This is a genomic window from Streptomyces jumonjinensis (assembly GCF_009600885.1).
GTDB classification, from domain to species: Bacteria; Actinomycetota; Actinomycetes; order Streptomycetales; family Streptomycetaceae; genus Streptomyces; species Streptomyces jumonjinensis.
On sequence record NZ_VCLA01000201.1, the window covers coordinates 100,062 to 155,496 of the forward strand.

A 55,435-nucleotide genomic window follows, 5' to 3' on the forward strand; every position below is an offset into this window, starting at 1 on the left:
CCCGGCCCTGTTCACCCCCAGCCTGTCCCGGATCATTCAACGCATCGACTCGCTACCGCTCGCCGAGCAGCAAGGGATCGCCCAGCGTGCCGCCGACCGCTACGTCCGCGCCCCCGTCCGGCTCCTGCCCCGCAGCACGGCGGCGCGGGCCGTCTCCCCGGCCCGGGACGCGTCACCGCCCCGTCAGAACGGCGGGCCCGATGCCGTCCCGGACTGGTCCAACGTTCTCCCGTTCACGCCCCGCACCACGAACCCGCCTCGCCCGTCCGGCCGCTGACCGGGGTACTCCCGTCACTCGGAAGCTGCGGACCGGGGCCCGTCGGACTCGCCCCCGGGGCTTACGAGGGCGGTCAGTTCGTCCACGGTGAGTTCGATCCGGCGGCCGTCCGCCATCCGGGCCCGTGCCTGCGATGCCGCCTGGGCGTCATCGGACAGCTCCTCGTACTCCCGGGCCTCGTCTCTGTTCACGGACTCCCCCTCTCCTTGTTCCGTTCGTGGTATGGCCAGAACAGCTCTGCTGGCGGGCGATTCATTCCGCCCGCCAGCCTTCCCGGCGGGATTCGCCCACGGCAGACACCCACCGGCCGCAACGGACTGGAACACGGTTCCGGACCCATGTTCAAGTACGGGTGTCGGGAAAAACCGCAGGTCAACGAAGGGATACCCGTACCCGTGACGCACTCCGCCCTCGCTCTTCCCCGCCCCGCGCAGCTCAGCCCCCTCCTCCCCTCCGCCGTCCGGGAATGGCCGCTGGGCTGCGGCTGCGCGGGCCCCGTCCTCGCCCTGCTGGACGCCCAGGGATGGACTCTGATCACCGACCCGGACGCCAACGTCCACGCCACCTGCCCGGACGGCGGGATGTACGTCGGGTTCCTCCCCGAGGCCCCGCCGCCCGCCACGGCGATCTCTGGCACATCCGCGCCCTCGACGTGAACGGCGACCCGGTCTGGCAGCAGACCTTCCCCACCGGCATCCCCCCGCAGGCCATCGCCGGATTCCTCGCCGGACTCATCACCACTCCCACCTCCCTCTGCACCCACTGCGCATGAACCCAGCCCGTCCGACCGGAGGACTGCACGTGCATCACAAGGTCACCGTGACCGCCTACCACCCCGACAGCACCGTCTGCCCGCCCGACCACACGTACACGACCAGCAACAGACCCCTCACCGAAGGCTGCGCCGGCCGTGAACGGTTCATCGCCTCCTGCCGCTGCGGCACCTGGACCGGGACGCCCTCGGCGACCAAGGGCTACGCGGCCGAGATGGGCCGCCGCCACCGTGCCCGGTACGTGCAGCCCCGTACCGCCGTCCGCCGCACCCCGAACTGAACTGTCGTCCCGCCGTCCGAGCCCGGAGGTATTGCCCTGTCCCAGCTGACCGTCGCCCAGCTCGTCCACCAGCTCCAGACCCTCGACCCCGCGCTGCCCGTCTTCCTCGCCGTCAACCCCGACTGGCCCTTCGCCCACACCATCGGCCGGGTGGTCGAGGGCACCGGACTGGACGGCCCGGCCGTCTACCTCGCCGAGGATGGCCAGGACCACTACCTCCCGCCCGCCGTCGCCGCCGAACTGGACTGGGCCGACGACTCATGACCCCGCCCACCGCCCTCTTCCCGCTGCGCAAGGCCACCCTGCGCCCCATGCCGGACGGCGTACGGGGAGCCCTCGTCCGCGAGGTATCTCCCGTCCCGGGCGACATCCTCCGCACTACCTGGCACTCCGCCACCACCTCCCGCCAGGACCGCATTGGCACCGGCGTACTCCTCCTCAACTGGACCCCGGCATCCTCCGGCGGCATGGACGTCACCGCCCTCTTCGGCCTCCACACGATGGAGGTCACCCTCGCCACCTGGCCAAACCTCCACGGTGACTGGAGCACCACCGTCCACCCCACCATCTACGAAACCCTGGGGCTGTACGCCGCACTCCGCGTCGCCACCGACGCGCTGAACCTGGCCAATGAGCACGCCACCGTCTGACCCGCCGCCCCACGATGAGGCCGTCCGGATCTTCCGGACGGCCTCTTGCCGTCGTGGCACCCTGCCCTATGGGGCATCTCCGCTGTGTGGGGTGATGCGCCCGCGCATGCTGTCTCCGTACTCGCTCAAGTGCCGCAGCCCGTCAGCGTTGATGAGCGTGATGTCGTGCTTGCTGGCGAACACCCGTGCCTGTTTGGTGTAGCGGGCGTTCGTCACCATCAGCGCCACCGTGGCCCGGTGCTCCGGGGCGGGCCGTTCCGTTGAACTTCTGGACATCGCCTGTCCCAGAGGATCCCGTTGATCACCTGGCTGTGGTCCCGCCACCGGCCGCACCGATTGTTGGTCGCTGGCAGCAGTGGTTCCAGCACGGCCCACTCAACGTCGGTCACGTCACCCCTGCTGATCGGGAGTATCACGAAAGCGGTGTTCACCACTTGGTTGGAGTAGGAGTTTCTTGTTGATCTGGTTGGCCTGTACCCGTCCGGCCGAGAGGCGGCCGTCGAAGGCGATGTCGAACGCGTTCATCGCCTCCATCCAGCGGCTGGTCCACCGTTTGCGTCCGCGGCCGGTGGGGTCGAGGGCGAGCGTGGTCAGGTAGAGCCGCTTGAGGGCCGCGGTCTCGTTGGGGAAATGCCCGCAGGCGTTGACCGAGCGCCGGTAGCGGGCGTTCAGGGACTCGATCGCGTTCGTCGTCGAGACGATCTTCCGGATCGGTGGCGGGAACCCGAGGAAGGGCACCACCTCGCTCCACGACCGTTCCCAGGCCCGGACCGCGGCCGGATATCTGGCTTCCCATTTCTCACCGAACTCAGCGAGCCGGGCAAGGGCTTCGTCCTCGTTCGCGGCGGTGCAGACGGGCTTGAGGTCGCGGGCCGCGGCGTCCCGGTCCTGGCGCGAGATGTATCTCAGGGTGGTGCGGACGAGGTGAACGATGCAGAGCTGGACCACCGTCTGCGGGAACACCGTGTTCACCGCCTCGGGCAGGCCCTTGAGGCCGTCGCAGACGAGCATCAGCACATCCCGCACGCCCCGGTTCTGCAGCTCGGCGAGGACGTTCTGCCAGTACTTCGCGCCCTCGCCGCCGTCGCCGGCCCACAGTCCGAGGATCTCCCGGTGACCGTCGCAGGTCACCGCGAGCACGACGTAGACCGGACGGTTCGCCACCGCACCATCGCGGATCTCGACGTTCACGCAGTCCACGAACAGGACCGGGTAGACGGGATCGAGCGGACGCGTGCGCCAGTCCGCCATCGAGTCCAGCGCCTTGTCCGTGATCGTGGAGACGGTCTCCTTGCTCGTCTCCATGCCGTACGTCTCGGCGAGATGCGCGACGATCTCCCCGGACGTCAGTCCCTTCGCGGTCAGGGACAGGACCGTCTCGTCCAGGCCGCCGGTCCGCCGCGCGTACTTCGGCAACAGGCTGGAGGTGAAAGTGCCCAGCCGGTCACGGGGGACCTGCACCGTCACGGTGCCGACCTCCGTCATCACCTTCCTCGGGCGGTAGCCGTTGCGGGCGTTGCCCCCGGACCGGGAGCCCCGGCCACCCGTGCGGCCGGCCTCCTCGGCCAAGTGCCGGTCCATCTCCGCCTCGACGGCGGCCTGCATGAGGTGCCGGGCCAGCTCGACCAGCAGGCCGCCCTCGCCCATCAGCTTCAGTCCACCGTCGTGGACCTTGACCTCGGCGAGTTCGGCCAGCTCGTCCAGCAGGCGCGGGCTCAGTCCGTGCGCGGCTGCCGCCTCGCGGCTCAGAATCGTTGCCTTCGATGCCACATCAGCACCGTCAACGCCGCTGCCCGGCATCGCAACCGACACGCCGCCGGCTTCCTCGATCAGGTGACCGTTCTCCGTGACCATCAGGGGTCCCTTCTGAGCGGGTGCCCACCTGATTCATGACACTCCCGACTACAGTGAAATCGCACTGGCGTTTGCTTGTTCTTCGTGAGGCGGGGAAGAGGGCGGTGAGTGGTGGCCGAGGGCACTGTGGAGCCCTGGGAGCGGCAGGGCGGGGAGTCGGTCCCGGCGTTCGAGGCGTTCGCCATGTATCGCGATCTTGGTCCGGCCCGGAGTGTCACGAAGGTGGCACGGGAGTTGCACAAATCCCGGACGCTGGTGGGCCGGTGGTCGCGGTCGTTCGCGTGGGTGACGAGGACGGCGGCGTACGACCGTGAGCAGGATCGTGTGTTCCTGGCGGAGCAGGCGCAGGCACGGCGGGATGTGGCCCGTCGGCACGCGAAGCTCGCGCAGGCCGTTCAGGGCAAGGCGGTCGCGCGGCTTCAGATGCTGGACCCGCGGGAGCTGTCGCCGTCGGAGCTGCTGCGGTACATCCAGGTCGCGTCGGAGATCGAGCGCCGGGCGGTGGGCGAGGGGCCGGTGTCCGGTGCGGTTGAGGACCAGGATCAGGGTGCGGATGTGGCGGCGCTGTCGGATGAGGAGCGCCGGGCCCGGATGGAGCAGCTGCGGCGGGAGCTGGAGCGTCGGCTGTTGGAAGGCTCGCAGTGAGCCGGGGGCGGGCGAAGCGTCGGCTGGCCGAGGACTTCGCTGATCCCTCGGTGATGGGCTTGGAGCAGATCCGGGCGGAGATCGCGGAGCTGGTGCGGGCCGATGAGCTGTCGGCTCGGCGGTGGGCCTGTGAGGTGCCGGATTGCGACGGGCTGCCCCATGCGGGGTGGCTGCATCGTCATGCCCGTGCGGCGCAGCGGCGGCCTGGGTGGCTGTGGACGGTGTGGATGATGCTTACTGGCCGCGGTTGGGGGAAGACGCGGACGGCGGCGGAGGCGGTACGGGAGTGGGCGCAGACTCCGGGGTTGCAGATCGTGGTGGTGGCGAAGAACGCGACGCTGGTGCGGGACATCTGCTTCGAGTCGCCGAAGTCGGGGCTGCTCGCGGTGATCCCGCCCGATCAAGTGGCGAAGTACAACTCCTCACTGGGGGACACGGTGCTCAAGTTGAAGAACGGCACGGTGATCCGGGGGTTCGGGGCGGAGACGCCCGACAACTTGAGAGGTTGGGCGTTCGACAAAGCGTGGATGGACGAGTACGCGGCCTGGTCGAGGCATACCGCCCAGGAGGTCTACGACATGGTGTGGTTCTGCCTCCGGGAGGCGGAGATGCCGCAGGTCGTGATCTCTACGACGCCGAAGCCGCTGCCCCATGTGAAGAAGCTGTACGAGCGCGGCCGGGCGCAGGAGCAGCGGGCGCGGGAGGGCGGTGATCCTCCGCGGGTGGTGCTCACGCGTGGGCATATGCGGGAGAACGACGCCAACCTGTCGCCGGCGGCGCGAGCGGAGCTGGAGGAGGACTACGCAGGCACGCGGCTGGGTCGGCAGGAGCTGTCGGGCGAGTTGCTGGAGGACGTGGAGGGCGCGCTGTGGAAGGGCTGGATGCTGGAGGTCGAGGGCTTCCGGCCCCGGCGTGAGCATCTGCCCGACATGCAGCGCGTGGTCATCGGGGTCGACCCGGCGACCAAGTCCCACGAGGACGCGGACATGACCGCGTTCACCGTGGCGGGCCGGGCCTTTCCGATCGAGACGCTGTACGGGGACGACCGGCCCCGCGGGTATCTGCTGCACGCCGAGCAGGACCGGTACACGCCGACCGGGGCGATGCGGCGGGCTGCGCAGCTCTATCACGAGCACCAGGCGGACTGTGTGGTCATCGAGGCGAACAACGGTGGCGAGTACCTGCCCGCGCTGTTGGAGCAGGTGGACCCGACGGTGAACTGGCGAATCGTTCATGCGACGCGGGGGAAGCGGGCGCGGGCCGCGCCTGCGGCCCAGTTGTACGAGCAGGCGCGGGTGTCGCACGTCGGCCCCGCGCGGGTGTTCGCGGAGCTGGAGGGGCAGATGACGACGTTCGTCGGCCAGGGGGAGACCGAGGACTCGCCGGACCTGCTGGACTCGGCGGTGTGGGCGCTGTGGGACCTGTTCCTTGATCCGGCGATGCCGCCGCCGCGCGGTGGTGATGATCAGCGGTTGAGTGGGCGGCGGTGAGTGGAGGCCGCCTCCTTGCTGCCTCTCGCAGTCGCGGGGAGTCGTATCGTGTCGGTATGAGCACACTCGGGGGAGCAGGGGCGGACGTCCAGCGTGCCGACGGCGCACGGGTGGTGCGCAATGTGATGGAGGGGGCCACGATTCACGGTCCCGTGGTTCAGGCGGGTCACATTGAGAATCTGAATATCGTTGCAACTGATGCTTTGAGCGGGAAGCGACAGGATGCGTACGAGGCATTTGCTTCGGGATGGGCTGTGCTTGAGCAGGGGGTGAGGAAGTGCGCCGTGGCCCTGTGGACCGTGGTTGATCCGTATGAGTTCGCGCAGCTGTGGATCTCAGCGCATGAGGCGTGGTGCGACCTGCGTGATGCCGAGACCCGCATCGCGCTCTTCGATGGCGACGAGACGCCAGCCGCTCGGGTCGTTGCATCTGCTCAGCGTGCACTCATGCACCTGGATCCGATCGTCTACTTGGACCTCTTCGAAGGCGTAGAAGAGGCGGTGCTTCCGTGCCTCCGAGAAGAGAACCAGCTTTGTCAAGGGCGACAGGCAGTGGACGAAGGGCACAAGGAGTTCCGTGCGTTCCTCCGCCACGCCGCCCAGATGACCGGTGAGCGTCGTCCTGAGGAGGAAGGCCGGTAGAAGCTGGCAGGGCGGGAGCGGGGGAACTTGCGGAAGGTGATCAGCTGGTCTGCCGCAGTCGTACGAGGTACCGCTTCCGGCCGTGCGCCTCGGGCTCGTCGCAGGTGTGTCCGTTCTCGATATGGTGATCGTCGGCGCGGGGCCGACCTTCCGGGAGTGGATGTGGGCCTGCGCGAGTTCGTGATCGACGCGTGGTCGTGGCTGAACTACAAGCCTGTGGTGGCCGCCGCAGGGCGTCCGGGGAACCGGTCGTTCCCCGAGCTGGCTGCGACGTGGCTGCCTCCACAGGAGATCCGTCGGCTGGCCGCGTACAAGGTGCTGGCGTCGTACGACAACAACCAGGCGGGGCAGCTGGCGGCGGCGTCCGGTGATGCCGGCGCGCTGGAGCGTCGGGAGCTGGGGGACGCGGCGAACCTGGTGGACACCGCGCTCGGTTACCTGCTGGGGCCGGAGCAGAAGGTCGCGGTGGCGGGTGCGGAGCACGCCGACGAGGAGCCGCCCGCACCGGGTTCGTCGGAGGCGGCGGCTGTGCAGGAGCGGTTGCGCGCGTGGGCGGAGAAGGAGCTGCTCGCGCTGCGGGTCCAGCAGGCGGAACGAACGGCGGTCCTGCTCGGCGACGGTGTGTACGCGCTGGCGTGGAGTCCGGAGAAGCAGCGGCCGACGCTGCGGGTGTACGACCCGGGCTTCTACTTCCCCCAGTGGGACGAGGAGGAGGACGAGGACTTCCCGCGTCGGGTCCACCTGGCGTGGGAGCTGCCGGAGGACGAGGACGCGGGTCTGAAGGCCAGGCTTCGGCGGGTGACGTACGAGCTGGGGCCGATCGGTGAGGACGGTGACGGTGCGGTGCGGCACTATCCGTGGTCTCCGGGTCAGCCGTCGCGCACGACGTGCTACCTCACGGACGCGGAGTGGGCGCTGGATGACCTGAAGCGCGGGGAGACCGTGGACCGGCTCCCGATGCACAAGGCCGTCTTCCGGGTGCGATCGGACGGTACCGAGCTGTACCGGCTGGACTTGATGATCGATTTCGTTCCGGTGGTGCACGTCACCAACACGATCCCGGCTGGGGGTGAGCACTGGGGCCGCCCGGTGCTCGCCCGGGTTCTCCAGGGGCTGGACGAGCTGGCGGCCACCGACTCGGACAGCTCGGCGGCGAGCGCGACGACGGGGACGCCGATTATCGGTCTCGCGGGCGCCCGGCTCCCGGTGGACCGGGCGACGGGGAAGCCGGAGCGGCTGCGGGTGGAGGCCGGCGCGGTCTGGGAGCTCGGGGAGACGGGGCGGATGGATGTGCTGGACACGTCGGCACAGCTCGCGGAGCTGCGGTCGCGGGTGGACCATCTGCTGGACCGGATCGCGTCGAACTCGCGGATCACCGCTGCCGGGCTGGGGACATTGGCGGCCTCGGAGGTGCCATCGGGGTACGCGCTGCGGCTGGCGCTGGTGCCGCTAGACGGGCTGGTCGCGTCGATGCGGCTGGCGAGGGAGCACAAGTACCGGTTGCTGCTCAAGTTCGTGCAGCGCCTGTTCCAGGCGGGACGGGCCGAGGGGTGGACGGCGGCCGGGGAGTCGTTCCCGGCGCGGCTGGCGTGGGCGCCGCATACGCCGACGGACCGGGCGGCCATGCTGGACGAGGTGGTGACGGCGTACGGGGCGGGTGTGCTGTCGCTGGAGACCGCGGTGGCGATGCTGGTGGACGCGGGCTATCCGATTGATGACGCGTCACAAGAAGTGGCGCGTATCCGGGCAAAGATGATGGAGGAGGCGTGACGTGCTGCGGAGGCGGCGCGGGCCGAGGAACCGGACGTGGGGTGACGTGAACCGTGACGAGGGTCTGGAGTCAGAGACTGTTACACGCGGTGAAGGTTGATCTGACAGGATGGTGGAGCCGCAGCGGGTCAAGGGACAGTAAAGACCTTATGTAGCCGCAGGTGAGAAAGAGTGTTCCCCGCGCGGCGGGGGTGGACCGCTCGCGTCTCTCCTGCCGATCATGGTGGAAGAGTGTTCCCCGCGCGGCGGGGGTGGACCGGTGCCGTCTCGTACCGTCCCGTCCGCCGGATCGTGTTCCCCGCGCGGCGGGGGTGGACCGATCGACAGCCACGATCTGGGCGAGAAGCTGGGGTGTTCCCCGCGCGGCGGGGGTGGACCGGTGCTGTTCGCGATCGTGGTCACCGCGGTGATGTGTTCCCCGCGCGGCGGGGGTGGACCGATTCGGCGGTCCGACGCTGCCACCAGGGGAGTGTGTTCCCCGCGCGGCGGGGGTGGACCGGATGCCCGGTCCGTGACGCCTGCATGGAGTGGGTGTTCCCCGCGCGGCGGGGGTGGACCGTGTCGAGATTCAGAACGGACGGAGCCCCAGTAGTGTCCCCCGCGCGGCGGGGGTGGACCGGCGAGCCTTCACACATCGGGCATGACGGCGTCGTGTTCCCCGCGCGGCGGGGGTGGACCGGGAGACGACGGCTCCGACCCCGGGGAAGCAGCGTGTTCCCCGCGCGGCGAGGGTGGGCCAGTTCCACCCCCGCCGCACGGTGCCCCGGAGGCGGTCACCGCCAGATGCCTCGGCGGCGCATCAGCTCAATCTGGGGGAGCGTGACCTTCTCCAGGTAGGGGCCGTGGCGGTACGGCGGCCGTTCGGCGTAAAGGTTCTTGGGGTAGATGGGCTTGTCGTAGACGATGCGGTACAGCTCCGTGCGCAGGTCCTTGGCGTTGTTCGTCCAGGCGGCTGTGGTGCGTCGGCGGCGGAGGGCGGCGATGTCGATGGTCGCGGTGACGAAGGTGGCGACGCCTCCGTGGTCGACGCGGCCGGCCGTCTGGCCGAAGGGGTCGGTGATGGTGGACTGGCCGCCGAAGAAGTCGACGCGGTGTCCGTCGCGTCCGGTGTACGCGGCCGGGTTGGGGGCGAGGACGTACATGCCGTTGTCGAGGGCGCGGGCCCGGTTCTGGATCTCGAAGGCCCCAGAGGCGACCCCAGGCAGGGGGTAGCTGGTTCGGTACGCAATCTCGCACCCGTTGAGAGCAAGGGCGCGGGCATTCTCTGGGAACGCGGCCTCGTTGGCCATCATGACGCCGAGGCGGCCGATGGGGGTGTCGGCGACGGGCCAGAAGGCGTTGAGGCAGCGGCCGTAGATCTCGGTCCACCGGTCGAAGACGTCGTGAGGGCTCATGCTGTGCTCGATCAGAGGCAGGGGGGTGAGCTTGTGGTGGCGCAGGATGATCTCGCCGCTGGGGTTGATGACGAAGCCGACGTTGAAGTAGCGGCCGGGGAAGTAGGGGTGGCGGGCCTTGGCCTGGGCCATCAGGTAGACGTCGAATTTGCGTGCCCAGGAGGCGAGTTCTTGGGTCTCGGGGCCGGGTATGTCGATGGCGCAGGCGCGGGCGTAGGTCTCGTGGTCGAGGTCGTGGATCTCGTCGGCGAAGCCCTGGAGTGAGCCTTCGGGGAGCACGAGAAGGCGTACGGGAAGGTCGAGGCTGCCCATGGAGACCGCTGAGCGGGCGAGTCGGTGCAGGCGCTGGAGGTTGGTGTGGATGTCGGCCCGGTTCTGGATCTCGGTTATCTCGGGGATGAGGCCGACGGCGGTGTAGGGGGCTGGAGACACGGGGGCTCCTTCGTCTCGGGTCGCTGTCATCCTGGGCCCGTGGTCGGACAGGATTTCGTCCGAACGAATGTCTGACGGGCTGGTTAGACTGATCGCAGCGCGGGGGCGCGCACCAGGAGGAGTTGCATGGCCCGGCCCCTGCCGACTCGTGAGCCCGTCGGCTACCGCGACGATGGGCGACCGATTTTCCCGATCCTCGGGGCTTCGTCCGAGGACGATTCGAACGATCACCTGGACGACGCCGACGACGGCGGTGGCGGCCAGGAGCATCAGGTCACGGTCACCCAGGACCGGTTGAAGCGGATGCTGACGCGGGAGAAGGCGCAAGGCGAGCGCGCGGCGGTCAAGCGCCTCATGGCTGCTCTGGGATTCGAGACGCCGAAGGCGCTGACGGAGTTCGTGACCGCGAAGCGGGAAGCCGATCAGGCCGCCCTGTCGGAGGCCGAGAGGCGGGAGCAGCAGGCCGCCGATCGGGAGCTGGAGGCGGCGCGGCGCGAGGATGCGGCGGCCGAGCGGGAGCGGGCGGCGCTGCGGCGCGCGGTGCTGGTCGGGCTCGGGGCGTCTGGTGACGACCTGGTGGATGCCGAACGTCTCCTCGCTGATGAGAATGACGCTGACGAGGCGCAGCTTCAGGCCGCGGGGGAGGCGCTCCGGGTACGGCGGCCGGAGCTGTTCGGTGAGGTGCGAACCCCTGTGCCGGCTGCTCCGGGTGGGGCTCCGGCTGGTCGGGCTCCGTCGCGGACGGCACCGGTGCAGAAGCCGGGTGCGGTGGGGTTGGACATGGCCCGTCGCCGTGGGTTGATTCCGGAGTCCGGCGAGAGCCGCTGATCTTCGGCTTGCAGGAGCTGGGGGACCACGCCCCCTTCATGAACCCGTGGACGGCACCGCCCTGTGGGCGGGTGCGCGGACCTTTACCGCATCGTCCATGGAGACACAGCGTGACCATCCATCCTGTTTCATCCAGCCAGCACGTGACCGCCAACCGTGAGTGGCTGGCGTCCAAGCACGGTCTGGACTCGACCGACACCATCACCCTCGACCTGAACCTGTTCACCGAGGGTGTCCACTTCGAGACCGCCGAGGACTGCGACCCGTACGGCCGGGTGTTCTCCGGCGTACCGGTGGCCCGGGTCAAGGAGTCGGGTCTGTACGGGCCGTACGACCCGGAGGCGACCTGCGGCCGTCAGGTGCTGCGTGGCTTCGTCGTCGCGGAGGTGCCTGTCGCGCCGGGGCAGACCCGGGTCCCGGCCGCCCTGCTGTGGCACGGTGCCGTGAAGGCATCGAAGGTCCCCGGTGGCATCGACGTGTCCCAGCTGTCCTGGCACCCGCGGGCCGCGCTGGTCCGCTTCGTCTGATCGGGGCCTGAACAGTGACGATTCAGGACCTGCTGAAGGACGTTGCGGTCGTTGACCTGACGGCCTTCGCGCGGGCGATTCCGTCGCCGAAGGACTTCCTGCTCACCCAGACGATCTTCCCGACGATGGAGCTGCGCCAGGTCAAGTGGCGTACCCGGGACTCGGGGCGATACGTCAACGTGGCGAAGTACAGGAGCTTTGACGCGTCGGTGCCGTTCGCGACACGCGAGGCGTGGCAGACCTCCCGCGAAGGCGCGCTGCCTCCGCTCGGGCAGAAGCTCATCGTCGGGGAGCAGGAGCAGATCCTGCTCGAAGCGTCACACGGCGCGGACCAGGACCGGCTGATCGAGCTGCTGTACGACGATGTGGAGCGGCATGTCGAGGCGATCCGGTCGCGGCTGGAGCTGGCGGCTGGGGATGTTCTGACCGACGGGAAGTTCACTCTCGACCAGGAGAACGGGCTCACCCTGGAGGTGGACTGGAACGTCCCCGCGGCGAACATGCCGGTCGCTCGCCGGCCCTGGTCCGATCCGGAGTCCGATCCGATCGCGGACGAACTCCGGTGGATCCAGCACCTGGACGACGTCGGGGTGCCCGAGCCGGAGTTGGCGGTCACCTCACGGAAGGCGTTTTCGCACCTCGCGGGCAATGCCGCGTACCGGGCGGCGTACTACGGGTCGGTGCATCCGTCGACCACGCCGACGGCGACGCTGACTCCGGGGCAGATCAACACGGTGCGCGGCACCTACGGGCTCCCGCCCGTGACGTTCTACAAGGCTCAGGTGCGGGTGGACGGCACCTCGCGGAAGGTGCTGCCGGAGGACCGGTGGATTCTGGTGCCGCCGGAGCGGGAGAAGTGGGCGCAAACGATGTTCGGTGTGACGGCCGAGGGGCTGGTGCTGTCCCGTGGCTCGAACCCGGAGATCGTGAAGGAGGACGCGCCGGGGATCATCATCACCCGCGGGGTGCAGGATGACCCGGTTCAGATCTGGACCAAGGGCGCGGCGGTCGGGATGCCGGTGATGCACACCCCGGACGCGCACATCGTGGCGAAGGTGCTGTGATGCCGATGCCCCGACGGCTGAAGGCGGCCGTGTTCGTCCGCGATCCGGCCACCCGGGAGGAGCTGGTGCTGCGGCCCGGTGACGCCCCGGAGCCGGAGATCGCGGCGCTGGTGACCCATCCGGACGCGTGGGACGGCCCGGCCGAGGACCCGGAGGAGGATGTGGCGTCCTCGTCGCCCGGCTCCACGCCGGCGGGGAAGCCTGCCGGGGACGAGGCGGGGACCGGGCGCAAGACCGCGTCGCGTCGTCCGCGTTCCGCGTCCTCGGACTGACCCTGTGCCCGAACCGGCCCGCTGCCAGGACGTCCTGGCAGCGGGCCGCCGTATGCGAACGGAGACCCGCTTCGTGGACGAGTTTCAGCGGTCCTGGCTCCTGGCCCAGCTCGGCCCCGACACCGACCCGGCCGATCTGGAGCGCCGCTATTTCCGGCTCCGGTCGGTGCGCGCGGTGGCGCTGGAGGTCCTGGGCGAGCGGCGGGCGAAGCTCCTCGCGGACCCCTTGAAGGTCACCGTGGACGGGGTTGTCACGATGGACTTGCAGGAGAACCTGCGGGGCATCGAGCGGCAGATCGAACACGTCCGTCAGCTCCCGGCGCCGGACGGCCCGGACGACGAGGAGCCGGACGAGTCCACGGTGCTGGTGGTGACGACGCTGTTCCCGGGGCGGCGCACCCGGTAGACCTGTTGGGGCGGGCGGCCGAGCGCGAGGGGATGGCGGAATCGCAGGGGTCGCGCAGGTTGGGGTCGGTAGGGTCGACTTGACCTTCGGGGCCACGGGGATGGTCCTGCGCACCGGCGAAGGGGATGGAATGTCGATGCAGAATGTTCCTTGGGGACTGGGCTTAGTGACTGACCGGCTGCCGGTGTCGCCGCCGCCCTACGCGCACGTCGAGCTGGACCCGCTGACGCAGCTTGCCCGCTACACCGATGAGACCGGGCAGGTCATCGAGATGGGGAAGCACGGCACGAACAAGACGAAGGGAACGACGTCGAAGTCCGGGGGATCGGGTGGCACCGACGGTCAGGGGCCGAAGCCCCAGGTTGAGGACGATGTGACGACCGACTACGAAGCCGACTGAGCCGGTGGGCCAGGCAGTGGTGGTGGTGACGTCCCTGGAAGACGTCACCGCGGATCTCGTCATTGAGGAGCTGAACGACCTCGGCGCGACGGTCGTGCGGGTCGATCCGGCTGACATCGGCCCTGATCGGATGTTTGGGGCCGCGTTGGGCCCCCGCGGGTGGACGGGGTCGTTGACGACCCCGAGCCGCACGGTGGCGTTCGAGGAGATCGGGGCCGTGTACTACCGGCGGCCGAGCCCCTGGCTGATGCCTCGCTTCGAAGGAGCCGATGAGCGGACGCGCGCGTTCGCCGCGGCGGAGGCGAAGCACGGCCTCGGCGGCATTCTGACGAACATCCCGGGGTGCCGGTACGTGAATCATCCGGCTGCCGTCACCCGGGCGGAGTTCAAAGCTGCCCAGCTCCAGACGGCCGTGGGGATCGGCCTGGTGGTGCCCCCGACGCTGATCACCAACGACGCCGAGCGGGCGCGCACCTTCGCCGCGGAGCACGGTCCGGTGGTCTACAAGCCCTTCCGGGGCCTGCCCGTCTCGGACGACGGGCAGGCCGGCGCGATCTGGGCTCAGCGGATCAACCCGGAAACGCTGGATGAGTCCGTTGCCCTGACCGCGCACCTGTTTCAGGCCGAGGTGCCGAAGACGGCGGACGTCCGGATCACTGTGGTGGGGCAGAAGGTCTTTGCTCAGCGGATCTGCGCCCCTGACGGGGCCTTGGACTGGCGGCGCGGCGACTGGGACGCGCTGGAGCACCGGCCCCTCACCGTTCCCCCTGCGGTCGCCGAGGCCCTGGTCACGTACCTGGACGCCTTCGGGCTCGTCTTCGGCTGCTTTGACTTCGCGCTGCGGGAGGACCTTCCCCATGACGCGCCGGAGCGGTTCACGTTCATCGAGTGCAACCCCAACGGACAGTGGGGGTGGCTGCCCGACTCCACCGACATCGCCGTGGCCTTCGCCCGCCTCCTGATGGAAGGACCCCAACCATGACCGGCACAGGCGACACTGAGCGCGCGCGGCGACTCCGGAGCGAACTGGCCGCTGCCGTGGTGCGCGACGAACGGGCCGATGGCTGGCGTCAGGCCGTGGAGACGGTTCCCCGACACCGGTTCACCCCCGGGTTCTACCTGCCGGCCGAGAAGCCCTCACCGCGGGGGTTCACGTGGTGGGAGCCGGTCACCGCCGAGCATGATCCCGAGCGGTGGCTCACCGCCGCCTACACCAACCAGAGCCTCGTCACCCAGCTCGACGGCGACGAGCCCGACTGGGAGAATCCCGAGCCCCGCGACGGCGGCTCCCCCACCTCTTCGTCCACCCTGCCGTCGCTGGTACTGCGGATGTGGGAGGACGCGGACCTGGCCGAGGGCCAGGACATCCTGGAGATCGGGACGGGCACCGGATACTCCACCGCGCTGGCCTGCGAACGGTACGGGTCCGACGCCGTCACCACCGTCGAAGTCGACAATCACCGGCTCGAACAGGCGGCCACCGCTCTGTACGGCCTCGGCTACACGCCCGATCTCGCGGTAGCGGACGGCCTGTACGGCTACTGGCCGTCGGCCCCGTTCGACCGTGTCGTCGCCGCCTGCTCCGTCCGTACCGTTCCCCGGGCGTGGATCGCCCAGACCCGGCCCGGAGGGAAGATCCTGGTCACGCTCGGAGGCTGGCAGTTCGGCTTCGGCCGCACCCTGCTCACCGTCCACGCCGACGGCACCGCCAGTGGCCCGCTCCTGCCGGGAACCGTGTCCTTCATGCTCGCCCGCCCCCACCAGGCCCCCGGCTTCGGCAACCCCGCCCACTGGAGCTCGCTCCTGGCCGAGGCGTTTCCCACCACCACCCGTCACGCCATCGACTGGCTCACTGCTGAGACGGAGGAAGCGTTCTTCACCCGCTTCCTGATCCAGTCGGCCCTGCCGACCGGCCAGATCACCACGCTCGATGGGGCGACCTTCCTGATCGACGTCACCACCGGCTCGGTGGCCTCTCTCACCACCGAGGACGACGGGCTGTTCGTACGGCAGGCCGGGCCGGTTCGCCTCTGGGACCGTGCCGAAGAAGTCCTCGACGCGCACGCTGCGGCGGGTCACCCCGGCCCGGAGGAGTTCCGTCTCACCGTTGACGTGGTCGGGCAGCACCTCCAGCACCCCGAGATGCCCGCCATCTCCCTGCGGTGAACAAGCCTGCTGGTGGTCTCTGAGCCCGTGGCTTCCAATGGGCATGGCCCGCGTCCCGGGCTTGCGGCCAGGGACACGGGCCATGGTTCGTGGGTCGCTCAGATGCCGTTGGGCTCGCTCCGGGCGTCGATGAAGCGGGTGAACGCGTCCGGGGAGACCATCAGCATGGGGCCGGTGGGGTTCTTCGAGTCGCGGATGGCGATGCCGCCGTGAGCGCGAACGTCGGCGACCTCGATGCAGTTGCCGTTGTCCTGTGTGCTGTAGCTGGACTTGAACCAGGCCAGCCCAGTGCGGCAGTCGGTGAGAGGTGCGTGCGGGGTTTCGGTGTTGCTGGTCATGTCCACAACTTCTCTGCTAGTTCGGTCAGTATCTGTGAGGTCTGGCTGGGGCCGGGTGCGGCCTTCGCCATGGCGTCGAACTGACGCTGGAACTGTGCGACGTCCGATGGCTTCGACCACATGGTGGTTGCCTTCGCGCTGTCGCCCTGGGTGACGGAGTCGAGGCCATTGAAGTCCAGCACGGTGAAGTTGTAGCTGGACCGGTAGGTCGCGAGGTCTTCGGGGATGATCTGGACTTCTACCTTGTCGAGTTGGCAGAGGCGCAGGATCTCGTCGTACTGGGCACGCATGACCTCGGGTGAACCGATCATGGTGCGGAGGGTGTTGGCCGTCAGGATGATGTGAACCTCTGGCCCGTCCGGATGGGTCAGCAGGGCCTTGCGATCCATCCGCAGTCTGACGCCCTGCTCAACGAAATCCGTGGTGCGCTCTTCCACGATCTTGGCCGATCCAGCGAGCGCGAGAGCGTAGGGCTCGGCTTGAAGCAGTCCGTGGACTACGTGGTTCTGGAAACCACGGATACGGACGGCCTCACGTTCCAGACCCAGGTACATGGGCAGCCCGGACGGCAGGATGGGTGAGTACGAGGTGAACGGCTCCCGGCTGAGTGAGTCCCGCTGCATCTGGAGCAGAGTGTCGCGGTGGTCCGGGTCGGTGACCCCGTAGCGGTCGAGTAGTTTCTCCAAGTCCTTGAGCTTGGGAAGCGGAATGTCCCCGCTTTCCACACGACTCAGCTTCGACCGGGAGAAGCCGAGTTCCAGCGAAACGCTCTCCGCGGTGAGCTCTAGATTCTCGCGCAGCTCGCGGAGTTCCTTTCCGAGCATGACCCGTAGGTATGTCGGTCCTCGTCGTGCAGCCACCTGTCCCCTCACTTCGACATCTGTCCATCGGATCGAGGCCCCAGTCCGGCGACATAGGTTATCTGTCCGCCATCGCGGGGTTTCAGTCCGGCAACTGAACTGCCCTGTCTCACGCATGGAGACCGCTGCCGACCGGATGGCATGTGCCAATGCGGACTCCTGCGAGGTTTCTCTTGAATGTTAACTGGAGCGTGCATCAGGCTGGTTGTACCGAAGCAAGCCGGGCTATGGCACCAATTCGGGTGTATCCCCGTGCTCATTCCCAAAACGCGCACCAGTCCGATTACCGTGGAGGGCCGACCCGTGCCGTTCGCATTCCCAGCGAGCACCATCGCAGGTGAACGTCCCGGTGTACCTGCTTCGATAACCGAGGTGACCGCACCGCCGTCACGCGGAGGTTACACAGCGGAAGCCCGTGTCGTTGTCCTGCATCGTGGTGTTCGCGGCGTTGCGGAGCGAGGGGCGGGCGCGTTCGACCGGGGAGGTGAAGGCCGAGCCCTTCAGCTCGAACCGGCCGGGCTCCTGCGGGGCCTGCGTGGCGCACCATTCCCAGCAGTTGCCGCACATGTCGTAGACCCCGTACGGGCTGACGCCGGACTGGTACCGGGTGACCGGTGTGGTCTGGCCGATCTCGGCCTCCGAGGTGTTGCATTTGGCGGCCGTGGGCTCGTCCCCCCAGGGGTACTCGCGCCCGTTCCGGCCCCGGGCCGCCTTCTCCCACTGCTGCGAGGTGGGGAGCCCCTTGCCGCACCAACGGACGTACGCGGCGGCGTCGTTCCAGTCCACCCAGACCACAGGGTGGTCCCGGAGTGCTTCAGGGCACCGTCCCTGCGGCCAGTGCCGGGGCGGCCGGTGGCCGGTGGCCGTCACGAAGCGCGCGTAGTCCGCGTTCGTGGTCGGGTAGACGTCGATGAGGAAGCTGTCCGCCCAGGTCGGTACGTTCTTCGGGCCGGACAGGAAGATGCCCTCCTCGACCCGGACCATGAGCTTGCCGTCGAGCGGGTGCTTGAACATCCTCGGGTCACGGCGCAGCAGCTCTTCGGTGCGCTGGTCCTCGGCGGCGGCGGCCCGCTCGGTCAGCAGCGCGGCGAACCGGCGCTGGGCGGCGATGCCGGCGCGGGCGAGCAGCGTGTCCAGAGTGGCCTGGTTGCCGGGACGCAGTTCGATCGTTGCGCCCCGGCTCTCCCAGGTGGTGAGCTGCCGGTTGCTGACGCCGACCATCGCCGCGAAGTCCCGCCCTGTCTGCCGCATCGCTTGCCGCAGCAGCGCGACTTCTTGGCCTGTCCATCGCGTCACCCCCGTCATCGGCAGTTCCTACAGCTCCTCGCCGGGGACCGACAGGTAGGCGTCGCGCAGCTCGGTGAGGAGTGGGTGCTCGACGGGAATCGGATGGTCATCGATGGCGGCGACCGCGCGGACGCCGATCGAGGTGTTGGTGGCGAACGCCGCCGCCATGCCCTTGGCCTCGTCCACGGTGACCGGTGCGGTCTTCCAGTCGGCGCGCTGCTCCTGAAGCAGGGCCATGGTCACTCCGGGCAGGACCGGCGCCTGGGGCCACACCACTGTCCCGTCGGTGTCGATGAACCCGACGTTCCACGTCCCGCCCTCGGAGACCAAGCCGTCGCGGCCTACGAAGAGGGCGTCATCGAAGCCGGCGAGTTGGGCGGCGCGGCGTGCGTGCAGCGCGCCGAAGAGTCCGGCGTGTTTCACCAGCGGGAGGTCCCGCTCGTAGGGGACGGTCATCGCGGTCAGCGGCGGCGGCGGGAGTTGTCCGGCGGGGCGGACGGTCACCAGCAGTTCCGGCCGTGTGGCGTCCGCGGGGCGGCCGAGGTTCACCGCGGGGTCGTAGTTGGTCACGCGCACGACGCACGGGCCGGGCTGGTCCGCGAGGGCTGCGGCCACCAGGGCGCGCACGCGGCCCGGGTCGACTGCGGTGCCGAAGACCTCCTGGCTGTCCCGGGACAGCCGGTCGAGGTGCAGGGACAGGCCCCGGATACGGCCCTCGCCGTCGACACGCATGGACGTGAAGTGGCCGTACGAGGTGAGCGCGAGCGGCATCAAGTCGTCGGCGGTTACTGGCTGGTCGCTGAGTTTTGCCATGACCGTCAGCATGGCACCGGTCCGGTGTACGCCGTTACCCCGATCGTGGTTACTGACGGGTCAACTTCGGCGCAACTTCGTTCCCTGCAGACGCCTTCCCGGTGTGGGCTGGTCACCACGCCAACACGCGCGGTGATCAGGCGGGTGAGTTGCGCAGCGCGGAACCTCCGCGCCTCCATCCGCCCGCGCCCCTTCCCTCCCCTGTCCGGAGAACGCCGATGACCTCGATGACCAGAGGGCTTCCCACGGCGACGCCCCCAGTCCACGCCTTCGCGGTGGCCTTCCAGCCTGACGGCTCGCGTGTCCGGCACATGCGGCGTATCACCCGGGCCTCGCTCCGGCACTGGAAGCTGGCCTCGGTGATGGCCGAAGCCCTGCTCGTTGTCAGCGAGTTGGTGACCAACGCCGTCCAGCACGGCGACGGCACCGTCCAGCTCCGCGTGGAGCACCACGTCTGCGAGCTGCGGATCGCGGTCACCGACAACAGCCCCCAGATGCCGGTGCTGCGCGAGGCCAGCGACGACGACGAGGGCGGCCGGGGCCTCCTGCTGGTCGACGCCATCGCCGAGAAGTGGGGCACGACCGGTGACGGGCGGACCGTCTGGTGCTCCCTCGCTCTCCCCCCGGACGGCACCCGATGACCGGCGCGGCCCCCGACGCCGCTGCTCAGCCCCGCTCCTCGGCGGGATCGGACCGCCGCCCGCTCACGGCCCGCCGCAGACCCCGCGTACCCGCCGCTTCGAGCCCTCCACTGTTCCTCTTCTCCCCACTCCCCACCGGGAGGCACGCATGTCCATGACCGTCCACGACCTGCCCGTGCGAGACGCCGCTGCGGCCCGTGCGAGAAGCGTCGAACCCGCGCGGCCCGCGTCCGAGCAGGCCCTGTTAGGTCTGCTCAATAGCCTGAACAGTTCCTTCCTCAGCGACGGGGTGGACGAGTTCCTGGAGCGGATTCTGGGCTGGGGCGCGAGTCCGCTCACCGCGGACGAGATGCGCACGCTCGTGGACCGCCTCCATGCCTACCTCTGGCCGCTGGTGACCGACGCCCTGTACGGCGCGGACGGCTACCCAGACAGCCTGCTCCGCCAGCTCGTCGCCGCCACCGTCCGCCTCGACGCCGTGCACCGTGCGCGGGAGTTCGTGCCGACGCAGAGCCACGCTCGTCTTCTTGCCTCGCTCGTCAGTGATCTCCTCGACCTCGTCAGCGACGACGACCCCAGCCCCTCCGCCCACTTCGGCGGCGGTGGTCCGAGGTGAACCGCCCGCTGCCGCGCGCCTACTGGTGCCACGCCGATCAGGCCGTACCCGGCTCCGTGCACATCCCGCTGTCCGGCCTCACCACCACCGTGCCAGGGGAAGCCGTGGAGTGGGTACGCGAGTCCGTCCGTACCGTCGCGCCCCTCCTCGACCGGGAGGTCTTCCACACCATGTGGGGATGGCTAGGCGACCACCAGGCCATGGACGCCGCGGTGGTCGCGCTGCGCCAGGGCAAGCCCTACGCCTTCACCACCGCGACGCCCGGCGACGGCCTGCTGAGGTGGACGGCCTCCCCGGTGTCCGTCCTCCCCCTCGCGGGGCCCGGTTGCCTGCTCGCCGCCCCGCCGCCGCCAACGGCCGCAGCGCCTTCGGTCGCCGCGCGCTCCCTTGCCCACGACCACCGCTCTTCCTGGAGTACCGCGTGAACGCCCCCGACCCACGATCTCCCGGCCCGTCGGCCCTCCCCGAGGCGATACGGGATCTCAACTCCGTGTGCTCGGAGGCGGGGCTGAGCCTCATGGTTTGCCCCAACCCGGATGCCCCCGGGCGCGAGGCCAAACTAGGGACCGCCGACCCGACGACGGTCCGCCAGCTGACCGACCTGCTGCGCACCAGCATGAAGCGCACCTACGACACCGTGGCCGCGCTGCGCAGCACCCTCGAAGCGCACGGCCTGAAGACCCCAGACCTGAGCGTGGTGGCCGGGGAGATCGTGCTGGGCGACCTCACGGTCCCGGACGCCGAACGGCTCGCCCGGGTACTGGGCGCACCGCCACGGGAGCCGGAGGCGGACCCGGTGATCGAGCTGGCCGACTGGCCCCAGGGGAAGGAGGTCACGGCCCGTCTGGACCGTGCCTTCCGCCAGGCGACGGACGGATTCATCGATCTCGCGTTCCAGCCCGACTGCTGCCGCTGCGGAGAGAAGCCCGCCGTCTCGACCGGAGCGATCTCGGTCGGGACCGCCCGCCGGCTTCTCGACGCCCTGGAGTACGGGGACCGCCCATGACCCCGGCATTCGAACGCCCGGACCTGGCCGGGGACCTCCTGCACCGCACCGCCGAGGCCCGCCAGTACCGGCACCGGCTCATCCGGGCCCAGCTCCCCGCCGCCGAGATGGGCCGAGCACGGCACCTCGACATCGCCAACGGGAACGTCCTGCGGCGGATCGTCGCGGAGCACGGCTGGCCCACCCGGGCCCTGGTGGGCGAAGCCGGAGTCTGGGCCGTGTGGGAGATCGCGCTGTACGCCGACCCGATGGCCGACTTCCAGCGCCTGGCCCTGCGGCTGCTGACCACCGCCGTCGAACAGGGTGAAGCAACGGTCCAGCAGTGGGCCCACCTGCACGACCGGTGCGAGACCAACGCCGATGGCTGCCAGACCTTCGGCACTCAGTACCGCCTCGGACCGCACGGGCCGCAACTGGTCCCGGTGGAAAGCCCCGACGAGCTCGACCAGCGCCGCGAGTCGGTGAGGCTGCGCCCGCACCGGGAAGCGTTGGCCAACCTGCGTCGCCGGCTCGGCTGGGCACCTCCGGATGGACCAGCCCACAGGCTGTTATCCGAACCCGTGCCGCTGCTCGCGGGGGTGTCGGCATGACGACGGCACACCAGCCGGTAGAGCTGGAAGAACTCGGGCCCGAGCACTTCACCCGGGCGCGCGCCCCGCGGGTGTATGACTGCCTGCTCGGCGGAGTCGACACCTACCAGTGCGACCGGGACGCGGCCCTCGACCTCTACATGGCCGCGCCCTGGGCGGCGCTGGCGGCCCGGACGAACCGCCACTTCACCCAGACCGCGACCGGGGCCGCGCTGCGCCTCGGGATCGGGCAGTTCCTCGATCTGGGCTGCGGCCTGCCGAACCGCCCTAACCTCCACCACCTGGTGCCCCACGGCAACCACGTGGTCTACGTCGACCGCGACCCCGGAGTCCTCGCGCACGCGAAGTCACGGCTGGACCCCAGCCCCCCGTACACGACGACCGTGGTGGCCGCCGACCTGCTCGACATGGAGGAACTGCTGGCCCGGGGGGACGTTGCGGCGGCCCTCGACGTCGACCGGCCGATCGCCGTCACGGTGCACGACGTGCTGCCGTGGAACGCGGACGACACCGCGGTGGCGGACGCGATGGCCGTGCTCCGGGGCTGGCTGCCGACCGGCAGCACCCTGTCGATCACCCACCTCACCGATCACTTCAACGCCCGCACCGTGCCCCAGGCCGTGGCTGTCTACGAGCGGCACGGCATCACCGTCCGGCCCCGCAGCCCCGCCGAGATATCCGCGTTCTTCGGAGGCTTCACCCACCTCGGGTCCGGGCTCGCCGCCGTGAGCCAGTGGTCTGCCCATGGCCCGAACGTCCTCAATTTCACTCCCTATCCCGCTCGCGCCTCGGACTGCGCCGCGTTCGCCGGCATCGCGGTCAAGACCTGATCCGGAGCGCCCCCTAGAACCGCCGCCCGGGGCTGGTTGACGAAGGTCCCAGCCCACGGGCGGCGCTCCACCCACCGCCTCCGCGACGAGAGGAATCGCTGGATGAACAAGAAGATCACGGTGGTCTGCTGGAACTTTGAGCGGAACGGGAAGAGCGACCCTGAGCTGCGGCGTCAGGCCCACGAACTCGTGGCCCAGTACAACCCGCAGCTGGTGCTGAGGCAGGAGATGCCGGGCGCCTGACCGGCCTCCCGCTCGGGACGTCACCCATCACGAGTGGTCGACCAGAACGGCGTGGACTCCACGCCGTCGCCGCCTCCCGGCCCGCTGCTTCACAGGGCGTGGGCCGGGAGACAGCTCCCACCATCCGGCGTTCGGTGAACGCGGCACCACCCGCCTCCACCTGGGCGCACAAGCGCCCCACGCCGGTACCTCCATCCGCCGCATGAAGCTCCGAAGGCATAGGAGACAGCCAGTATGACCACGGCACCGAGTACCTACCGCGCCCCTCTCCCCGAGACCCTGGTCGAACTCCTCGGCAGGAAGGTCATCGACCTTCCGCCCGCCGAACTCGAAGGCGGCCTGCTGCGCGGCGACGTGAGCGCGGCCTACGACCGCGTCCGCGCCGAGTCCCCCGAAGCGCAGATCGTCGTACGCCGCTGCCGCGACCTCCTCGACGACCCCGACGGCGACGGCTTCGCCGTTCTTGAGGTCGGCCTGCTGCTCGGCCGCCTCGGCCTGGACGACGGACAGAAAGCCGCCACCGTCCTGCTGTCCTGGCTCGGTGCACCACTGCGGGCCTTCGACCGGTGGCCGCTGTGGAAGCCGCTCGGCACGAACCTGACCATCGACCCGATGCGCGCCACTGGCTCCGGGTACAACCCGCTGCACATCGACGTGGTGAACGCGACCGAACCCCCGGACTACAGCGCCCTGCTGTGCGTGCGCCCCGACCCGCTGGGCGAGGGGAACAGCATCGTCTCCCACCTCCGCCGCGCGGTGGACCGGCTCAACGACGACGAGCGCGCCCTCCTCGCGGAGCCGGTATTCCACGACGGCGCTTTCTACGACCTGACCGGCGTCGGCACGGAGTACGACCCGTTCCCCGTGCTCGACGGCCTGCCGGCGTCCGAAGGATTCGTGCGGTTCACCGCGAAGATGCTCCCCGACATGGACCTCACGGACCCGCACACCAGCGCGGCCCGCGAGCTAGAGCGCGAACTGATTTCTGAGCAGCAGAAGTTCCTCCTCGGCTTCGGGGACCTGATCGTCGTGAACCAGCACTTGTGCGTGCACGGCCGCGAGCCCCTGGGACACGGCCAGGAGGAGGTGCCCGAGGAACAGCGCCGCCTGTTGTGGCAGATGTTCCTGCGCGCTGCGGAGGCCGTCGCCCGATGACGACCGTCGACCTGGGGATGCCGCTCACCGCAGCGGCATCCCCGGCCGCCTCCGAGCTGCGGCCGAAGATGAACCTGAAGGTCTGGCTCTGCGACCTCACCTACACCCAGCAGACCGTATCCGCCGAGACGATGCCGCAGGCCGTCGCCGGACTCGCGACCCACGCCGCGACCGTCATGGACTTCCAGCGGGTCCCGCGGATCTTCAAGTTCCCCCAAGACCTCGCGAACGCGCTGGATACCCACGGGGCCCCCGACGTGATCGGGTTCTCCCACTACATCTGGAACGCACACCTGTCGACCGGAATCGCCCGCGTCATCAAGGCGAAGTTCCCGAACATTACCGTCGTCATGGGCGGCCCGCACTACCCGCTGCTGCGCCCCGACCAGGTCCACTTCTGGTACCAGCGGCTTGCCGGGGCCGTGGACTTCTACGTCGATGGAGAGGGCGAGATCGCGTTCGCCGACCTGCTGCTCCACCTCAACAGCAAGCCCGCGAGCAAGGTCCGCGACACGATCCCCGGCGTGCACTCCCTCTCCCCGGACCGGCGCGATGTGTTCACGCCCCGTCCGCGCAACCGCATCCGCGACCTGGCCGACGTTCCCTCGCCGTACACGGCCGGGCTGCTGGACCCGTTCTTCGAGCGCGGTGGCGTGCCGACGATCACCACCACCCGGGGGTGCCCGTTCTCCTGCAACTTCTGCACCGAGGGTCAGCACTACTTCTCCAGGGTCGCCAAGCGCCCGCGGGCCGAGGTCGAAGCCGAACTGCACTACATCGGCCAGAAGATGGAGCCGCTCGTCAAGGCTGGCACGGCGCGCAACGAACTGCTGATCACCGACAGCAACTTCGGCATGTTCCCCGAGGACAAGCACACCTGCCAGATCCTCGCCACCTGCCAGAAGCTCTACGGCTGGCCGCGCGTCGTCAACGTCACCACCGGCAAGAACCAGCGCGAACGAGTCCTCGAAGCGGTCGCCCAGGTGCCCGGCACCATCAGCCTGTCCGGATCGGTTCAGTCCCTCGACACCGACGTCCTCGCCGCCGTCGAGCGCAAGAACATCTCGGCCGATAAGATGATGGAGATCGCTCTCCAGTCGGCGCAGGCCGGAGCCCAGTCGTACAGCGAGGTGATCCTCGCCCTCCCGGACGACTCGAAGAAGAAGCACTTCGGCAGCCTGCGCGGGCTGATGGACGCCCGGTTCGACCGGCTCAACATGTTCCAGCTCACCCTGCTGCCCTCCTCGGAGATGTACGCGGCGGCGTACCGGCAGAAGTGGGGGCTGGGCACGAAGTGGCGGGTCATCCCGCGCTGCTTCGGCCGCTACACCGTCCTGGGCCGGGAGATCCGCGCGGCCGAGCTGGACGAGGTGTGCGTCGAACTGCCGAACCTGTCGTACGAGGAGTACCGCGATTGCCGGGTGATGGACCTGCTCGTTGCCTCCCTCTACAACGGCGGCGTGTTCGCCGCGGTCCTTGCCGTGCTCCGCGCCCATGAGGTCTCCCCGATGACGTGGCTGGAGGAGTGCCTCAGCCAGCCACACGGCGACAACCTCGCCCGCGTCCTGGGCGAGTTCCTGAAGGAGACCGACGAGCAGCTGTGGGACGACCGGCAGGACCTGATGCGCTACGCCACGGCGAACGTCGACCGGTACATCGACGGGGAACTGGGCAACAACCTGCTCTACACCTACAGGATGCGGATGATCTCCGAAGCCCTGGAGGATCTGGCCAAAGTCGCCGTACGGGCCGCGCTCACCGTCCTGCGCCGCGCCGGGGCGAGGACCGGCGGCTCTTCGCTGGTGGCCCGTCTTGTCCGGGAGGGGGCCGCGTACCACCGGCTGAAGCTGTCGCAGGTTTTCACCTCCGAGCCTCCCGCTGCCCTCGAACAGATCGCCGACTTCGACATCGACCTGCTGTTGGAGGACGCACAGGCAGGGCAGGAGTCGACCGACGTGCGCCGCTACCGGCTGACGGAGACGGCGATGCGGACGTTCGTGCTCACCGACCGGCAGCGGTCCACCCTGCGCACCTACGTGGGGGAGATGGGCTCGACGATGGCCGGGTTCGGCTGGCTCCTCACCAAGGTCAGATTGCCTGATATCGTCCGGGAGGTTCGCATGGCCGCCGCCGGCTCCGGCTCGTCGGATGCGGAGCCCTCACGATCGGATGCTGTCACGCCGTGACTGTCGATGCCCTCGCCGCTCGTTTCGCCTCCTTCCGCCGTCCCTTCAAGCTGATGGTGACCGGAGGCGGAACGGGCGGACACACTTATCCCGCCCTGACCGCGGTCCGCGAGATGCAGACCGTCATGCAGAACCACGGCGCGAGCGTGGACGTGCTGTGGGTCGGCACCACGACGGGACTCGAATCCCGCGTGGCCCCCGCCGAGGGCATCCCCTTCGAGACCGTGCCGACCGGCAAACTGCGCCGGTCCAGCAACCCCCTGAAGATGATCAACGCCGAGAACGTGCGGGACATGGGGCGGGTGCCCAAGGGAGTACTGGAGGCCCGCGCCATCGCCCGCCGCTTCCGGGCTGACGTCATCCTGTCCACCGGCGGCTACGTCGCCGTGCCCGTGGGGTTCGCCGCCCGCGCGACGAAGACCCCCCTGGTCATCCACGAGCAGACCGTGCGGCTCGGCCTGGCCAACCGGGTCCTCGCCCGCTCCGCGACCGCGGTCGCCCTGTCTTCGGAGAACTCGCTGAGCCTCCTGCCGGACTCCGTGGCGGCCTCGGCCGTCGTCACCGGCAACCCCGTCCGACCGACCGTGTTCACCGGCGATGCGGCCAAGGCCGTCCCCGCGCTCGGCATGACCGGGTACGACCCCGGGCTTGCCACCGTCTACATCACGGGCGGCGCGCAGGGCAGCGAGCAGATCAACGGCATGATCCGTGAGAACCTGCCCTGGCTGCTGTCGGTCGCCAACGTCATCCACCAGTGCGGACCGAACTGGGTGGAGAAGTCCCGGCAGGCCGCCGCAGGACTGCCGCCCGAACTGCACGCCCGGTACTGGGTGGACGGATTCGTCGGCCCCGAACTGCCCGACGTGCTCGCACTCGCCTCCGTCGTCGTCTCCCGCAGCGGCGCGGGCACCATCTCCGAGCTGACCGCGCTCGGTAAACCGTCCCTCCTCGTCCCCCTCGCCTCCTCAGCGGGCAACGAGCAGGAACACAACGCCCTGCACCTCCAGCAGGCCGGGGCCGCTGTGGCACTCACCGGAGAACAGGTGAACGCCCCCGCGCTGAGGGCGGCCCTCGAACCGGTCCTGTCCGACCCACAGCGCCGGGAGACGATGGCGACGGCCGCCCGCGCGATGGGCAAGCCTGACGCCGCGTCCCGATTGGTCGAGGTGCTGCTGAACGTCGCGCTCGACGGCCTGAAGTAGCTGCACAGCGACAGCGGCCCGCACGGATATGAGCCGTGCGGGCTGATCCGGCGCGGGCGAGCGTGTCCGACAACCCTCCTAGCGTCGGCTGAATGGACCAGACGAACGACACCGATCTCCGGCAGGTGGAAATCACCGCGCAGGGCGGCCGTGCCGATATCGAGATCGACGGCACGCGCATCGACCCGAGTGCCGTCAAGGCGTACTCCGTCAGCCACCTCGCCGGGGAACGGGCCGAGGTGCTGCTGCACGTCGCCGACCGCAGCGACGTTCAGTGGTCCGGGATGGCCCGGGTCAGCGTGGCCGACCTCCCCGATCCCGGGCCAGCAGCGGCCGTGTTCCTCGACGCGATCGATCCGGAGGCGCTGGAGCGCGCCGCGCTGGACCGACCCGACCTGGGCACCGGGCCGAACTCGCTGACAAAGGCCATGCTCACGCAGCTCGGGGAGTGGGCCCGTGGCCTTTGACGTCGACGGGGCGCGGCGGGTGGTCGGCCGCATCCTGGACGACAAGCTGGAGGTCTGGCGTGACAGCGCAGGCCGGACGGACGACCATCTGGACGAGGAGACCGGACAGCTCGTGCGCCCGGCCCCGGACGAAGTCCTGATCTGGAACGGCCTCGGCGCGATCATGCCCTTCGGCCGCCCCGCGATCACCACCCCGCTGGAGGGCTCCCTCGTTCAGCAGCCGCCGACGACGGACTACCAGGCCGTGCTGCCCGTCGACACCCCGGAGCTGCGCCCCGACGACGTGCTCCGCAACGCCGGGTCCGTACGCAAGGGCGGCCCGCGAGACCCGCAGCTCGTCGGCCGCCGATTCCGGATCTCGGACGCCAACCTGGGCACCTACAGCGTCATCCGCATCGTCCGAGTGCAGGTGATCGACTGATGCCCCCGGCCACCCCACACCCCAACGCCCACCCTGACTCCGTGGCGTTCCGCGACCCCATCGCTCTGGCCGCCGCGCTGGCACGGATGGGACCCGCGGTCCGCGCCCGTACACGGACCATCACCCGGCACCACGCCATGCTGCTGAGGGTCCGGATCCAGCGGAACGCCTCCGGCCGCCCGGGTCCCCGGGTGATCACCGGCGCGTACCGGGCGTCCTGGGACGTGCGGGTACGGGTGGGAGGTGGAGTTGTGACCGCCGAGGTGTTCTCCGACGCCCCGCAGGTCCGTCGGCTGGAGTACGGCTTCGTCGGGGTGGACGCGCTGGGGCGGCACTACCGGCAGCCGCCGTTCCCGCACATCGAGCCCGCGTTCCGGCAGACCCAGCCCGGTTTCGTGCAGGCCCTCGCGGACGGGGTGCTGCCGTGACCGCCCCCAGGCGCCCGGTGACCCGGGCGCTCGTGACGCTGATCGAGGAGGCAACCGGGCGGCCGTGCGGCACCGGCGCGCTGCCGCGGATCCGGGCGGGCGGGGCGTGGGTGCCGGCAGTCGTCCCGTACACGGTTCTCGACTCCCTGCCCGGCACGTTCAGCGGGCCGCCGCTGGCCGACTGGCACGCGGATGTCGCCTGGTCGTACCAGGTGACCTCGGTGGGAGAACGCGAGGACCAAGCCGAGTGGCTCGCCGACCGGGTCCGGGCCGGGATCGTGGGCAGAACGCGAGGCCAATGGACCCGCGAACTCGCACTGCCGCAGGGCCGCGTGATCGACCGCGAACTCCACTACGACAGCGCCGGTGAGCCTTCGGTGTCGGCGGCAGGCGCTATCGTGTCCTACGTACAGCGGTTCACGATCACCGTGACCCCCTCCTGAAGATTCGTTTCCTTCAGGCCCTCACCGCGGAGGCCCGCGCGGACGCCCGGCACCAGGCCCGGCGAACCCCCTTTTGAAGTTCAAGGGGCAGGGCCTCGCCACGGGACGCTGCCCCGGAAGTGGGAGCGGACCTGTGTCCCTGAAGAAGCCGTCCACCCAGACGCGATTCCTGCGGCGCGGTATCTCGAAAATCTACTGGCTGACGGAGATCAGCAACCCGGCCCGGCTGTCCCGCACGGAGATCAGCCCGCCGAACCGGTTCGACCTCACCGACTCGGTGAGCGACATCGAGGGCTGGGCGCTGGAGAACGACCCCATCGAGACACCCGACATGGGCTCGACGTTCAACTCCTCGATCCCCGGCAACGACAAGGCCGAGAACAGCAGCCTGACGTTCTATGAGGACAAGCACTCGAACGAGATCGAGAAGCGCCTCCGCAAGGGTGCGAAGGGCTGGGTCGCCCTCCTGCGCAAGGGCGACATCCCCGGATCGCCCTCGCTGGACCTCTTCCCCGCCCAGGTGGCCACACGTGCCGCGACCTACTCGACGGGGAACGAGGCCGCAAAGTTCAAGGTCGACTTCACCATCACCGACGAGCCGTCGCTGGACACCCCCGTGCCCCCGGCGCGGCCGGTGCCGCCCAAGCCCGATGACGACTGCGACGACGACGAGCACGACGGCGACCGGATCGACATCTCCGTCGTCAGCACCACGTCGACCACGGCCACCATCCGCGACCACGACGAGGACTGACGGTGGCGCGGACCACGACAGCAAGCGACACGGCCGCGCCGTCGGCGGAGGCCGCGTGGGCGGCGAAGATGGAACGCCTTCGCCGCCGCGTCCGCCCGCGTAAGCAGCTGCGGATCTGCGACGACGACACCCTCCGCACGGCGGTGACCGCAGCCGAGAAGTCGGCCGAGCGCGCCCGGTTCCTCGCCGAGGCCGCCCCGGACGACCAACGTGCCGCGCGGCACGCGGCGAAGGAGGAGGCAGCCCTCCAAGAGGCCCGCGACGAGCTGGACGCCGCCTCGGACTTCCTCACCTTCCTCGCACTGCCGAGGCCGACGTTGGAGGACCTGCTCGGCGACCACCCGCCCACCGCCAAGCAGGCCGAGGACGGGTCCGTGTTCAACCCGGACACCTTCCCGGCTGCGCTGATCGCCGCGTCGTCGCTGGACGGGATGAGCGAGGAGGAGGCCGCCGAACTGCTCACCTCCTGGTCCGCTCCCGACGCCAACGCGCTGTGGGAAGCGGCGTGGCAGGTCCAGCAGGAGACGCGGATCGACCTGGGAAAAGGCTGAGCCGTGACCCGGGCCTGCGCGCCGAGCTGGAGGTGTGCGAGCGGTTCCGCATCCCCCACTCGGCCTTCCTCGGCGGCGACGGCCGGTGGACGGCGCTCGACCGGGCGAAGGCCCTGGACTGGGCGGAGTGGCGGCGATCGGTCTGTCCGGAGTGCCACACCCGGCTGGAGGAGTGGGACCGCCAGCGCGGAGGCGACCCGCACGCCTACGTCACCGACACGCTGCGGTGCCCCGGCTGCGAGCTGATCGAGCAGGAACGGGACCACGTGCCCCATGACCGCTCGGGCTACGGCGTGAAGATCCAGCTCCTGCCCCGCCGACTCGGGCTGCCGGGGAGCGACGAACGATGAAGTGAGGAGCAGGACGGGTGGCGTTCACCCTGACCGTGGCGATGCGCGCCGAGGTCCGCGACCTGATCGCGGGCTTTCGCGCGGCTGCCGGTCAGGCACGAACGCTGGCCGACCGCACCGACGCCGCCAACCGCTCCCTGGCCCGCCTCGACGCCAACGCCGCCCGCGCGGCGTCGCAGCTGCACACCGTCGGCAACAGCTCCCGCTCCCTCGTCCGTGATCTCAACCGGGTCGCCTCCCGCGCCGGGGCCGCCCGCAGCAACCTGCGGGCGATGGGCGCGGACGGTGCCCGATCCGTCTCCCAGCTCGACCGCTCGCTCGGGGCTGCCGGACAGGGCTTGACCCTGCTGTCGGGCGGCGGTCTGCTGCTCGGCGCGAACGACCTCCTTCAGGAGGGCAACCGATACCAGCGCGGGATGAACCTGTTCCGGGCGGTGTCCAGCGCGGCCGGGAGCCAGATGAAGCGGGCCGCCGACACCGCGCAGGAACTCGGCAACGACCTGAGCCTGCCCGGCTCTACGGCGGCCGACGCCGCCGAAGGCATGGTCGAGCTGAGCAAGGCCGGATTCCGGGCGGACCAGTCGATCGACTCCGTCCGCGCCTCGCTCCAGCTCGCCTCGGCCGCCGATGTGAACGCGGCCCTGAGCGCCCGGTACCTCGGCGACATCATGGACCAGTACGGCCTGGGTGCCGAGCAGGCGTCCCGGGCCGCCGACACACTCGCCGCCACCTCCAACGCCGCCTCCGGGTCGATCACCGACATCTACTACTCGATGCGGTACGCCGGCCCGGTGGCCGCTGGGCTCGGAGTCACCCTCCAGGACACGGCAGCGGCGGTCGGCATGCTCGGGCGGGCAGGCATCCTGGGAACGCCCGCGGGCACTGCGATGCGGGGGATCTTCTCCAATCTTGCCGCGCCCACCCCGAAGATGAAGGGGGCCCTCGGCGCTCTGAGCATCGAAGCCTGGGACGACAAGGGCCAGTTCCGGGGGCTTCGCAATCTGATCGACGAACTCAACCGGGCGCAGCACGAGATGAACCCGAAGGAGTTCACCGGCGCGGTCACTCAGGCGTTCGGCAAGCCCGCGTTGAGCGGGGCCTTAGCCCTGGCGCACCAGGGCACGGAGAGTTTCGACGACCTCTCGCTGGCGGTGAGGCAGACCGGAGCCGCCGCGACGATCACCGCCTCCCGGGGTCAGGGCCTGGCCGGAGCGATGACGCAGCTCCGCACTCAGACGCGGCAGACGGGCATCGCGCTCTACAACGGCATGGCCCCCGGGCTGGAGTACGTCACCCGTCTGCTGACGCGCGGCATGTCCGGAGCCACCCCGTACCTGACGACGGCGATCGAGTACGGCACCGACCTCGCCCGGCTGTACGGGCCGGACCTCAAGCAGCAGGCGTCCTCCGGGCTGGGCGAGCTGGTGGACGAGGCCCGCGCCCTGGTCGGCCCGCTCAAGGCACTGGGCGAGGACACCCTTGCCACCGGCCTGAACCTTCTCATCAACGCCGCGGAAACCCTCGGCGACGTCCTGGGCAACGCCGCCGACGGCGCGGAGCCCGTCCTCGACAGCCTGGGGGACATCGTCGCGGGCGGCGGTGCCGCCGCAGGCACCCTCGACATCGTCACCACCGCGGTGAACCTCGTCTTCGACGCCGTGTCGGGCCTGTCCACAGTCCTCGTTCCCATCGGCCAGGTCGTGGGCGGTCTCGTCTCCGCGTTCGCCGCGCTGCCCGGCCCCATCCAGTCCGCCGCACTGGCGATGCTCCTGTTCCGCCGTGTCCAGCCGGGGCTGATGAATCTCGCGGGAACCGTCACCGGGCCGGTGCGCGGCGCGTTCCAGGGTTTCGCCCAGCAGATGCAGCTCCAGCGGACGCTCGCCGCGTCGTCGGGCGTCGCGCTGAATCGTTACGGCGCGGCGTGGGCCGCCGTGCAGTCCCGCGTCGGGTTCCTCGGCAACATGACGGCGGCCTTCCGGAGCGCGAACGGGGCGGGCACCACCTTCATCGGCACGATGAACGGCGTCGGCCGCGCGGCCGGGTCCGGGCTCCGCTCGGCGATGAGCGGCCTGTCCGGAGCACTCGGCGGCCCGTGGGGCATAGCCATCGCCGGGGCCATGGTCGGTCTCAGCCTCCTCGCGTCCCGTCAGCAGCGCGCCGCGCAGGCCGCAGCCGAGCACGAACAGCGGGTCTCCTCCTTGACGTCCGCCCTCCGGGAATCGGGGGGCGCGGTCAACGCGAACGTGCGGGTGCGGGCGACGGAAATCCTGATGGACACCAAGGTCCGTGACGGCAAGGAGCAGCTGGTCCGCGTGATGGAGCGCGCCGGCGTCCCGATGGACCGGCTCACCGACGCCTATCTCGGTCAAGGCACCTCCTTGGACAGCCTCCAGCGGCAGCTCAACCAGACGGCCGAGTCCAACGTCCAGTGGATCACCTCCGGCCGCCATGCCGCGAAGGTGTACACCGACACCGGACTGCGCGCGAAGCGGGCCGCCGACGCGCTCGGCGGGATCAAGGGCGAGATGTCGGAGTCGGTCAAGCGGGCCAAGCAGCTCGCCGACGTGCAGCGCGGAGCCGGGGGCGGCACCTCGGCGTACGACCGGCTGAAGACGGCGGTCTCCGGGCTCGCGGACGAGACGGCCGACGCCGACCAGCGCACCCGTTCCCTGAAGGACGCCCTCGACCTGCTCTCGGGAGGCCAGGTCTCGCTTCAGGCGGCCAGGGCCCGGGTCAACGCCGCCGTTCTCGATCTCCGCGAGGGCGGCAAGGACGTGGACCGGCAGCGGGGGTACGGCGGCGATCTGGTCAACCCCGACAAGACGATCAACACGACGTCGAGGAACGGCCAGCAGCTCTACTCCCAGCTCACGTCGCTCTCGGATGCTGCCGCCGACGCGACCATGGCGACGTACTCCCTCGCCAAGCAGAACGGCGAGTCCCTGCCCGACGCCCTGTCCAAGGCCCGTGGGGAGATGAGCCGCGCCCGCACGGAGGCGATCAGGGCCGCCCGCGGGTACGGCCTCACCCGCACCCAGGCGGAGGCGGTCGCCAACAGCCTCGGCCTGCTGCCGTCCCAGGTGTCGATCCTGCTCCAGACCCAGGGCATGGACAGCACGCTGGCCAACCTCTTCGCGGTGCAGGCCGAGTTCCGGCGCCTGCCCAAGGCGAGGACCATCAAGGTGGACTCGGTCAGCGAGGACGCTCAGAAGAAGCTCCGGGAGCTGGGCTTCACCGTCAAGACGGTGCCCGGCACCCGCCAGATCAAGATCACCGCGCCGACTGCCGTCGCACGCAAGAGCCTGGACGAGCTGGTGGCGCAGCTCGGCCGGACCCCGAATGCGAAGAACGTGCGGGTCTCCGCGCGGAGCGCGGCGGCCATCGCCAGTCTCCAAGCCGTCCAGTCCGAGATCCGCGCGACGCCCGGGGCGAAGTGGGTTCGTGTCGCCGCCCCGACCGCGCAGGCGCGCAAGGAGCTGGAGTCGCTGGGCTTCAAAATCGAAGAGGTGCCCGGGACCAAGGACGTGAAGGTCACGATCCCCACTGGTGGCCCGATCGAGGCCGTGCAGTCCATCCAGAGCCGCATCGACGGGATGCGCGGCAAGACCATCGACATCCTCATCAACCGCCGGTCGACCTCATGGGACCGGGACGCCACGGGACCCCGGATTCGATCCAGGCTCCTCCGGTACCGCAGGCCGACGGGGGTGTCCTCGACTTCTTCGCCGACGGGGGCGTCACCGGGCCGCGCCGGGAACGGCACGTCGCCCAGATCGCCCCCGCCGGATCATGGCGCATATGGGGTGAACCCGAGGCAAAAGGGGAGGCTTACGTACCCCTGGCCACCTCAAAGCGCGAACGCAGCAAGGCCGTTGTCGAGGAAGTAGTCGACCGTTTCGGCGGAGAGGTCCAGTGGTTCGCCAACGGCGGGCTGACCCGCAGAGCCAGCCGTGACTACGGGTCGGTGATTGCCTCCTTCAAGAAGACCCAGAACGTGGCGGCCCTGGCCGACGCCGTCCGCCGCTTCGACGTCCGCAGCAGTACACCGGGAGGCCGACCGCGCCTGGTCGACGCCCGCGCCGGCGGCCGGGTCCAGGTCCTCGTGGTCCGCGAACAGCAGCCCCTGATCGGCACCATGCCGGTCACCGTCACCGACAGCTCCGCGACCCCGGAACAGATCGGCAGCGAAATGATGCGCAACCTGCGCAACGCGCAGCGAGGCGGGAGAGTCGGATGAGCACACCACCCCCCAGGATCGAACTGGCCCCCTGGCAGTACGAGATCGGCGGTGTCGTCCTCGGGACGGGCACCCCGATCCCCGTCGCCGACGTCGAAGGACTCGGCGCACCCACGGTGAGGGCCCAGGACACCGACAACCCCGTCGGCGACGGCGTCCTCCCCGGGCAGGACTTCTACGCGGCCCGTACTGTCCGTATCGAAGCGGGCATCAAGACGCCCGGTGACCCGACCGCCGCCGCCGACCTGCTGGCCCGGCTGCACAAGGCGCTGGACGACCCCGCCGCGCGCACCAGCGCCACCGGCCGCGCCGTCCTGCGCGGCCGGTGGCCCGGCCACAACATCCGCCGCCTGTACGGCCGTCTGCGCCGGGTGGAGGCCGTCAGCACAGCACAGGCCCGCCACGGATGGATTCCCCTCGATATCGAGTTCGCGGCGACGCTGGACACCCGCTGGCACGCCGACGAGTCCTCACGGCTCGTGCTCCCTCTGGACCAGACGCCCCGGCGGGAGGGCGACACCCCGCAGCACTGCGACGAGCACGCCGACCCGGACGACCGCCCTGGCTGGATCACCAACCACGGCAACGCGACCGCCTGGCCGAGCCTGCGCATCCACGGCCCGGCTGCCAACCCACGCGTCTGGAACACCGCCACCGGCCAGAGCATTGAACTCGCCCTGACCCTCCGCAGCGGCGAATGGGTCGAGCTGGAGACCAGGCCCGGAACACGCTGGGCGCTGCGCAACGGCGTCACCAACGTCGCCACCGACCTGGTGCCGCCCTCGCGACTGGACCGTTTCATCCTTCCCCCTGGCCGCTCGGAGATCAGCTGGAGCGCGGACGATGCGACCGGCAGCAGCCGCCTCGAAGTCAACTGGCGCTCGGCCTACACCTCCCTGTGAACGGAGCATCATGCCGCTTCAACCCCCGATGACCGTCCGCGGCGGCCAGCCCAGCGCCCGCGCGACGCGCCTGATGATCCGCGACCTCGCGCGGGGCCGGCAGGGCGTCGCCGAGGCCGGGGACCTGAAGGTCCAGCCCCGGGAGACCTCCGGCCCCGGCGTCCGCATCGGTGACGGTTCCGCGCTCATCCACGGCGCACGGCCCTGGCAGGGGGCCTACACCCAGAGCAACGTCGGCGACACCCCGCTGGACGTGCCGCCTACCGGCCCGTTCGCCCGCACCGACCTGGTCGTCCTGCGCATCGAAGACCCAGAGTATGAAGGGGAGCGGGACCCTCGCCGTCAGGACATCGGGTACTTCCATCTCGTCCAGGGCGTGGACGCCGACACGACCACCGTCCCGCGCGGCATGACCGCTCTGCCGCTGGCCCGGCTGACCCTCCCGCGCAACACTGCGGCCATCACCGGCGAGATGATCACCGACCTGCGGCAGCTCGCCAACCCGCGCACCGAGCGGACATTGCGCGCCGTCCACTCGCAGGACCCCGACAAGATCCCTGGCCGCCACGGGGAGTGGGCCCGCTGGCCCGCCGACGCGACCTGGGACCTCGACATCCCGACGTGGGCGACCAGGGCCACGCTCGTGATCACCCTCTCCGGGCTGCGCGCCGAAGCGGGCAGCATCTACGCCCAGCTCCGCACCCGCCTGGGCGAACGCGTCTCCAAGCCCACCGTCTTCGACGACGACGGCACCACGACCCGCCGTTCTTCTGCCACCCTCGCCGACACGCTGGCGATCCCGCCCGCCTACCGGGGAACCCGCCAGCAGCTCACCGTCCAGGTCAACCAGAACGACGCCTACGGCGACGGCGAGCTGTCCGTGGCCGACGGGACGACCCTGGTCGCGGACATCGAGTTCACCGAGAGCCCCATATGAGCCCCGACTACCGCTACATCGTCGCGGACGCCCGGACCGGCGACATCCTGCACTGGACGCTGCCGCTCTCCGATGTCGAGTTCGGCCCGGAAATCTCGGGGCCCGGCGCGCTGAGCGCCAGCCTCACCCCGGCCGGTGCCCGGACCCTGAGCGACATGCTCAACGCCGGGGATGCCGTGCTCCTGGTCGAGCGCAACGGCCAGCTGCTGTGGGGCGGCCTCCTGTGGCGGGCCCAGCCGCAGGGCGTCCGCCTCCCGGTGGAGGCATCCGGGTTCACCAGCTACCTGCACCGCCGCCACGATCTCCACGGCAACCTCGACGGCCGCGGGCCCTACATCGAAGCCGACCCCTGCTCCGTGATCCGCGACGCGTGGGCCTACGCCCAGGAACAGCCGGACGGAGACCTGGGGGTCGTGGTGGACGACACCCGTTCCGAGGCCCGCACCGGCACCGCGAAGGACCCGTACGCCATCCTCCGGCAGGACGCCCGGAAGCTGGGCGAGATCGTGGACGAGATGGCGGACATCGACGAGGGCCTGGAGTGGTCGGAAGCCGTCACCTGGCGCGGCCAGCGTGCCGAGCGCCGCATCCTCCTCGGCGCTCCCCGCCTCGGACGGCGCCGTGAGGACCTGACGTTCACGACGGGCGCCAACGTCGTGGGGGAGCCCGAAGTGATCAAGGACGCCGACGGGTACGCCCAGTGGGTCATCGGCCTCGGAGACGGCGAGGGGAAGAAGCGGAAGATCGCCGTCGACGGGGTCCGAAACGGCTGCCTCCGTCTGGAGCACCGGCTGGAGACCGGTGAGAAGGACCAGACCAGGCTCCAGCGCCGTGCCCGGCGCGAGCGCCTCGCCCGGCAGGTCCTGCCCACGCTCACCGAACTGGAGATCACCGACCACCCTGCCGCTCCGATCGGCGCGCTGCGCGTCGGTGACATCGTGCGCATCCAGCTCCGCGAGCCGCACACGGCCTACGACGGCTGGAACAGGATCACCGGCTGGACAGTACGGCCCGGCAGCGGCGAGAGCCCCGAGCGGGTGACGCTGAAGCTGGAACGCGCCCTCAAGCCGGAAGACGACCAAGACGAAGCGCAGGAGTGAGCGATGCCGGACACGATCGCAGACCTGGCCCGTCGCATGGCCCGCCTGGAGCGGCGCGTCACCAAACTGGAGCGCGCCCAGCGCGCGCCCCGTCCGCCCTGGCGGAACCTTCCGCTCACCGGCGACACCGCCGTGCCCGACCCCGACCGGCCGCCGCAGCTGCGCGAGATGCCGTGGGACGAGCTGGAGTTCAGCGGGCGGATCGGACTGCCCGGCAGCAGGGCCGTGGACGGGACGGTCATTGCCCTGCTCCCCGACGACTACGAACCGGCCGCCACCCGCACGCTGCCGGTGGCCTCCGACGCTCAGCGCCGCGCTCTCCAGCTGGAGCTGGACCGCGAAGGCCGCGTCACCCTCCGGGTGCCGGGCGCGGGGGGCGGCACCCGCGCCACGTGGATCAGCCTCGACGGCGTGTCGTGCCGGAGCGACAACGACGACGAGTAGTCGGCCCCGCTGGGTACCATGACCACCGGGTGACCCTCCACCCGCCACAACTCCCCGAGGGACCGGCCCACAGGGCCCGGCCGACTGCCGTACGGCAAGGGGAGTGAGGCGAAGAGAGTGGCAACCCCGCTGAGCGCGGACCGGTTCCTGTCCGCGCTGAAGGGCGCGGGCCTGGGCGTGGTCGAGCACGGCAGGTGGCGTACCCACAACCGGAACACCCAAGGCAACTGGGGTCCGGTCAACGGCGTCATGATCCACCACACCGGCCCGTACTCGTCCGAGGACGACATGGTCGAGCTGTGCCGCGTCGGGTATCGCGGGCTGCCCGGCCCGTTGTGTCATGGCGTCATCGACCGGTCCGGCACCGTGCACTTGGTCGGCTACGGCCGGACCAACCACGCCGGCATGGGCGACACCGACGTCTTGCTCGCCGTCATCGCGGAGAAGGAGACCCTGCCCCGCGACAATGAGGCCGATACGGACGGCAATCGCCATTTCTACGGCTTCGAGTGCGTCAACACTGGCAGCCAGTCCTGGCCCGCGGCACAACTGGACGCGATGGCCCGCGCGGCCGCCGCGGTCTGCCGGGCCCACGGCTGGACCGAGCGCAGCGTGATCGGTCACAAGGAATGGCAGCCGGGCAAGCCTGACCCGGGCGGCATCGACATGGCCGACTTCCGCGACCGGGTCGCCACCCATCTGAAGGGCGCCGCTAAGCCCCCCACGAAGCCCAAGCCGGACCCCAAGCCGAAGCCGAGACGGTACGCCGCCTACCCCGGACCCGAGTTCTTCCGCACGGGACGCTCCTCACCGGTGATCGCCGCCATGGCGAAGCGGCTGATCGCCGAGGAGTGCAGCTCCTTCGACACCCCGCCAGGCCCGGTCTGGACCGAGGCTCACCGGAGGTCGTACGCGGCCTACCAGATCAAGAACGGCTACCAGGGCTCCGACGCCGACGGCATCCCCGGTAAGACGACGTGGGCCAAGCTCCGTGTCCCGCACCAGTCCGCGCCCGGATCGGCCCCCCGGGCCCGAAAGGAGAAAGACGTCGTGCCGCCCGTGCTCGCTGACGTGGCCGAACGGACGATCGCCACCTACGTCCAGTCGATGCTGGGGCTGCTCGCTGCGGCGTCCACGACCGACATCCTGTCCCTGTCCGTCTGGGAGTCCGCGTCGGTCGCGGCTGTGCCCGCCGCGCTGTCGGTGCTGAAGTCGTGTCTCGGCACCGTCCTCGGCCGCCGCGGCACCGCGTCGTGGCTCCCGCTGCACCGCGACCCCGCAACCCCTCGATGACCTGTGACCACGCCCGAGGAGGAGACCGTGCCCGACAAGGAGATCGCGCTTGCGCTCGCGGACCTGCGCGGCGCCCTCGAAGTAGGGCTCGCCAGGATCGACGGGCAGCTCGCGCTGCTCGTCCAGAGGAACGACCAGGCCGACAAGGAGATCAAGGCCCTCACCGCGCGGGTGACCGCGCTGGAGACACGACGGTGGCCGCTGAGGACGGTGTCCACGCTGGCGGGCGTCATCGCGCTGGGCGCGACCCTGTTCGCCGCCGTCCGCGGCTGACAGCACCCGGCCCAAGGGGTCCGACACCCGACCTACGGTGAGTTGAGTATCGGACTCCAACAGCCCGGGGGGCTCTCATGGACACATCGCATCTCGTCGTCACCGACGCGGAGGTGGACTCCGCGCTCGCGGACCCTTCGGTTCCTCTGGCAGTCCGCGCTGTCTGGCGGGCACTGTGGGAGGCAGAAGTGCGACCGCTCGAAGCGGTGGCGCTCGACGTGCCCGGGGTGGAGCTGGAGAACTGCCTGATCGTCCTCCACGACACCAAGGAGGGAGGCTCGTTCGAGGTGGACATCACGGATGACCTCTGTCGTCTGCTCCGGGATCTGATCGGGGCCCGGCGCACCGGGCCGGTGTTCATGCATGCCGACAGGCGGCTGTCCGTGGAGGATGTCGCGAGCGAGTTTCGGCGGGTCACCGGCAAGGACGTGCACGGCCTGCGCTTCACCCGCCAGAAGCGCCGTACCCGGCTCCTCGCACAGTTCTCCTCGGACACCGGGAGCACAGGGTCTTGAGGACTGCCGCTACAGGCGAATGGCCCCCGCCGAGGCGGGGGCCATTGGGTCCTCTTGGAGTAGACCGCCGTCCACGATAGCAGCGCCCTCGGGAGCGCGGCGTGGGACTGGGTGGCTACCCTTCCGTCGTCAGTCAAGACGACAGCGGAGGAACAGGGATGCGTCGGCTCAAGCCGTACATGGTGGGCTACCAGGAGTTCGCCGCGCTCTACGGTGTGGAGCCCGGGATGGTCAGCCAGTGGATGAGTCCCAGTCGCCGGGTGCTGGATCCGGCCACGGCGACCGTGGTGAGCGGAGTCCGCTACTGGCCCCTGGGGTACGCCGTGCGCTTCGGCACGACGACGGCCCGGGTCCGGCGCGTCGACGCCGGCGTCAGAGCTCGGCTGAAGTCCGAGCAGGGAGACGGGTGGGAGGCCGACCTGGACGACGAGCTGCCGCCGATCGTCGGCCAGCAGGAGATCATCCAGGTCTTCCGGCTGCCCTCTCAGGCGAGTCTCGCCACCGCCATCTCCACGGGCCGGTTCCCCGCGGGGGACTGGCTGCTCTCCGGTTCCATGCTGTGGCTGCTGGACACCGTGCTCGACGCTGTTCCGGATCTGCGCGCGACCGCGCGCAGCCTTCCGTGGGACGTGGACGAGGACGTGGTGGCGGCGCTGCGGGAGGGCCGGTACGAGGGCCCCGGAGCCACGGTGCTGACGCGGGGACGCCATGCCAAGAAGGGCCTCTGACCTGCGCAAATGCTGTACATAAGTCCGATTTGCCAATAAGATATATGCATATCCCTTCGGATGGGCCGAAGGAGGCAAGGAGGTTATATGCAGCTCGCCGATCTACCGGACGGCGGGGTCGTCGCCGCCGGGAGGGTCGAGGAAGCCCTGATTCTGGAACTCGCCCTGTCCGCATATGTGCTCAAGCGCCCTGACGGTGGCCTCGCCGTGCGCGCCCTGCGCGCCGTCGAGCAGGTCGACGGCCGCCGCGAGCGGGACATGGGCGAGGCTGCCCGCGAGGCCGAGCCGAAGGCTTGAACTCGCCCCTCCCGGGCAAGGGTTGATCGACCGCGCCGCAACGCCCAAGGTAGGTTACGTGATTGAAATCGCGTGACAGGAGGTTGGTGTGGCAAGCGTTCAGGACGAGATACCCGGCCTGGTGATCTACGCCGTACTCCAGCCGGATCACGACGAGTCCTCCATTCAGGCGCGGTTCGAGGAGTTCCACCGGCTCAACCCCTGGGTGCTCGCTGCCCTGGAAAAGCTGGCCGCCGACTACCTCCAGCAGGGGGCCACGCGCGTCGGCGTCGGGATGCTCTTCGAAGTGCTCCGGTACCAGTACGCCCTGGCGACCCGGGGGGACTTCCGCCTCAACAACTCCTACCGCAGCCGGTACGCCCGCTTGCTCATCCAGCGGCACCCGCAGTGGGAGTCCGCGTTCGAGGTCCGCGCCCTGCGGGCCGACTGACACACCTCTTGGAGAAACACCCGATCATGACCGAACAACACCCCAACGACGGCCCCGCCGCGGGCCCCGTCACCGAGAAGGCTCCGGCCGCATCCCCGGACGCCTCCACCGCCATCGTCCTGCGCGCCGACCAGGAGGAGTTCGACGCCAGGCAGATCAGCGCGCTCGCGCTGATCAGCCCCGGCCTCGCCAACGCCCCCCGGGCGCAGCTCGCCGTCTTCTTCCACTACTGCGTGCGCACGGGACTCGATCCGTTCGCCCGGCAGATTTACATGATCGGCCGGAAGAACTGGAAGGCGGCTGACGACCCGGACGAGCCCGCGTACATCTGGACCATCCAGACCGGTATCGACGGCTTCCGCGCCACCGCCCACAAGGCGGCCAAGCGGGCCGGGGAGTCCCTCTCCTACGAGGACACCGTCTACTACGACGCCGAGGGCAAGGCGTACGACGTCTGGCTCGCCCGGGTCCCGCCGGCGGCCGTGAAGGTCACGGTCCTGCGCGGGGAGGCCAGGTTCCCCTTCATCGCGAGGTGGGACGAGTTCGCCCCCACGTACTACGACAAGAAGAAGGGCGAGTACGTGCTGGCGGCGATGTGGCGGCAGATGCCGTCCCACATGCTCCGCAAGTGCGCGGAAGCGGGCGGTCTGCGGATGGCCGCCCCGCACGACCTCGCCGGTATGTACGTGGACGAGGAGATGGAACAGGCGGACGCCGACGCCGTTCTCCGCGTCGGCGAGATCGCCTCCCAGCGGCTGCGCGAGGCCGCCGCGCGCGACCAGGGCGGCGGTGCCGACCAGGAGGGCGAGAAGACCGGCGAGGCGAAGCCCGCGCCGAAGAAGCGCGCCCGGTCGGCGGCGAAGAAGAAGACCGATCCTGCCCCCGAGGCGGCCGAGGCCCCGGCGAAGCCCAAGCGCGCCCCGCGCAAGCGGGCGGCGTCGGCCCGCACCTCGGCCTAGCACCCGTTCGCAAGGGGGCGGCCCGTCCCGGGCGGGCCGCCCCCGCCCCCTCTTGGAGAACCTGATGACCATAACGACAGACCACCCCGTGAGCCTGTGGCCAGCGGCCCACGCCGCCGACGCCCGCCGCCCCCGCTCGCTCCAGACCAAGATCGGTGCCAGCGACACCGTCTGCGCCCGGCGTGCCGGGTACCTCCTCCACGGCCGGACTCCCACCGACACCGGTGAGAAGCGCAAGGCGATCCTCGGGACCTGGCTGCACGAGGGGCTGCTGACCGCCGCCCGCCAGGAGTACGGGTGGATCATCGAGCGCAGGGTGGAGGACGAGCTGCTGCGCGGGCACATCGACGCCGTCCAGCTCGACAGCGGCACGGCCGCCCGGCTGCCGAAGCGGCTGCGGCCGAGCCTCCCGGCGGACGAGATCACGGTCGAGGACGTGAAGACCAAGAGCCTGCGCGTGTGGGACAACGTCTTGCGGCGCGGCGCGACCGAGGCGGAGCTGCGCCAGGCGTACCTGTACGCGGACCTGCTCAGCACCCGCGGCTTCGCCGACATCAAGGGGCAGCGGCAGCTGGCCCGTCTCGGCCCCCTGCCGGTGGGCAAGATCCGCTTCCGGTTCCTCAACCGTGACTCCGGGGACGATCACGTCCAGGAGATCCCCTACGGAGCCGACCGGGGACGCGGTGCCCGGTGGTGGGTCCAGCAGGTGCGGTCGGCCGCCACACCGGAGGAGCTGCCGCGCACGCTCGACGGCCCCGGGCTGTCATCCATCTGCGACAACTGTCCTTATCGGACTGCCTGCTGGGGCCCGATCGCGTCCGGCCGCTGCCCCCAGACCATCCTGGTCCGGGACGACGCCGAGCGGGCAGCCGCGCTCGCGGAGTACGTCGAGGTGTCCAACGAGATGAAGCCGTTGAAGGACAAGCTGAAGCTGCTGCGGGCGAAGCTCGACGGCACGGATGCCGGGGCGTACGGCGACAACGTCCTGACCTGGAGCGGCGGGAACCCGACGCGGACCGATGACGTGGACGCCATGGCCACGCTGTTCCGGCGCGCAGGGCTCACGGTGCCAATGAGCCCGGACGTGGACGAGATGAAGGCCCAGCTCAAGCGGGCTGGGATACCGGTGCCGGTCCGGCTCGACCATGAGCGGCGCACCTCGGTGAGCATCAACGTCAGCGTCCGCCGCAACAAGTCCTGACCCGGTCACGCGGGGGCAGGGCCGTAGGCGGCTCTGCCCCCGCCACGGCGCGGCCGGGCCGGAAGCGAAAGGGAACTGGTGAGCATCCACTTGATGGTGGTGGTGGCGTACTTGCCGAAGGAAGTGGTCAACAAGACGCAGAAGCTGGTTCTGATGAAGATCGCAGACTCCGCCGACGACCAGACCCGTCTGGGCAGACCCGGGCTGGAGCGCATGATGGCCTGGGCCGGCGTGGGCGAGAAGCAGGTCAGCACGGTGGTGACGGAGCTGGTGGGTCTCGGGCTGGTCGAGCGTACCGAGGTGGGCCGGGTCGGCCGCCGCGCCGAGTACAAGGTCTTCCCGTACGGCGTGCCCCCGATCCCGTCCACCGAGGAGCTGATCGAGCGGCGGGTGTCGGCGCGCAACGCGCCGAAGAACTCCCGGCTGGCGCGGGACGTGCCCCGGAGCAAGCCGTCGGCGGCGGCGAGGACTCGGCGGGACGTGGCCGCACGTCAGGCCGCGAAGGAGAAGCGCGGGGACGCAGGGTTCCCCGACGGGAACCCAGTCGAGGGCGCGGGGAGGGTTTCCCTGCGCAAACCCGACAGGTTCCCCGGGGGGAACCGAGTGGGTTCCCCTGGGGAAACCCCTTCTCTTCCCCCTCCTTCCTCTTCCCTTCCTTACCCCCCAACCCCCGCACCAGAAGGCGCGGGGGAGCCGGACGGGCGTGCCGAGCCAGCAGGCGGGCCCCGTTGCCCGAAGCACCGTGAGCCGGTCGCGAACTGCCGGGGATGCGGCACCAACCCGCGTGCCGGACGCGAACAGGCACGGCGACGGGCCGACGACGCGAAGCACCGTGCCCAGCAGGAGTGGCTGCGGCAGTTCTTCGAGGAACAGCAGCGCCGCGTGGCCGCGACCGACCCGCAGGCGCTGGAGATGGCCCGTCAGCGGGCCATGGAGCTGGCGCGGATGGGGCGCGGCAGCAAGCCCGATTCCCGCAGGTGAGGAGGGGCGTTGGGGGGCGCGGCCAACATTGACACCCCGCATAACGCCCATAAGATATAAGTAAGTTCAATCATTTGGAGGCGCTCACATGACCACAACTACCGAGAGCCCGGGGGCCCACCTCGCGCTCGCCCAAGTGGTGCACGGCGAGCCCGCCGAGCCGATCGTGGAAGGACCGTTCTGCTCGCCCTCGTGCGCGGGTCTCGCCGTCGACCGGATCGCTGGCGGCATCGTCAAGCGGATGGGCGGCAACGCCGCCGTCCATCGCGACGCGGAGCAGCCCTTCGCCGCAGCCCTCACGCCCGACGGCCGGATCTGGGTCGTGCGGATCGTTCCGCCCGGCGAGGTGGCCCTCTGGCGCAGCTAACGCGCACGAGATAGGTCACACGATAGAAAACGGGCATTGTGCGCCTGTTCGTTCCACCCCTCTTGGAGAACCACATGACCATCGCAGCCTTGCCGGATCACAACCGGCTCAACGACCCGCTGTGGCTCGGCCTCTTCCACGCCTACCGGGCCGTCATCCTCCCGCTGCGCCACAACGGATGGACCACCGACGTCGAGCTGTGCAGCGGCGAGTACCACGTCCGCGCCGACCTCGGCGATGGAACGGAGCTGATCATCGCCTCCGAGGGCGCGCTCCCCGCCGACCCGGCCGACGTCACCGGCTGGCTTGTACAGCGCCGGTCGACCGACGAGAACGCCGACAGCCGCCACATGGTGTACGACTCCACCCCGGCCGGATCGCAGCGGCACCACGGAAACGCGCTTGTCCCCCTGTTCGCGCGCATCGACAAGCTGTACGCGGCCAGGGGCTCTGACGGGTTGATCGTCTCCTCCTGCCACATCGCCCCCTACGGAGCGACCCACAAGCAGACCGCAGGCGTCCGCACCCCCGGCGCGGCCATCGCCCAGTACCTCACCTGGTCGGACCGGCTCGTCACGGAAGAGGGCTACCGCCACATCTGGGAGCGCCCCGACGACGAGGGCGACCCGCTCGGCGTGTTCGAGAGCGTCGGCCACATCACCACCGTCCGCGTCACACGCACCTGTGCGTGACCACCGCCGCGCGCCGCGCGCTCCCAGGAAGACAGGGCGGTGACCTGGCTCCTGATCGTCTTGTGCGCCCTCGGCCTGGGGGCCTTCATCGCCCTCGGAGTCGAGGACAGCAGACACCACCGCGCGTCCCGCGCTCCTGACGAGTACTGACCACGGCCGCCCGGCCCGCCTGCCGGGCCGGGCGGCCCCTCACCTCTTGGAAGAGACCACATGCCCCGAACCATCCATCTGCTCTGCGGAGCAGGCGGAGACGCCACCGGACTGGCCGAAGCCGGGTTCGAACCCATCCTCGGCATCAACCACTACCAAGCCGCCGTCGACACCTTCGGGCTCAACCACCCCACCGCCTCCGCGCGCTGCGCGGACATCCAGAACTACCCCATGCGCTGGCTCCCGAAGGCCCTCGTGATGTGGGCCTCCGTCATCTGCACCGAACTCAGCCCGGCCGGTGGGAGGAAGCGGCCCGTCCCCGCGCAGGACGCGCTGTTCGAGGAAGAGGAGCAGTGGCGCGAACTGCCGCCCGAGGCATTCGAGATGACCCGCGTGACGGCATGGTGCGTCCTGCGGGCCGCCGAAGCGAAAAGGTTCCCCTGCGTCGTCGTGGAGAACGTCGTCGAGTTCATCACCGACTGGCTGCTGTTCCCCGAGTGGATCCGGGCGATGAAGAAGCTGGGCTACCGCGCCCAGATCGTCTCGGTGTCCTCCGCGCACATCGGGTCCGAGACCAACCCGTACGCACCGCAGTGGCGCGACCGGGTCTACATCGTGTTCACCCTCACCACGATCGCCCGGCCCGATCTCGCGCCGCGCCCGCTGGCGTACTGCGTCGCGTGCGGAAGGAACGTCAACGCCCGGCAGAGCTGGCGGGACCCGAAGGTCCGCGTCGGCAAGTACGCGCAGCAGTACGACTACCGGTGTCCGTCCACCCGGTGCGGGCACGCCCTGGTGGAGCCGTACGTCCGTCCCGCCTCCGACGTGATCCTCTGGGACGACATCGGCCAGCGCATCGGAGACCGCGCCCGGCCCCTGGTGCCGAACACCATGCGGCGGATCGCGACCGGGCTCGCCAGGTTCCCCTACGAGCCGAGCGTCATCACCCTCAGCCACGGCAAGGACGGAACCAGCCGGGCGTTCGATCCGCGGGCGCGACCCCTGCCGACGCGGACGGCCAAACTGGGCGAGGGCCTGCTGTGCCCGGTCGGCGGGTCGTGGAACGACACCCCGACCAGCGTGGACGCGCCCCTGCGCACCCGTACGACCCGCGAGAGCGAGGCCCTGGTCACGATCGCGCCGCGCCCGTTCATCGTGGAGTTCCGCAACAACTGTGATGCCGCCCCGGTGGACAACCCCGTCAGCACGGTGAGCACCGCCCGGCATCACGGCCTCGTCGTTCCCGACGGCATCGCGCGGGACCGGGCTCTGAACACGCTGGTCATCCCGTACCGCAAGAGCGCGACGCGGACGGCCGCCGAGCCGCTGCACACCCTGGCGACCCGCGACTCGGCCGCCGTGGTCCGCAGCGCCCCCAGCATCGAGGACTGCTACTTCCGGATGCTCCACCCCAGGGAACAGCTGTCGGCACAGCGGTTCCCGGAGGACTACCAGGTCGTCGGCTCCCGGGCCGCCCAGACGATGCAGGCCGGCAACGCCGTCAGCGTCAACGTCGCCCGATGGATCGGCGACCGCCTCAAGCCCGTACTCGCCTGACCCATCCACCCCCGAAGAAGAAGGGAAACCCCTGCCATGACACCCGCCGCACAAGACCAGTTGACCATCCTCTGCGAGCAGCGCGAGGAACTGGAGGCCGAGCGCCTGCGCATCGAGAAGGCGTACTGCCTCGCGGTGCTCGACCACATCGCCGCGAAGATCCGTGCCGCCTGCCCCGAAGCGGTCTACGTGTCCTTCGCCTTCTACAGCTCCCGCACCCTCGACCTGCACAGCATCCTCGGCGCGCAGCCCAGCCCGCTGGGAACGTGCCCCGAACTGTGGGACAACCGAGGCGGGGAGGATGAGGATCCGCTCGACTGCATCGCGGACCAGATCGAGTTCGACATACAAACCGCGCTCGCCCCCCATCAATCCCCGGCATGGGCCTCCGTGCGGCGCAACACGGCGAGCGACGGCAACAGCTGGCTGCTGGAGCTCCCGCCGACGGACCGAGCGGTGCGTGTCGCACAACTGGTCCGCGAGCATCACCCTGATGCGACCGCAGTCGTCGTGGACGGCCGCGCAGCCGGTGGCCGCGTTATCGAGATCATCGAAGGTGTCTCCGAGGACGGCACCGAGATCCGCACAGCACGACGCCGATGGACGGCCGAGTGCGACGACACGCTGACCCGCCTGGTAGGGCAGATGTTCGCCCTCCCGGCCCTGGCCGACCAGCATCTCGTGTCGGCCCATGGCCAGTACGCGCACCCGTACCCGTACGGCACCCGCACCAGCGACCAGGTGCGCCTGCTGCCGCTGCCGCCGAGCCCGTAGCCCGCCGAGGAGATCGCTCATGAGCGGCACTGAGTGGGTTCGCGGAGCACTGTGCGCCGGAGACACGCGCTTCACACCCGACGGCGCGACCGAGGACTCACTCAGGGCCCCGGCCGTCCGCGACCTCCTGACGGTCTGCGAAGCCTGCCCCTTCCGGTCGAGGTGCGTCGCTCTCGTGTTGCCAAGGCATTCGCGGTTCGACGGCGTCTGCGGCGGACGGCTGTGGCTCGACGGCCGGGTCCTCGACACCTGCGCGGGAGCCCGGCAGAGCGAACTCACCGAAGAGGCAAGCCCCATCACCCACGGCACCGAGGCCGGGGCCCGCGCCCACAACCGGCGCGGGGAGACCGCCTGCCGCTGGTGCAAGGAGGCCGGACGCCTCGCCCAGCGGGAACGACGCCGGCGCAAGCGAGCGGCGGACCAAACCAATCCCACCCACACCAAGGAGAAGAAATGATCACCATTGAGGCCGACGCCCTGTTGGCCATCCTCGACAAGACGATGCCCCACCGCGCAGGCGAGGACGACACCCCCGCCGAGCTGGATGTGGTCATCCTCGACTGCACCCGCGGGTATCTCCACGCCGTCGTCCGGGGCAGCCGGACCCTCGCGGTGGCGCGGACCCCGATCCGCGGGGGCCGGTGGATGGCGCCGCTGGATTACGCCGACGCCCTCGCCCTGCGCAGCTGGCTGGAGTCCTGCGCCACCGTCCGGCTGGACTACGACATGACGAGCGGGCTGCCCCGGCTCCACTTCATGGAGGGGGCCGCCGAGTTCGCCGTGCCGGTGGCCGCGCACGCGGCACCGGTGCCGTGGCGCGAGGTACTGGGGCAGCTGGGCCGGTGCGCGGACGGCTCCTGGGGCCAGGGGAGCAGGCCCGTCCGGCTCAGCTCCGAGGACCTGGTGCTGTGGGAGCACGCCGACGCCGAACTCGACTTCCACCCCCTCGGCAGCGGCCTCGGGTTCTTGGTGTCGGCACCCGACTTCCGGGGCTTCCAGATGGTGCTGGACGTCCCGGCCGAGCCGCAGCAGTTCACGAAGCCGTGGATCTCTTCCCTTCGGACGGGGTCCTTCCTCTACCAGGGGAAGCTGTACGAGGTGGGCGCTCACTACGTCGACGTCCTGGGCCACAGGTGGCTCATGCCGACGAAGCCCGCTCCGGGCCAGGAGCCGAAGGCCGTCTCGGCCGATGTCTCCACCGCGGCGCTGCCGTTGGGCGTCGTGCTCGCCGTGGCCGGGCCGCTGGCCCCGGTAAGCGACTTCCTCTCTTTCTAGATAGGTCACCTCATTGAAATCGTTCAGTGAACTCCTGGGTGGTCACCCAGGCCGGGAGCCCGCCGACTCCGTCGATCTCCCCGGCCTGGGACTCAACCCCCTGCCCGCCGCATGGCGGGCCCGCCCCGGCGGGTCCACGCCGCCCTCACCCCGAAGGGATCACTCCGCAGTGAACAAGGCCCAGCTCATCGAGGCTGTCGCCACCAGGTCCGCCAGCCGCGCGGAGGCGGTGCGCGCCGTGGAGAACGTGCTCGACGTCATCGTCCGCACGGTCGCCGGCGGCGAGGCCGTCTCCGTCACCGGCTTTGGCACGCTCGTGCCCCGGCGTGTCCCGGCCCGTCAGGGCCGGAACCCGCAGACCGGCCAGCGGGTCATGATCTCCGCTTCCCGCGTCGTGCGCTTCCGTCCCGGCGTGCGGTTCCAGGACCTCGTCTCCGGACGCCGCCCCATGCCCGAGTCCGGCAACTGCATCCAGAAGGACCCCAAGCAGAGCCGCCCGTAGCCGCCATCGACAGCCGCCGCCCCGGATCGCCCCGGGGCGGCGGCCGAAGGGAAACGCACATGAACAGCAACAACTCCGTCGGGGTCGAGGTCGAGACCACCGCGCAGTGGCTGGAGGGCCGGGCCGCGCACGGCGCCGCAAGCCTCCTGCGCCGGGTCGCCCGCCAGCGCGACGACGCCCTGCGCCAGCTCTCCGCCAGCGGCGACGTACGGGAGCGGTCGGCCAGTCCGGCCACCGCCGACCTGGACACCGCCGCTGAGGCCGCGATGCTGCGCACCGATCTGGCCCGTCTCCAAGCCCTGGCCGAACGAGCGGGCTGGGTCGCGGACTCCGGGCCGAAGCGGCTGTGGCGGTGGCGCGACGGATGGTGGGAGCTGGGGCACCGCAAGAAGGACCAGCGGGACGGCTACCCCGACACCGGCTGGTACCTGTGGGGCCCGACCGGCAGCTACGACGGCGAGTGGGTGGCCACCCACAAGGCCGACGCCATGGTGGACGCCGACCGCCTCATCACCCAGCACCTCACGCCTGCGGAGGCACGCAGGTGAACGAGCAGATCGAAGTTCCGCCGCGAGCTGCCGATGGCGGAGGTCATCCGCCGTGCCGGTGGGGCGGCATGGCCACGCCGCACGCCGCCGCGAATTAGGCACAGAAATTCCTGAATTCAATTCGCATTTCGATTTCCGTAAAACTTGAATTGGTGGTATTTGCCACTAAGATATAAGTAAGGAATTCGGAAACACCGAATCGGAATCAGGAGAAAAGAAATGCCCCCCTGCCCGTGCGAATGCAACAACGGCGGCTTCTGTGGAGGCTGCGGTCACGCCGGATGCGGCGGTCGACAGCGATAGGCCCCGTGCCCCCGGCCCGCTGGCCGGGGGCACCCCCACCTCAAGCGCGTCCTCTTGGAGACCAACCATGCAATTCAGTCGAGGCGTTCAAATCCTCTCCGAACAACTGGGACTTGACCCGCAGTTCGTCGCCCGCGCCGTCCCCATAGCCGAGCAGATGAAACCGGAGGTACGCGCCGCCCACTTCGGCCACCTGGCCGACTGGCAGGTCACCCAACTTTCCGAACGGAACCACGACCTCTACACCGTCGTCGTGGCCAACCTGGCCATGCGGCTCGCGGGCCGCAGGGACGACGCCCTGCTCCTCATGGACATCTACAAGGCCAGCACCGGCACCGCCGCCCACCGCCCGCTCATTCGGCCCGGAGTCGGCGCGCGCCCGTGGAACCACGACCACCGGCGCGTCCAGGACGCCGTCCGCATCCTCACCGCAGCGGGCCTCCCGCCGATCCACACGGACGGCCAGCAGGTCCACAAGCCCGGCTTCGAGGTCCTGCCCGACTGCCCGGACCTGCCCGGATGGATCTTCATCAACCCCGACCCCGAGGCCGAACAGCGCACCGGGTTCGCCGGCGGCCGAAACGGCTACCTCGCCGTCATGCACTGGGCCGGATGGCCCATCCTCACCGACCCCATGCCGCACGGTCTGTGGGCCGTCTGCCACCCCGACCACCGGAACAACCCCTTCCCCCCGTCCTGACCCCGCCCGTGCCCGACTCCCCGCGAGCCGGGCACGGCCCTCCCAGAAAGCGCACAGCACCATGAATCTCCCGGTGGACGACACCACCCTGGCCGCCTGGGCCTCTCTGCTCGGCCTCACCGAGCAGCAGACCGCCGACACCCTCACCCACATCGAGGAGACCCTGCGCGTCGGCTACGAGCACCGGCCCGAATCGCTGCGTGAAGCCAGCTTCGAACAGCTCACCAAGGACATGGACGCCGAACAGGCGGCCCTGATGTTCCTCATCAGCGGCCTCCGCCGAGCCGGGTACCCCGGTGCCGCGCAAGAGATCGAAATCCGCGGCATCGTCGCCACCCTCCGGGACCTCAACCGGGCCGACTGACCTCCCTCCCCTTCTCCACACGCCGCCCCGGCCGCGCATTGCGCGCACCGGGGCGGCCCCATGTGCGCCCGCAGAAAGGATTCCCCTGTCGTGACCGACGACTTCTTGCCCCGTGCCGCGACCACGGCCGCCGCACGGCCCGCCCCCTCCTGGGCGAAGAAGCCCCCGCCCAAGTCCAAAGCCCGTGCCACCGGCAAGATCACCGCCCGGCGCTATGCCGCCCCGCGCGACCCCCACCAGCACGCCCGCAAGATCGCGGACAACGTCCTCGACGCCTGGTACCAGAACTTCGGCGGCGGCAGCAGCATCGACGTCCCCCTCGGCACCGTCGGCGGACTGTCCCTGCTGCGCAACCTGCCCGGTCTGGCGGACTGGGTGCTCAACCTCCAGCCCGAAGAACTCCCGAAGCTCCTCAAGGAGATCTACCTCGGCCACTGGGTCAAGCGCCCCGACCTGATCAACCGCGCGATACGCCTTCACGACTGGGCATGGAACCCCGACCCCGGCAAGCAGCAGCTCCGCGCCGTCCACGCCGTCACCCGCGCGGCCATCAACACCGGGCTGCTCGAACTCACCGGCCACGATGACCCCCGGCAATGCTCCGAGGCCGATGTTCTCAGCCCTCTGCTCACCGGCCTGCGACACAAGAGCGACAAGAAGTGGCGCGGCGAGTACCACACGCCGGCGTGCGTCACCGACCTGATGGCCAACATTCTCGTGGACAAGGACTTCGCCCAACCGGGCAAATCCTTCTGCGAACCGGCCATCGGCTCCGGCACGATTTTTCGCTCCGTCGCCCAACGCCTGCGCGACCTCGGCCTGAATACACACGACTTCGGCTGGTACGGCAACGACATCGACTCGCTATCCGCCGGGTGCGCCGCCGTCAACGCGATCATCTGGGACCTCGGCCCCCGCTGCCTCATTGGCTGCGCCGACTCCCTCGCCCCGGACGATCACTACGCCAAGACCCGCACCGAAGCGGCCGACGCCTTCGAAGAGCGCGACAAGTACATGGGCGCGGCCAGCAGCATCGTTGCGTTCCGCCGCGCCTTCGACCTGGTCGACCAGCTCACGTCCCAAGCGAGCGCCGCGTGACCAACTTCGACCGTCCCGGCACCACGCCCATGCCCCGTCGCCGACGCCCGGCCTTCGCCGCGCTCCGCGACGAGATTGACCTACCACCTCTCGACCACATCGCCCCGACCCTCGACCCGCCCTGGCAGAAGGAGGAGACCGATACCCCCGACAGTAAGGCGGCCTTCCGCCACCCCGACGGCCACAGCCTCGGTCTGCGCATCCAGTCCCGCGGCCTCGCCCTCCAGACCTGGATCACCGCAGGCCCTGACCTGCCGCCGATCCCCGAAGGCGGAACCGACACCGAGCAGGCCGAGGCGCAGGCCGCCCGTGACGCCCGCCTCCAGCCGGGCCGCACCTGGCACGCCGTCCTCAACACACGCGCCAGCAACGCCCTGGCCACCGACCTTGGCGCGCTCGTACGCGACCGGCTGCTCCCCGCCCTGACGAACAAACCGCGCGGCCTCCCCGCCCCGCCGCCGCCCGCCCGCATCGGGCAGCCCGACACCACCACCCAGCAGGAAGGAATCCAGAAGTGAGCACCCCCGACAACCCCGTACAGGTCACCACCCTGGCCAATCTCGCCCAGATCCTGCCGTACCTCCTCGGCCACTATCCGGACGACAGCATCGCCCTCCACGCGCCCGGCCCCAACTTCCACGACGGGCCGAGCATGACGTGCCCCCTGCCCGAAGACCCCGACGAGTGGCAGGCCACCGCCAGGACCGCCGCCCGCCAGTTCGCCGCCCACGCCCGTGCCCAAGGGCACAACCCCGACCAAGGCGTCATCATCTATCTCTGCCGCGAGCCGCGCCCCGACCAGACCCCCTGGGACACGGCCGCACTCCTGGCCCCCGTCGCCGACTGGCTCACGACCGCGCTCCACGAGCACCGCGCCACCGTCCTCCAGACGATCGGGCTCGTCGCCAACCGGTGGTGGGCCTACGAGTGCCCCACCGAAGGGTGCTGCGAGGGTGAACCGCTCCCCTCCCGTGACGACCCCGCCAGCGTCGCCGCGCAGATGGAGCGCCGCGGCCACACCCCCGGTCCCCGCACCCGCGACATCGTCAAGGAGTTCCGGGCCGCCGACGCCGCCCCCGGCTTCCTCGGCGACTTGGACGCCGCCGCCTCCCGCTTCAACACCATCACGGCAACCAGCGCCGGACGCGACGCCACCCTCACCACCACCCACGCCCAGATCGACGCGGCCATGAGCCAGTTCCGCGCCGGAGCGACGGACCTCAACCGCACCCTGACCACGCAGCTCATCGTCGGCCTCCAAGACCACGGGGCCGTGGAGGCCGGCATGGCCCACGCCGACGACGAGGACCTTCCCCACGCCCGACGCCTGTGGGCCTACCTCGCCCGTCACTGCCCCGAACCGTTCACACACGAAGCCGTCCCCGCACTCACGCTGTACGCCTTCGTCGCCTGGCGGCAAGGCGACCTCATCGCGGCCCGCCTCGCCCTGCACGACGCGATCAACACCAACCCCGACTACGAACTGGCCACCGGCATATACCTCGCCACCATCGACGGAGAAGATCCCCGAGAATTCCTCACCGCCGTCCGCGAAAGCCGCGACCACCACATCACACACGTCCACCACGCCGTCCACGTCACGAGCGAGTACCGCCCCCTCACTGACTCCACCGCGGACAGCTACCGCGAAGCCCTCGACGCCGCCACCACCGACCACGCCACCCGGATCAGCACCGACGACGGACGGCTCCTCGCCCGCTACCGAACCATCGACATCGTCGGCGGAGCCCTGGCCGA

General features: G+C 70.1%; 67 protein-coding genes, 3 pseudogenes and 1 CRISPR repeat array (1 of these 71 running past the window's edge). Of the genes and pseudogenes, 62 read left to right on the forward strand and 8 right to left on the reverse strand.

Annotated elements, in window-relative coordinates:
* Positions 1-277: pseudogene (locus FF041_RS39885) on the forward strand (hypothetical protein); the annotation flags it as partial.
* A 14-nt stretch (positions 278-291) separates the two neighbouring features.
* Here the strand turns inward: FF041_RS39885 and FF041_RS36090 are convergent.
* Positions 292-468, reverse strand: a complete 177-nt coding sequence (locus FF041_RS36090; protein ID WP_228388890.1) for a hypothetical protein — start codon at positions 466-468, stop codon at positions 292-294.
* A gap of 204 nt (positions 469-672) precedes the next feature.
* Here FF041_RS36090 and FF041_RS40490 point away from each other — a divergent pair, with 204 nt between their 5' ends.
* From FF041_RS40490 to FF041_RS36110, 4 genes are all read left to right on the forward strand, one after another.
* The gene (locus FF041_RS40490; RefSeq protein ID WP_323393691.1) at positions 673-933 is read left to right on the forward strand and encodes a hypothetical protein; all 261 of its coding nucleotides are present in this window, start codon (positions 673-675) and stop codon (positions 931-933) included.
* Positions 843-1,049: a DUF317 domain-containing protein gene (locus tag FF041_RS39890; protein ID WP_323393689.1), complete on the forward strand. Its 207-nt coding sequence runs from the start codon at positions 843-845 to the stop codon at positions 1,047-1,049. The genes FF041_RS40490 and FF041_RS39890 overlap by 91 nt, the downstream gene beginning before the upstream one ends.
* A 29-nt stretch (positions 1,050-1,078) precedes the next feature.
* Complete coding sequence (locus tag FF041_RS36100; RefSeq protein ID WP_228388892.1) at positions 1,079-1,330, forward strand: hypothetical protein; 252 nt, start codon at positions 1,079-1,081, stop codon at positions 1,328-1,330.
* A gap of 260 nt (positions 1,331-1,590) precedes the next feature.
* Positions 1,591-1,980, forward strand: coding sequence for an esterase (locus FF041_RS36110; protein WP_153526786.1), 390 nt, complete (start codon positions 1,591-1,593; stop codon positions 1,978-1,980).
* Between the two features lie 66 nt (positions 1,981-2,046).
* Here the strand turns inward: FF041_RS36110 and FF041_RS36115 are convergent, their stop codons facing one another.
* Both FF041_RS36115 and FF041_RS36125 read right to left on the reverse strand, forming a co-directional pair.
* Positions 2,047-2,256 carry a restriction endonuclease gene (locus FF041_RS36115; protein WP_153526788.1) on the reverse strand — a complete coding sequence of 70 codons (210 nt, stop codon included), beginning with the start codon at positions 2,254-2,256 and terminating at the stop codon, positions 2,047-2,049.
* A gap of 195 nt (positions 2,257-2,451) precedes the next feature.
* Positions 2,452-3,780 (reverse strand): annotated as a pseudogene (locus FF041_RS36125) (IS256 family transposase); the annotation flags it as partial.
* Between the two features lie 165 nt (positions 3,781-3,945).
* Here FF041_RS36125 and FF041_RS36130 point away from each other — a divergent pair.
* From FF041_RS36130 to FF041_RS36145, 4 genes are all read left to right on the forward strand, one after another.
* Complete coding sequence (locus tag FF041_RS36130) at positions 3,946-4,479, forward strand: hypothetical protein (protein WP_153526792.1); 534 nt, start codon at positions 3,946-3,948, stop codon at positions 4,477-4,479.
* Positions 4,476-5,969: a terminase large subunit domain-containing protein gene (locus tag FF041_RS36135; protein ID WP_153526794.1), complete on the forward strand. Its 1,494-nt coding sequence runs from the start codon at positions 4,476-4,478 to the stop codon at positions 5,967-5,969. Before FF041_RS36130 ends, FF041_RS36135 begins: the two co-directional genes overlap by 4 nt.
* Before the next feature lie 56 nt (positions 5,970-6,025).
* Positions 6,026-6,610: a hypothetical protein gene (locus FF041_RS36140; RefSeq protein WP_153526796.1), complete on the forward strand. Its 585-nt coding sequence runs from the start codon at positions 6,026-6,028 to the stop codon at positions 6,608-6,610.
* A gap of 156 nt (positions 6,611-6,766) precedes the next feature.
* Positions 6,767-8,380, forward strand: a complete 1,614-nt coding sequence (locus FF041_RS36145) for a hypothetical protein (RefSeq protein WP_153526798.1) — start codon at positions 6,767-6,769, stop codon at positions 8,378-8,380.
* Between the two features lie 171 nt (positions 8,381-8,551).
* A CRISPR array of direct repeats spans positions 8,552-9,119; the repeat unit is 28 nt; unit sequence GTGTTCCCCGCGCGGCGGGGGTGGACCG.
* 34 nt (positions 9,120-9,153) lie between these two features.
* On the opposite strand, the gene FF041_RS36150 is transcribed toward FF041_RS36145, so the two are convergent.
* Entirely contained in the window at positions 9,154-10,206 is a 1,053-nt protein-coding gene (locus FF041_RS36150) for a nitrilase-related carbon-nitrogen hydrolase (RefSeq protein WP_323393675.1), read from the reverse strand.
* 126 nt (positions 10,207-10,332) lie between these two features.
* Here FF041_RS36150 and FF041_RS36155 point away from each other — a divergent pair, with 126 nt between their 5' ends.
* From FF041_RS36155 to tgmC, 8 genes are all read left to right on the forward strand, one after another.
* A complete protein-coding gene (locus tag FF041_RS36155) occupies positions 10,333-11,034 on the forward strand; it encodes a hypothetical protein (RefSeq protein ID WP_153526802.1) in 702 nt (233 codons plus the stop codon).
* Positions 11,035-11,177: 143 nt separating this feature from the next.
* Positions 11,178-11,561: a head decoration protein gene (locus FF041_RS36160; RefSeq protein WP_323393676.1), complete on the forward strand. Its 384-nt coding sequence runs from the start codon at positions 11,178-11,180 to the stop codon at positions 11,559-11,561.
* 14 nt (positions 11,562-11,575) lie between these two features.
* Positions 11,576-12,625, forward strand: coding sequence for a major capsid protein (locus tag FF041_RS36165; RefSeq protein WP_323393677.1), 1,050 nt, complete (start codon positions 11,576-11,578; stop codon positions 12,623-12,625).
* Positions 12,625-12,897, forward strand: a complete 273-nt coding sequence (locus FF041_RS36170; RefSeq protein WP_153526804.1) for a hypothetical protein — start codon at positions 12,625-12,627, stop codon at positions 12,895-12,897. The genes FF041_RS36165 and FF041_RS36170 overlap by 1 nt, the downstream gene beginning before the upstream one ends.
* Positions 12,898-12,970: 73 nt before the next feature.
* Positions 12,971-13,303, forward strand: coding sequence for a hypothetical protein (locus tag FF041_RS36175; RefSeq protein ID WP_323393678.1), 333 nt, complete (start codon positions 12,971-12,973; stop codon positions 13,301-13,303).
* A 130-nt stretch (positions 13,304-13,433) separates the two neighbouring features.
* Positions 13,434-13,703 carry a putative ATP-grasp-modified RiPP gene (tgmA, locus tag FF041_RS36180; protein ID WP_153526808.1) on the forward strand — a complete coding sequence of 90 codons (270 nt, stop codon included), beginning with the start codon at positions 13,434-13,436 and terminating at the stop codon, positions 13,701-13,703.
* A 25-nt stretch (positions 13,704-13,728) separates the two neighbouring features.
* The gene (gene tgmB / locus FF041_RS36185) at positions 13,729-14,685 is read left to right on the forward strand and encodes an ATP-grasp ribosomal peptide maturase (protein WP_323393690.1); all 957 of its coding nucleotides are present in this window, start codon (positions 13,729-13,731) and stop codon (positions 14,683-14,685) included.
* The gene (gene tgmC / locus FF041_RS36190) at positions 14,682-15,869 is read left to right on the forward strand and encodes an ATP-grasp peptide maturase system methyltransferase (RefSeq protein WP_153526810.1); all 1,188 of its coding nucleotides are present in this window, start codon (positions 14,682-14,684) and stop codon (positions 15,867-15,869) included. Before tgmB ends, tgmC begins: the two co-directional genes overlap by 4 nt.
* Before the next feature lie 98 nt (positions 15,870-15,967).
* Here the strand turns inward: tgmC and FF041_RS36195 are convergent, their stop codons facing one another.
* The 4 genes from FF041_RS36195 to FF041_RS36210 form a co-directional block, all read right to left on the reverse strand.
* Positions 15,968-16,207, reverse strand: a complete 240-nt coding sequence (locus FF041_RS36195) for a DUF397 domain-containing protein (RefSeq protein WP_153526812.1) — start codon at positions 16,205-16,207, stop codon at positions 15,968-15,970.
* On the reverse strand, positions 16,204-17,031 hold the full coding sequence (locus FF041_RS36200; RefSeq protein ID WP_194292331.1) for a helix-turn-helix domain-containing protein: 828 nt from the start codon (positions 17,029-17,031) through the stop codon (positions 16,204-16,206). The genes FF041_RS36195 and FF041_RS36200 overlap by 4 nt, the downstream gene beginning before the upstream one ends.
* 423 nt (positions 17,032-17,454) lie before the next feature.
* Entirely contained in the window at positions 17,455-18,372 is a 918-nt protein-coding gene (locus FF041_RS36205; RefSeq protein ID WP_153526816.1) for a formylglycine-generating enzyme family protein, read from the reverse strand.
* 9 nt (positions 18,373-18,381) lie between these two features.
* Positions 18,382-19,167: an aminotransferase class IV family protein gene (locus tag FF041_RS36210; RefSeq protein ID WP_153526818.1), complete on the reverse strand. Its 786-nt coding sequence runs from the start codon at positions 19,165-19,167 to the stop codon at positions 18,382-18,384.
* Positions 19,168-19,394: 227 nt separating this feature from the next.
* Between FF041_RS36210 and FF041_RS36215 the strand changes: the two genes are divergently transcribed.
* The 45 genes and pseudogenes from FF041_RS36215 to FF041_RS36435 form a co-directional block, all read left to right on the forward strand.
* A complete protein-coding gene (locus tag FF041_RS36215) occupies positions 19,395-19,808 on the forward strand; it encodes an ATP-binding protein (protein ID WP_228388893.1) in 414 nt (137 codons plus the stop codon).
* A gap of 148 nt (positions 19,809-19,956) precedes the next feature.
* A complete protein-coding gene (locus FF041_RS36220; RefSeq protein ID WP_153526822.1) occupies positions 19,957-20,424 on the forward strand; it encodes a DUF6415 family natural product biosynthesis protein in 468 nt (155 codons plus the stop codon).
* Positions 20,421-20,849, forward strand: a complete 429-nt coding sequence (locus FF041_RS36225) for a hypothetical protein (RefSeq protein WP_153526824.1) — start codon at positions 20,421-20,423, stop codon at positions 20,847-20,849. Before FF041_RS36220 ends, FF041_RS36225 begins: the two co-directional genes overlap by 4 nt.
* On the forward strand, positions 20,846-21,430 hold the full coding sequence (locus FF041_RS36230) for a hypothetical protein (protein WP_228388894.1): 585 nt from the start codon (positions 20,846-20,848) through the stop codon (positions 21,428-21,430). The genes FF041_RS36225 and FF041_RS36230 overlap by 4 nt, the downstream gene beginning before the upstream one ends.
* Positions 21,427-22,020: a DUF6624 domain-containing protein gene (locus FF041_RS36235; RefSeq protein WP_153526826.1), complete on the forward strand. Its 594-nt coding sequence runs from the start codon at positions 21,427-21,429 to the stop codon at positions 22,018-22,020. Before FF041_RS36230 ends, FF041_RS36235 begins: the two co-directional genes overlap by 4 nt.
* Positions 22,017-22,850, forward strand: a complete 834-nt coding sequence (locus FF041_RS36240) for an SAM-dependent methyltransferase (RefSeq protein ID WP_153526828.1) — start codon at positions 22,017-22,019, stop codon at positions 22,848-22,850. The genes FF041_RS36235 and FF041_RS36240 overlap by 4 nt, the downstream gene beginning before the upstream one ends.
* Before the next feature lie 102 nt (positions 22,851-22,952).
* The gene (locus tag FF041_RS36245) at positions 22,953-23,093 is read left to right on the forward strand and encodes a hypothetical protein (protein WP_228388895.1); all 141 of its coding nucleotides are present in this window, start codon (positions 22,953-22,955) and stop codon (positions 23,091-23,093) included.
* A 234-nt stretch (positions 23,094-23,327) separates the two neighbouring features.
* On the forward strand, positions 23,328-24,248 hold the full coding sequence (locus FF041_RS36250) for a TauD/TfdA family dioxygenase (RefSeq protein WP_153526830.1): 921 nt from the start codon (positions 23,328-23,330) through the stop codon (positions 24,246-24,248).
* Positions 24,245-26,434: a B12-binding domain-containing radical SAM protein gene (locus FF041_RS36255; protein WP_153526832.1), complete on the forward strand. Its 2,190-nt coding sequence runs from the start codon at positions 24,245-24,247 to the stop codon at positions 26,432-26,434. Before FF041_RS36250 ends, FF041_RS36255 begins: the two co-directional genes overlap by 4 nt.
* Entirely contained in the window at positions 26,431-27,636 is a 1,206-nt protein-coding gene (locus FF041_RS36260) for a UDP-N-acetylglucosamine--N-acetylmuramyl-(pentapeptide) pyrophosphoryl-undecaprenol N-acetylglucosamine transferase (RefSeq protein ID WP_323393679.1), read from the forward strand. Before FF041_RS36255 ends, FF041_RS36260 begins: the two co-directional genes overlap by 4 nt.
* A gap of 92 nt (positions 27,637-27,728) precedes the next feature.
* Positions 27,729-28,103 (forward strand): hypothetical protein, encoded by a 375-nt coding sequence (locus tag FF041_RS36265; RefSeq protein ID WP_153526834.1) that lies wholly within the window; start codon positions 27,729-27,731, stop codon positions 28,101-28,103.
* Positions 28,093-28,524 carry a DUF6093 family protein gene (locus FF041_RS36270; RefSeq protein WP_153526836.1) on the forward strand — a complete coding sequence of 144 codons (432 nt, stop codon included), beginning with the start codon at positions 28,093-28,095 and terminating at the stop codon, positions 28,522-28,524. The genes FF041_RS36265 and FF041_RS36270 overlap by 11 nt, the downstream gene beginning before the upstream one ends.
* A gap of 41 nt (positions 28,525-28,565) precedes the next feature.
* Complete coding sequence (locus tag FF041_RS36275; protein WP_194292332.1) at positions 28,566-28,952, forward strand: HK97 gp10 family phage protein; 387 nt, start codon at positions 28,566-28,568, stop codon at positions 28,950-28,952.
* Positions 28,949-29,395: a hypothetical protein gene (locus FF041_RS36280; RefSeq protein ID WP_153526840.1), complete on the forward strand. Its 447-nt coding sequence runs from the start codon at positions 28,949-28,951 to the stop codon at positions 29,393-29,395. Before FF041_RS36275 ends, FF041_RS36280 begins: the two co-directional genes overlap by 4 nt.
* A gap of 133 nt (positions 29,396-29,528) precedes the next feature.
* Positions 29,529-30,149 (forward strand): phage tail tube protein, encoded by a 621-nt coding sequence (locus tag FF041_RS36285; protein WP_153526842.1) that lies wholly within the window; start codon positions 29,529-29,531, stop codon positions 30,147-30,149.
* 2 nt (positions 30,150-30,151) lie between these two features.
* A complete protein-coding gene (locus FF041_RS36290) occupies positions 30,152-30,700 on the forward strand; it encodes a hypothetical protein (RefSeq protein WP_153526844.1) in 549 nt (182 codons plus the stop codon).
* Positions 30,655-31,050 (forward strand): hypothetical protein, encoded by a 396-nt coding sequence (locus tag FF041_RS36295; RefSeq protein ID WP_323393680.1) that lies wholly within the window; start codon positions 30,655-30,657, stop codon positions 31,048-31,050. Before FF041_RS36290 ends, FF041_RS36295 begins: the two co-directional genes overlap by 46 nt.
* Positions 31,051-31,067: 17 nt before the next feature.
* On the forward strand, positions 31,068-34,937 hold the full coding sequence (locus FF041_RS36300) for a phage tail tape measure protein (RefSeq protein WP_153526848.1): 3,870 nt from the start codon (positions 31,068-31,070) through the stop codon (positions 34,935-34,937).
* A 77-nt stretch (positions 34,938-35,014) separates the two neighbouring features.
* Positions 35,015-35,287 carry a hypothetical protein gene (locus tag FF041_RS36305; protein ID WP_153526850.1) on the forward strand — a complete coding sequence of 91 codons (273 nt, stop codon included), beginning with the start codon at positions 35,015-35,017 and terminating at the stop codon, positions 35,285-35,287.
* Positions 35,284-36,189 (forward strand): phage tail family protein, encoded by a 906-nt coding sequence (locus FF041_RS36310; protein WP_153526852.1) that lies wholly within the window; start codon positions 35,284-35,286, stop codon positions 36,187-36,189. Before FF041_RS36305 ends, FF041_RS36310 begins: the two co-directional genes overlap by 4 nt.
* A 10-nt stretch (positions 36,190-36,199) precedes the next feature.
* Positions 36,200-37,126, forward strand: a complete 927-nt coding sequence (locus FF041_RS36315; RefSeq protein ID WP_153526854.1) for a hypothetical protein — start codon at positions 36,200-36,202, stop codon at positions 37,124-37,126.
* On the forward strand, positions 37,123-38,226 hold the full coding sequence (locus FF041_RS36320) for a hypothetical protein (RefSeq protein ID WP_153526856.1): 1,104 nt from the start codon (positions 37,123-37,125) through the stop codon (positions 38,224-38,226). The genes FF041_RS36315 and FF041_RS36320 overlap by 4 nt, the downstream gene beginning before the upstream one ends.
* Before the next feature lie 3 nt (positions 38,227-38,229).
* Positions 38,230-38,670: a hypothetical protein gene (locus tag FF041_RS36325; RefSeq protein ID WP_153526858.1), complete on the forward strand. Its 441-nt coding sequence runs from the start codon at positions 38,230-38,232 to the stop codon at positions 38,668-38,670.
* A gap of 117 nt (positions 38,671-38,787) precedes the next feature.
* A pseudogene (locus FF041_RS36330) lies at positions 38,788-39,675 on the forward strand (peptidoglycan-binding protein); the annotation flags it as partial.
* A gap of 291 nt (positions 39,676-39,966) precedes the next feature.
* Positions 39,967-40,236 (forward strand): hypothetical protein, encoded by a 270-nt coding sequence (locus tag FF041_RS36335; protein ID WP_323393681.1) that lies wholly within the window; start codon positions 39,967-39,969, stop codon positions 40,234-40,236.
* 77 nt (positions 40,237-40,313) lie between these two features.
* On the forward strand, positions 40,314-40,751 hold the full coding sequence (locus FF041_RS36340) for a site-specific integrase (protein WP_153526859.1): 438 nt from the start codon (positions 40,314-40,316) through the stop codon (positions 40,749-40,751).
* Between the two features lie 158 nt (positions 40,752-40,909).
* Positions 40,910-41,479 (forward strand): hypothetical protein, encoded by a 570-nt coding sequence (locus FF041_RS36345; protein ID WP_153526861.1) that lies wholly within the window; start codon positions 40,910-40,912, stop codon positions 41,477-41,479.
* An 87-nt stretch (positions 41,480-41,566) separates the two neighbouring features.
* Positions 41,567-41,776, forward strand: coding sequence for a hypothetical protein (locus FF041_RS36350; RefSeq protein WP_153526863.1), 210 nt, complete (start codon positions 41,567-41,569; stop codon positions 41,774-41,776).
* A gap of 88 nt (positions 41,777-41,864) precedes the next feature.
* Positions 41,865-42,206 carry a hypothetical protein gene (locus tag FF041_RS36355; protein ID WP_194292333.1) on the forward strand — a complete coding sequence of 114 codons (342 nt, stop codon included), beginning with the start codon at positions 41,865-41,867 and terminating at the stop codon, positions 42,204-42,206.
* 26 nt (positions 42,207-42,232) lie between these two features.
* Positions 42,233-43,165, forward strand: coding sequence for a recombinase RecT (locus FF041_RS36360; RefSeq protein ID WP_153526865.1), 933 nt, complete (start codon positions 42,233-42,235; stop codon positions 43,163-43,165).
* Between the two features lie 64 nt (positions 43,166-43,229).
* Positions 43,230-44,366, forward strand: coding sequence for a PD-(D/E)XK nuclease family protein (locus tag FF041_RS36365; RefSeq protein WP_153526867.1), 1,137 nt, complete (start codon positions 43,230-43,232; stop codon positions 44,364-44,366).
* Between the two features lie 78 nt (positions 44,367-44,444).
* Positions 44,445-45,347, forward strand: coding sequence for a helix-turn-helix domain-containing protein (locus FF041_RS36370; protein ID WP_153526869.1), 903 nt, complete (start codon positions 44,445-44,447; stop codon positions 45,345-45,347).
* Positions 45,348-45,435: 88 nt separating this feature from the next.
* Complete coding sequence (locus FF041_RS36375) at positions 45,436-45,714, forward strand: hypothetical protein (protein ID WP_153526871.1); 279 nt, start codon at positions 45,436-45,438, stop codon at positions 45,712-45,714.
* A 74-nt stretch (positions 45,715-45,788) separates the two neighbouring features.
* Positions 45,789-46,406 (forward strand): hypothetical protein, encoded by a 618-nt coding sequence (locus FF041_RS36380; protein WP_153526873.1) that lies wholly within the window; start codon positions 45,789-45,791, stop codon positions 46,404-46,406.
* A gap of 210 nt (positions 46,407-46,616) precedes the next feature.
* Positions 46,617-48,113 (forward strand): DNA cytosine methyltransferase, encoded by a 1,497-nt coding sequence (locus FF041_RS36385; protein WP_153526875.1) that lies wholly within the window; start codon positions 46,617-46,619, stop codon positions 48,111-48,113.
* 36 nt (positions 48,114-48,149) lie between these two features.
* The gene (locus FF041_RS36390; RefSeq protein WP_153526877.1) at positions 48,150-48,887 is read left to right on the forward strand and encodes a hypothetical protein; all 738 of its coding nucleotides are present in this window, start codon (positions 48,150-48,152) and stop codon (positions 48,885-48,887) included.
* A gap of 175 nt (positions 48,888-49,062) precedes the next feature.
* On the forward strand, positions 49,063-49,344 hold the full coding sequence (locus tag FF041_RS36395) for a hypothetical protein (RefSeq protein ID WP_153526879.1): 282 nt from the start codon (positions 49,063-49,065) through the stop codon (positions 49,342-49,344).
* On the forward strand, positions 49,341-50,162 hold the full coding sequence (locus tag FF041_RS36400) for a hypothetical protein (RefSeq protein WP_153526881.1): 822 nt from the start codon (positions 49,341-49,343) through the stop codon (positions 50,160-50,162). Before FF041_RS36395 ends, FF041_RS36400 begins: the two co-directional genes overlap by 4 nt.
* Positions 50,163-50,331: 169 nt before the next feature.
* Positions 50,332-50,664 (forward strand): HU family DNA-binding protein, encoded by a 333-nt coding sequence (locus tag FF041_RS36405; RefSeq protein ID WP_194292334.1) that lies wholly within the window; start codon positions 50,332-50,334, stop codon positions 50,662-50,664.
* A 59-nt stretch (positions 50,665-50,723) separates the two neighbouring features.
* Entirely contained in the window at positions 50,724-51,212 is a 489-nt protein-coding gene (locus FF041_RS36410; protein WP_153526885.1) for a hypothetical protein, read from the forward strand.
* Between the two features lie 370 nt (positions 51,213-51,582).
* A complete protein-coding gene (locus FF041_RS36415) occupies positions 51,583-52,215 on the forward strand; it encodes a hypothetical protein (protein ID WP_153526887.1) in 633 nt (210 codons plus the stop codon).
* A 73-nt stretch (positions 52,216-52,288) separates the two neighbouring features.
* Entirely contained in the window at positions 52,289-52,579 is a 291-nt protein-coding gene (locus tag FF041_RS36420; RefSeq protein WP_153526889.1) for a hypothetical protein, read from the forward strand.
* Between the two features lie 90 nt (positions 52,580-52,669).
* On the forward strand, positions 52,670-53,677 hold the full coding sequence (locus tag FF041_RS36425; protein ID WP_194292335.1) for an N-6 DNA methylase: 1,008 nt from the start codon (positions 52,670-52,672) through the stop codon (positions 53,675-53,677).
* On the forward strand, positions 53,674-54,195 hold the full coding sequence (locus tag FF041_RS36430) for a hypothetical protein (RefSeq protein WP_153526893.1): 522 nt from the start codon (positions 53,674-53,676) through the stop codon (positions 54,193-54,195). Before FF041_RS36425 ends, FF041_RS36430 begins: the two co-directional genes overlap by 4 nt.
* Positions 54,192-55,435, forward strand: partial view of a DUF4192 family protein gene (locus tag FF041_RS36435; RefSeq protein ID WP_153526895.1) — the 5' portion only. 406 nt of this gene lie beyond the right edge of the window; only the first 1,244 of its 1,650 coding nucleotides appear in the window; it begins with the start codon at positions 54,192-54,194; the stop codon falls past the right edge of the window. Before FF041_RS36430 ends, FF041_RS36435 begins: the two co-directional genes overlap by 4 nt.

What these genes read in the sequence shown, in the direction of transcription:
- FF041_RS36320 (WP_153526856.1), top strand. Translation starts at nt 37,123, where the DNA reads ATGAGCCCCGACTACCGCTACATCGTCGCGGACGCCCGGACCGGCGAC.
- FF041_RS36375 (WP_153526871.1), top strand. Translation starts at nt 45,436, where the DNA reads ATGACCACAACTACCGAGAGCCCGGGGGCCCACCTCGCGCTCGCCCAA.
- FF041_RS36360 (WP_153526865.1), top strand. Translation starts at nt 42,233, where the DNA reads ATGACCGAACAACACCCCAACGACGGCCCCGCCGCGGGCCCCGTCACC.
- FF041_RS36400 (WP_153526881.1), top strand. Translation starts at nt 49,341, where the DNA reads ATGATCACCATTGAGGCCGACGCCCTGTTGGCCATCCTCGACAAGACG.
- FF041_RS36195 (WP_153526812.1), bottom strand. Translation starts at nt 16,207, where the DNA reads ATGACCAGCAACACCGAAACCCCGCACGCACCTCTCACCGACTGCCGC.
- FF041_RS36235 (WP_153526826.1), top strand. Translation starts at nt 21,427, where the DNA reads ATGACCCCGGCATTCGAACGCCCGGACCTGGCCGGGGACCTCCTGCAC.
- FF041_RS36410 (WP_153526885.1), top strand. Translation starts at nt 50,724, where the DNA reads ATGAACAGCAACAACTCCGTCGGGGTCGAGGTCGAGACCACCGCGCAG.
- FF041_RS36115 (WP_153526788.1), bottom strand. Translation starts at nt 2,256, where the DNA reads ATGTCCAGAAGTTCAACGGAACGGCCCGCCCCGGAGCACCGGGCCACG.
- FF041_RS36215 (WP_228388893.1), top strand. Translation starts at nt 19,395, where the DNA reads ATGACCAGAGGGCTTCCCACGGCGACGCCCCCAGTCCACGCCTTCGCG.
- FF041_RS36155 (WP_153526802.1), top strand. Translation starts at nt 10,333, where the DNA reads ATGGCCCGGCCCCTGCCGACTCGTGAGCCCGTCGGCTACCGCGACGAT.
- FF041_RS36240 (WP_153526828.1), top strand. Translation starts at nt 22,017, where the DNA reads ATGACGACGGCACACCAGCCGGTAGAGCTGGAAGAACTCGGGCCCGAG.
- FF041_RS36245 (WP_228388895.1), top strand. Translation starts at nt 22,953, where the DNA reads ATGAACAAGAAGATCACGGTGGTCTGCTGGAACTTTGAGCGGAACGGG.
- FF041_RS36205 (WP_153526816.1), bottom strand. Translation starts at nt 18,372, where the DNA reads ATGACGGGGGTGACGCGATGGACAGGCCAAGAAGTCGCGCTGCTGCGG.
- FF041_RS36365 (WP_153526867.1), top strand. Translation starts at nt 43,230, where the DNA reads ATGACCATAACGACAGACCACCCCGTGAGCCTGTGGCCAGCGGCCCAC.
- FF041_RS36315 (WP_153526854.1), top strand. Translation starts at nt 36,200, where the DNA reads ATGCCGCTTCAACCCCCGATGACCGTCCGCGGCGGCCAGCCCAGCGCC.
- FF041_RS36170 (WP_153526804.1), top strand. Translation starts at nt 12,625, where the DNA reads ATGCCGATGCCCCGACGGCTGAAGGCGGCCGTGTTCGTCCGCGATCCG.
- FF041_RS36345 (WP_153526861.1), top strand. Translation starts at nt 40,910, where the DNA reads ATGCGTCGGCTCAAGCCGTACATGGTGGGCTACCAGGAGTTCGCCGCG.
- FF041_RS36415 (WP_153526887.1), top strand. Translation starts at nt 51,583, where the DNA reads ATGCAATTCAGTCGAGGCGTTCAAATCCTCTCCGAACAACTGGGACTT.
- FF041_RS36340 (WP_153526859.1), top strand. Translation starts at nt 40,314, where the DNA reads ATGGACACATCGCATCTCGTCGTCACCGACGCGGAGGTGGACTCCGCG.
- FF041_RS36310 (WP_153526852.1), top strand. Translation starts at nt 35,284, where the DNA reads ATGAGCACACCACCCCCCAGGATCGAACTGGCCCCCTGGCAGTACGAG.
- FF041_RS36255 (WP_153526832.1), top strand. Translation starts at nt 24,245, where the DNA reads ATGACGACCGTCGACCTGGGGATGCCGCTCACCGCAGCGGCATCCCCG.
- FF041_RS36350 (WP_153526863.1), top strand. Translation starts at nt 41,567, where the DNA reads ATGCAGCTCGCCGATCTACCGGACGGCGGGGTCGTCGCCGCCGGGAGG.
- FF041_RS36385 (WP_153526875.1), top strand. Translation starts at nt 46,617, where the DNA reads ATGCCCCGAACCATCCATCTGCTCTGCGGAGCAGGCGGAGACGCCACC.
- FF041_RS36390 (WP_153526877.1), top strand. Translation starts at nt 48,150, where the DNA reads ATGACACCCGCCGCACAAGACCAGTTGACCATCCTCTGCGAGCAGCGC.
- FF041_RS36200 (WP_194292331.1), bottom strand. Translation starts at nt 17,031, where the DNA reads ATGCTCGGAAAGGAACTCCGCGAGCTGCGCGAGAATCTAGAGCTCACC.
- FF041_RS36210 (WP_153526818.1), bottom strand. Translation starts at nt 19,167, where the DNA reads ATGGCAAAACTCAGCGACCAGCCAGTAACCGCCGACGACTTGATGCCG.
- FF041_RS36265 (WP_153526834.1), top strand. Translation starts at nt 27,729, where the DNA reads ATGGACCAGACGAACGACACCGATCTCCGGCAGGTGGAAATCACCGCG.
- FF041_RS36140 (WP_153526796.1), top strand. Translation starts at nt 6,026, where the DNA reads ATGAGCACACTCGGGGGAGCAGGGGCGGACGTCCAGCGTGCCGACGGC.
- FF041_RS36325 (WP_153526858.1), top strand. Translation starts at nt 38,230, where the DNA reads ATGCCGGACACGATCGCAGACCTGGCCCGTCGCATGGCCCGCCTGGAG.
- FF041_RS36380 (WP_153526873.1), top strand. Translation starts at nt 45,789, where the DNA reads ATGACCATCGCAGCCTTGCCGGATCACAACCGGCTCAACGACCCGCTG.
- FF041_RS36220 (WP_153526822.1), top strand. Translation starts at nt 19,957, where the DNA reads ATGTCCATGACCGTCCACGACCTGCCCGTGCGAGACGCCGCTGCGGCC.
- FF041_RS36110 (WP_153526786.1), top strand. Translation starts at nt 1,591, where the DNA reads ATGACCCCGCCCACCGCCCTCTTCCCGCTGCGCAAGGCCACCCTGCGC.
- FF041_RS36250 (WP_153526830.1), top strand. Translation starts at nt 23,328, where the DNA reads ATGACCACGGCACCGAGTACCTACCGCGCCCCTCTCCCCGAGACCCTG.
- tgmA (WP_153526808.1), top strand. Translation starts at nt 13,434, where the DNA reads ATGTCGATGCAGAATGTTCCTTGGGGACTGGGCTTAGTGACTGACCGG.
- tgmC (WP_153526810.1), top strand. Translation starts at nt 14,682, where the DNA reads ATGACCGGCACAGGCGACACTGAGCGCGCGCGGCGACTCCGGAGCGAA.